The sequence below is a fragment of the Phaeobacter italicus genome (assembly GCF_001258055.1).
Lineage (GTDB): Bacteria > Pseudomonadota > Alphaproteobacteria > Rhodobacterales > Rhodobacteraceae > Phaeobacter > Phaeobacter italicus.
The window spans coordinates 225,369-280,522 of the sequence record NZ_CVRM01000022.1 but is presented as its reverse complement, the minus strand read 5'-3'; the positions used below and the strand labels follow the sequence as shown (position 1 = coordinate 280,522).

The window sequence follows — 55,154 nt, the reverse complement described above, 5'->3', positions numbered from 1 at the left end:
ATGCTTGGGCGGCGGGGCGCTGCCGGTTTTCTTGGCCAGACGCCGTGCGGCCTTGATGCCGACATAGACCGCGTTGGATTTCGGGGCCAGGGCCAGATAGACCGCCGCATTGGCAAGCGCCAGCTCACCCTCCGGGCTGCCAAGCCGCTCATAGGTCTGCCAGGCATTCAGACACACGGTATTGGCCTGCGGGTCGGCAAGGCCGATGTCCTCTGTCGACATCATCGTCAGCCGGCGGGCCAGATAGCGGGGATCTTCACCGCCCTCCAGCATCCGGCCAAGCCAATAGAGCGCCGCATCCGGGTCAGAGCCACGGATCGATTTGTGCAGGGCCGAAATCAGGTTGTAATGCTCGTCCCCTGACTTGTCGTATTTCGCAGCCCGCCGCATCAGCCGCGCCGCCAGTGCCTCTGCGCCGAGGGGGGCAGGCACTTTCCAGGCGGCGACCTGTTCGATCAGGTTGAGCAACATCCGCCCGTCGCCATCCGCCATTTCATGCAGCGCATCGCGCGCATCGGGCAGCAGGGGAAGACCGCGGCCCAGCTCCTGTTCGGCGCGCTGGGTCAGCCGCTCAAGATCTGCCAGCGACAGCCGTTCCAGCACCAGCACCTGACTGCGCGACAGCACAGCGGCGTTCAACTCAAACGACGGGTTTTCGGTGGTGGCCCCCACCAGCAGGATGGTGCCATCCTCCATATGCGGCAGAAACCCGTCCTGCTGGGCCTTGTTGAAGCGGTGGATCTCATCCACGAAGAGCAACGTGCCCTGACCGTTCTGGCGACGGATCTTGGCGGCTTCAAATACCTTCTTGAGATCAGGCACACCGGAAAAAATCGCCGAGATCTGGACAAAATGCAGATCGGTTTCCCGTGCCAGAAGCCGGGCGATGGTGGTCTTGCCTACCCCCGGCGGGCCCCACAGGATCAGCGAAGACAGGGACCCGGAGGCCAGCATCACGCCAAGCGGCGCCTCTGGACCCAGAACATGGGTCTGGCCAATCACCTCTGCCAGGGACTGCGGGCGCAGCCGGTCGGCAAGGGGGCGGTTCACATCCCGCCCGCCAGCTGCCGCTGCGGCCTTGCCGTCTGTGCCTTCTCCGCTGTCGAACAGATCGCCCATATCAGAGCCTGTAGCGCAGCGAGACGCGCTGGCCCTGACGGTTGAGATCCACCTTCATCCAGCGCCCCGCAGCGGCCAGCACATTCGGCACGTCCTGCGGTGTTTCGATCACGGTGTCGTTGATTGCGAGAATGATATCACCGGGGCGCAGCCCCACGCGGCCGCCATAGGCGCCGGGGTCGGTGATCACCACGCCCTTGGCCGACATCGGCAGTTGCAGACGGACGATCGATTGCGGGTTGATGCGCGCCACCGTCAGACCGGGCAGCGGGCTGCGCTCATTCAGGGTCAGCGGATCAGCAGGCGGATCATCGGGGGCCAGCATCATTTCGACCTGGAGCGCGCTGCGTTCACCGCCGCGCAGGCGCGTGACCTCTGCGGTGTCGCCCAGACCTGCAACTGACATGCGAAACACCATTTCAGAGGGCGAATTCACCGGCTGACCGGCGACATCCAGAACCACGTCCCCCACCTGGAAACCGGCCTTGGCAAAGGGGCTCGCGGGGTGGAGATCGGAGATCACCATCCCTTCTGGCAGGTCCATGCCAAGCGAGGCGGCAAGATCCGCATCAACCGGCTGGCCCATCATGCCCGCCCAGGGGCGCTGGAACTCCTCCGCGCCCTGATCGGCCTGCCGCATGAAGGCGCGCACCAGATTGGCGGGGATGGCAAAGCCGATACCGTTGGAGCCGCCAGAGCGGGTCACGATGCGGGTGTTGATCCCGATCAGATCGCCATTCACGTCAATCAGCGCCCCGCCAGAGTTGCCGGGGTTGATCGGGGCGTCGGTCTGAATGAAATAGCCCAGCCCCTCTCCGGTGGCGGCACCGCTGCGCGCCAGCCCCGACACGATGCCGCTGCTGACGGTCTGCCCCACGCCAAAGGGGTTGCCGATGGCCAGCGCCAGTTCACCCACTTCGACCTGATCGCTGTCGCGCAGCTCCAGATAGGGCAGGCCTTCGGCATCTTGCAGCTGCAAGATTGCCAGATCGCTGGCCTCATCTGCCAATACCACCTGCGCGGCGTATTCGCGCCGGTCGGTTGTCACCACGCGGATATCGGTCGCCATGCCCACCACGTGATAGTTCGACACCACGATCCCGTCCGCTGACAGGATTACGCCCGACCCCAGCGAGTTCTGCACCCGTGGTTGCGGCTTGGACAGGCCACGAAAGAAATCGTCAAAGAACGGATCGTTCATGAACGGCGTGCGACGTTGTTCCTGCACGATCTTGGCGTAGATGTTCACCACTGCGGGGGCTGCCTCTTTCACCAGTGGTGCAAAGCCCAAAGAGATCTCTGCCTGCGACTGCGGCACGCGGGTCTCGGCGAGCGCCTGAGTGGTGGGGATCTGAGTGGCCAGGAACAGGCCTGCTGCGGTCAGGATGGCACGAAACATGACGACTCCGTTTGTTCTTGTGAACAGGATATGCGGACCATGCCCCCCTTTTACAAGGTTGGATTTACGGGGGAAAAACAGCGGTTTTGGCCCCTGCCCCGGAAACGAAAAACCCCCGCCCTGTTTCCAGAGCGGGGGTAGGTCCGGTCGGATGACCGAGAAGATTATTCTTCGTCAGCAGCTTCGATTTCTGCCAGACGTGCCTTGTCGGCGGCGCCTTTGGCGGAAACGTCGCGGTCGACGAACTCGATGATTGCCATCGGAGCCATGTCACCGTAACGGAAGCCGGCTTTCAGGATGCGGACGTAGCCACCCTGACGGTCCTTGTAGCGCGGGCCCAGAACCTCGAACAGCTTCGCAACGTCCTTGTCTTCTTTCAGCTTGGACGCGGCCTGACGGCGAGCGTGCAGATCGCCACGCTTTGCCAGGGTGATCATCTTTTCGATGATCGGGCGCAGTTCTTTTGCTTTCGGAAGGGTCGTTTTGATTTGCTCGTGCTCGATCAGCGAGCCAGCCATGTTGGAGAACAGGGCCTTACGGTGCTCATGAGTACGGTTCAGGCGGCGATAACCACGTGCGTGACGCATTGTTTCATTCCTTGATCTTAGGTTTTGCTTTGTCAGGCAGCTGATAACTTGTCAGCCACTCACCTTGGGGCGGATGCCCATATCGTCCCCGGCAGGTCCGGGCATTTCGGGCGGCCCGAAAGCCGCCCAATCTCTTAGAAGCTGTCTTCGAACTTCTTGGCCAGATCTTCGATGTTGTCCGGCGGCCAGTCCTCGACGTCCATACCGAGGTGCAGACCCATACCCGACAGCACTTCCTTGATCTCGTTCAGGGACTTGCGGCCGAAGTTCGGGGTGCGGAGCATTTCTGCTTCGGTTTTCTGGATCAGATCGCCGATGTAGACGATGTTGTCGTTCTTCAGGCAGTTTGCCGAACGCACGGACAGTTCCAGTTCGTCCACTTTCTTCAAGAGAAGCGGGTTGAACTCGAGACCATCGTCGTCGTCCTGACGGCCAGCCGATTCCGGCTCGTCGAAGTTGACGAAGATCGACAGCTGGTCCTGGAGGATGCGCGCAGCAAAGGCCACGGCGTCTTCCGGGGTGATGGAGCCGTCGGTTTCGACCTTCATGGTCAGCTTGTCATAGTCCAGAACCTGACCTTCGCGGGTCGGCTGAACGTCATAGGAGACCTTCTTGACCGGCGAATAGATGGCGTCGATCGGGATCAGACCGATGGGCGCATCTTCGGGCTTGTTCTTGTCGGCAGAGACATAGCCTTTGCCGGTGTTGACAGTCAGTTCCATGAACAGATCCGCACCATCATCGAGGTGGCAGATCACGTGCTCGCGGTTCAGAACTTCGATGCCAGCGGATTCGGAGATGTCACCTGCGGTCACAACTGCCGGGCCTTTGGCATTGATCGAAAGGCGCTTGGGGCCTTCGACTTCCATGCGCAGCGACACACCTTTGAGGTTCAGGATGATGTCGGTGACATCTTCGCGAACGCCGGCGACGCTGGAGAATTCGTGCAGGACGTTGTCGATCTGCACAGAGGTGATGGCCGCGCCTTGCAGCGAGCTCATCAGAACGCGACGCAGCGCGTTGCCAAGGGTCAGACCAAAGCCGCGTTCCAGCGGTTCTGCCACAACGGTGGCCTGACGTGCGGGATCATTGCCCGGCTTAACATCAAGCTGGGTCGGCTTAATCAGTTCAGCCCAGTTCTTGTGGATCATGCGGTCCCTCCATTCCTGTCCGCGCCCCATGTCCGAAGGTGCAGACGCCCGAGGTTTCAAATGACGGACTGGGGCCCTGCAGAAATTGCAAAGCCCCAGCTGAATTCTTGTCGATTATACGCGACGGCGCTTCGGCGGACGGCAGCCGTTGTGCGCGATCGGGGTCACATCACGGATGGAAGTGATGTTGAAGCCGATTGCAGCCAGTGCGCGCAGTGCGGATTCACGACCCGAACCGGGGCCCTGAACTTCGACTTCCAGAGTTTTAACGCCGTGATCCTGCGCTTTTTTGCCTGCATCTTCAGCAGCCATCTGAGCAGCATAAGGGGTCGACTTACGGGAACCCTTGAAGCCCATGGTGCCTGCGGAGGACCAGGAAATCGCGTTGCCTTGCACATCCGAGATCAGGATCTTGGTGTTGTTGAACGAGGAGTTCACATGTGCAACGCCAGAGGCGATGTTCTTACGCTCTTTGCGCTTAATGCGAGTCTTATCGCGTGCCATTGGTCAGACCCTCCCTTATTTCTTCTTACCAGCGATGGCCTTTGCGGGGCCTTTGCGGGTACGAGCGTTGGTGTGGGTACGCTGACCGCGAACGGGCAGGTTACGACGGTGACGCAGACCACGGTAGCAACCCAGATCCATCAGACGTTTGATGTTCATGGTCACTTCGCGGCGCAGGTCGCCTTCGACGGTGTAGTTGGCGTCGATGTGCTCACGGATGGCCAGAACTTCGGCATCCGACAACTCGTTGACGCGACGGGTACGGTCGATGCCTACAGCTTCGCAGATTGCTTCTGCGGAGGTGGAACCGATACCGGTGATATATGTGAGGGCGATTGGTACCCGCTTTGCAGTCGGGATGTTAACGCCGGCAATACGTGCCACGTGTCACTTTCCTTTTCGTTGCGGTTCCGTAGTGCCGGAACCTTTTTTCACAACACTTGACCTTGGCAGTGGAGCCAGTGGGTCCAGCATTTTGAGGTAATTCAGATGCGCGGTATACGCGCGCAGCTGGAATGATTCCCACAGGGGATGGGGTTCCCTATGTGGAAATGACGCTTGGGTCAACCCGTGCCCCGATGCCGTGGCAAAGTTTCCTTGCGCCATGCCCGTCCGCCCGGCCCGGCCTGCGTTTTTTGCGGCAGCTTTGCGCAGAGCCCTGATCGGGCCCCCGGGTGAAAAAACGGCCCCGAACCCAAGGGGGCGGAGCCGTCAGAAACCACTGGGTCAGATCCGGTTTCGGATCACTCGCCCATGATCCAAGCGAGGTTTTCGCGGACCTTTTCGATGGAATCGAGACCGTTGAGACGCTGCAGGTTGCCCTTGGCGTAGTAGTAGCCGATCAGCGGCGAGGTCTTTTTGTAGTATTCCATCAGACGGGTGCGGAGGCTTTCCTCGTTGTCGTCGGCGCGGCGTTTCTGGGTGGTGCCACCACAGTTTGCGCATTTGCCGTCTTCGGGCCAGGGTTTGGTCTGATCGTGATAGACCTCACCGCAGTCGCCGCAGGTGGAACGACCGGTGATGCGGGCAACCAGCGCCTCGTCATCAACCTGCATCTCGATCACTGCGTCGAGCTTCTGACCGGTTGCCGACAGCAGCTCTGCCAGGGCATCGGCCTGCGCCAGAGTGCGGGGGAAGCCGTCGAAGATGAAGCCGCCTTCGGCGCCTTCCTCGATCTTTTCGCGGATCAGGCCAATGACGATCTCGTCTGTGACCAGCTCACCACGGGCGATGACCTCTGCCACGCGCTTGCCCATCTCGCTGCCGGAGGCCTGCGCGTCGCGCAGCATGTCACCGGTGCTCAGCTGAACCATGTTGCGCGATTCGACCAGATAGCGGGCCTGGGTGCCTTTGCCGGCGCCGGGCGGTCCAAGAAGAATGATATTGGTCATCGGCGTGCCGGTCCCCGTCGTGTGCGTTTCTTGTTACGGCCGCGCAGCTGGCTCTTCTCGATGAGGCCTTCATACTGATGCGCGAGCAGGTGGCTCTGGGCTTGCTGGATGGTGTCCATGACCACCGACACCACGATCAGCACCGAGGTGCCACCGAAGTAGACGGGGATCGCCAGCTGACCACGCAGGATTTCGGGCAGCAGGCAGACAGCGGCCAGATAGGCAGAGCCGAGAACCAGGATGCGGTTGACCACATATTCCAGGTATTCCGCGGTTTTCTTGCCGGGGCGGATGCCGGGCACGAAGCCGTTCTGGTTCTTGAGGTTGTTGGCAACATCATCCGGTTTGAAGGAGACGTTGAAGGTGTAGAAATAGGCAAAGAACACGATCATCGCCACGAAGAACAGCAGGTAAAGCGGCTGTCCGGGGCCGAAGTTTGCCAGCAGCCACGACATGATCGGGCCGTTGGTTGCATCCGCCGAGAAGGTGGAGATGGTCACCGGCAGCAGCAGAAGCGAGGAGGCAAAGATCGCCGGGATAACGCCTGCCGGGTTCACCTTGACCGGGAGGTGGCTGGAGCCACCGTCATAGACCTTCATCCCGACCTGACGGCGCGGATATTGGATGTGGATCTTGCGCAGGGCGCGTTCCATGAAGACCACGAACATGATGATCGCAACCATCATGACGATCACGGCAATGATCACCGCAGGGCTGATCGCGCCAGAGCGGCCGGAGGCCAGGAACTGGGCGATTGCGGCGGGAACCTCGGCAATGATGCCGACGAAGATGATGAGCGAGATACCGTTGCCGATGCCACGCTGGGTGATCTGCTCGCCCAGCCACATCAGGAACATGGTGCCGCCCACCAGCGTGATCATGCAGGCCAGACGGAAGTACAGGCCCGGATCGGTCGCCAGATCACCGGATTCGAGCGACACAGCCAGACCATAGGACTGGGCTGTTGCCAGAAGAACGGTGCCGTAGCGGGTGTATTGGTTGATCTTCTTGCGACCCTGTTCGCCCTCTTTCTTGAGCTGCTCAAGCGAGGGAACCATCGAGGTCAGCAGCTGGACGATAATCGATGCCGAGATGTAAGGCATGATACCGAGGGCAAAAATACCCATCCGGCCAAGCGCGCCGCCGGTAAACATGGAAACCATGCCACCGATCCCCTGCCCTGCCTGTGCCATAAACTGGCGCAGGGCATCTGCATCGATTCCGGGAACCGGAATATATGTCCCAAGGCGGTAGACGATCAAAAGGCCAAGGGTAAACAGAATGCGATTACGCAGGTCTGTCGCCTTGCCAAGAGCCGACCAACTGGTGTTCGCCGCCATTTGTTCTGCTGCTGATACCATAAAAAAGGTCTCTTCTTGCGAAAACGCCGCCCAGGGCCGTTTTCCGGCTCGGGCGGCGTCAATGGAAAACTGAATTCTATGTAAGCGGCATCGGCGCCGCTCACAAGCTGTTACTCAGCTGCGGCAGTGTTTGCCACGGTCAGGGAGCCACCGGCCTTTGCGACTGCGTCCACGGCAGCCTTGGAGGCGCCGGTTACTGCGATGGTCGCTTTTGCGGTGAATTCACCCTTGGCCAGAACGCGAACGCCGTCCAGTTTGCGACGAACAACACCGGATGCAACCAGGGTGTCTTCGTTGATGGAGGCTGCGTCGAGCTTGCCTGCGTCGATGAACTTCTGGATCAGGCCCAGGTTCACAACTGCGTATGCCTTGCGGTTCGGCTTGTTGAAGCCACGCTTGGGCAGACGCTGGTAGAGGGGCATCTGGCCGCCTTCGTAGCCGTTGATCGAAACACCCGAACGGGATTTCTGACCTTTGATACCACGGCCACCCATTTTACCTTTGCCGGAGCCCGGACCACGGCCAACGCGGGTGCGTTTCGGTGCGGCGCCTGGGTTGTCGCGCAGTTCATGAAGTTTCATATCGCTTCTCCTTCGCCGGAACTGACCCCTGAAGCGTAAGCGGGTCAAACACGGCATTTTTGATTTTCTGATTCTGCAGTCCATAGGACCACCGGGGGCGTATAGACCCGATGCGGGGCAGGATCAAGAGTGGAGGTGTACAGACAGCCGGGATCGCCAGCAGGGCGGCGGACATACACGCCGTTTCCCCGCCAAGGCCCCTGCCCTGCCGGTTGCTCTGCCGTCTCGTCTGGTGCTGTGTCCGTTCCGTCTGGAGCCGTTTCATAAAGGGTGGCGGCGCCGCCGGGTGGATGTGGATCGGGGGCTTGCCCCGCATGAGGATATATCTGTCATGGCCCGCGCCTGTTTTGCGTGGGTCCGGTTCCATTTGCCGGGGTGCCAAACCCGGCGAAGATCGCGATCGCCCCCAGCATGGCACAGCGATCTGAAACGATCGTGCATGGGGCGTGCGCAGGGTAGGCAACACCCCGGCATCAGCCCCCCAAAAACGAGAAAACGCCCCTGCCCAGGGAGGAGGAGGGGCAGGAGCGTTCTCAGCAAATTGTCAGATCCGAGGGAGGAGGAACGGGTCCGACAATTCTATCTCGGTGGGATCAGGCGCCGTAGACGTGCTCGCGGGCGAGCGTGTCGATGTCACCGCGGCCGATGCCGATGTCGGCCAGGTCACGGTCGCTCAGAGCGTTCAATTCGTTGTAGGTGCGGGTGTACTCGCGGTGCAATGCGCGCTGGTCCTGCAGTTCCTGGAACAGGGTGCGGATGCGGGCAAAGAGGGAGTTACCGGCGTAGGTGGTGTTGATGACATGTGCCATTGTGATGTTCCTTTATCTGACCGGACGTATTTCCGGCGGGTGTTGATCATTGTCTGTTTCAGTGACACCCATCAGATAGCCCTGCATGTTACCGCAAACAACTGACGCATTGGACTTCCCGCTATGCAGCCTGTGCATGGGAAAAATCGCTCAAATCGGATGTGATGCTGCCGTTTTGGCAATTTGAGAGCCGCGCGCACAGCAAAGGGGCAAAAGAAAAACGCCCCGGCGAACCGGGGCGTTTCTAAGTCGTGTCTCAATCGAGAAAGAGGCTTAGTCGCGCTCTTCGATGATCTCAACCAGATGCGGGATCTTGTTGACCATACCGCGTACGGAAGGGGTGTCTTCCAGTTCACGGGTCTTGTGCATCTTGTTCAGGCCCAGGCCAACGAGAGTTGCGCGCTGGTCTGCGGGGCGGCGGATCGGGGAACCGATCTGCTTAACAACGATGGTTTTTGCCATGTGTCCGTCTCCTTACGCTTCTGCTTCAGCAGCAGGTGCTTCATCCCGCTTGGGCAGGATGTCGGCGACTTTTTTACCACGACGCTGAGCAACCGAACGCGGCGACTGCTCTTTTTTCAGACCGTCGATGGTGGCGCGGATCATGTTGTAGGGGTTCTGCGAACCGATCGACTTCGAAACAACGTCTTTGACGCCGAGCATTTCGAAGACGGCACGCATCGGACCACCTGCGATGATACCGGTACCTTCCGGTGCGGTGCGCATGACAACTTTGCCTGCGCCGTGACGGCCGTGCATGTCGTGATGCAGAGTGCGGCCTTCTTTCAGCTGCACGCGGATCATCTGACGCTTGGCCTGCTCGGTGGCTTTGCGAATGGCCTCGGGGACCTCTTTCGCTTTACCTTTACCAAAGCCGACGCGGCCTTTCTGATCGCCAACAACCACCAGAGCGGCGAAGCCAAAGCGCTTACCACCTTTTACGGTTTTGGAAACGCGGTTGATCGCGACGAGGCGATCTGCGAATTCCGGGGTTTCCTCGCGGTCGCGACGGTTACCCCGGCGGTTTTCACGTTCTGCCATAAGGCATTCCTTTCATCCTGGCGACGAGCGCCTTTATCTACTCAATCCAGGTGAGCCGGTCTAACCCGGCTCCCGGATCATCGGGGCGGCGCGGACGCCGCCCACAGTGTCTGACTTGTGCCTCGCCGAGGGCAGACACAAAGATCATTAGATCTTCAGACCGCCTTCACGCGCTGCGTCGGCCAGAGCCTTCACTTTGCCGTGGAACAGGAAGCCGCCACGGTCGAAGTATGCTTCGGTGACGCCTGCCGCCTTTGCGCGCTCGGCAATAACCGAACCCACTTTGGTGGCTGCTTCGATGTTGTTCTTGCCGACAAAACCCAGGTCTTTTTCCAGGGTGGAGGCGGCGGCGACGGTCACGCCACGCACGTCGTCGATCAGCTGAACAGAGATGTTCTTGTTCGAACGGTGCACGGACAGGCGCGGACGGCCTGCGTTGACCTTGCGAAGCTTGTTCCGGACGCGCAGCCGGCGCTTCAGAAACAGGGTACGTTTGCTGTTTGCCATTTTGCTGGTCCTTACTTCTTCTTGCCTTCCTTGCGGAAGATGAACTCGCCTTTGTAGCGGATACCCTTGCCTTTGTAGGGCTCGGGACGACGCCAGTCGCGGATTTTGGCCGCAACTTCGCCGACGAGTTGTTGGTCGTTACCTTCGACAACGATTTCGGTCTGCTTCGGTGCGGTGATGGTGACACCTTCCGGAGCAACAACGTCAACGTCGTGGCTGTAGCCCAGGTTCAGCTTCAGGGTGTTGCCCTGCATCTGAGCCCGGTAACCCACACCCTGGATCTCCAGCTCTTTTTTGAAGCCCTGGGTCACGCCGGTGACGAGGTTCTGGACCATAGTGCGGGACATGCCCCACTGCTGGCGGGCACGCTTGGATTTACCGCGCGGGTCCACTTTGACCAGGTTGTCTTCGACAGTGATGGTGACGTCGTCGGTTGCGGTGAAGCTACGGGTGCCTTTCGGACCTTTCACTTCGATGCTCTGGCCGGAGACGCTGGCGGATACACCGCTGGGCAGCTCGACCGCTTTTTTACCAATACGGGACATCGACAGACCTCCTTAGAAGACGGTGCAGAGCACTTCGCCGCCAACGTTGGCTGCGCGTGCGTTTGCGTCCGACATCACACCCTTGGGGGTGGAGACAATCGACACACCCAAGCCCTGACGGACCGACGGGATGTCATTGACGCCCATGTATACGCGACGACCGGGTTTGGAGACCCGCTTCAGTTCGCGAATGACAGGTTCGCCATCGAAGTATTTCAGGCTGATTTCGATGGCCGGGTGGCCCTTCGCATCAGTCGTTTTCTCATAGCCGCGGATGTAACCTTCGTCTGCGAGCACATCCAGAACCCAGGCACGCAGCTTGGAAGCCGGTGTCAGGACGGTGGATTTGCCGCGCATCTGAGAGTTACGGATACGGGTGAGCATATCGCCGATAGGATCGTTCATATCAGTCTCTCCCTTACCAGCTCGATTTCACCATGCCGGGGATCTGGCCATTCGAGCCCAGTTCCCGCAGAGCGATACGGCTGATCTTCAGCTTACGGTAGTAAGCGTGAGGACGGCCGGTCAGCTGGCAGCGGTTGTGCAGACGGGTTGCCGACGAGTTGCGCGGCAGTTTCGCCAGGTCGAGGCGCGCTTTGAAGCGCTCTTCCATCGGGCGAGATTCGTCGTTTGCGATCTCTTTCAGCTCGGCACGCTTTGCGGCGTATTTAGCCACCAGGCGCTCGCGCTTCTTCTCGCGTTCGATCATGCTTTTCTTAGCCATGTCTCTTCCTTCCCGCGCTTAGCTGTTGAAGGGCATGTTGAATGCTTTCAACAGCGCCTTTGCTTCCGCGTCGGTGTTCGCGGTGGTGGCAATCACGATGTCCATACCCCAGGGTTCGTCGATCTTGTCGAAGTCGATCTCGGGGAAGACCATGTGCTCTTTCAGACCCATGGCATAGTTGCCACGGCCGTCAAAAGACGTGCCCGGAACGCCGCGGAAGTCGCGGATACGGGGCATCGCGATGGTGGTCAGACGGTCGAGGAATTCATACATCCGGTCGCCGCGCAGAGTCACCTTTGCGCCCATCGGCATGCCTTCGCGAACGCGGAAGCCAGCGATGGAGTTCTTTGCCACGGTGGTCAGAGCTTTCTGGCCCGCGATTGCGGTCAGGTCAGCCTGAGCAGACTTGGCTTTCTTGCTGTCTTTTACGGCAGCACGGCCGCAGCCGATGTTCAGAACGATCTTGTCCAGCTTGGGGATCATCATCTCGTTCTTGTAGCCGAACTCTTCTTTCAGGGCGCCACGGATGGTTTCCTTGTAGAGAGCTTTCAGACGCGGGGTGTAGGTTGCGTTATCAAGCATCGATCACGTCCCCCGTGGTTTTGGCGAAGCGCACTTTCTTGTCGCCTTCCATGCGGAAGCCAACGCGGGTTGCTTTGCCGTTTGCGTCCAGCAGAGCCAGGTTCGACAGCTGGATCGGCAGGGCCTTGGGCAGGCGGCCACCTTGGCTGGTCTGGGTCTGACGGGTATGACGGATCGCCATGTTCACGCCTTCGACAACGGCTTTACCGGCTTTCGGGTCAACGGAGGCAATGGTGCCTTCTTTGCCCTTGTCCTTGCCGGCCAGCACGACGACCTTGTCGCCTTTGCGGAGTTTAGCAGCCATGATTACAGCACCTCCGGAGCGAGCGAGATGATCTTCATGAAGTTTTTCGCGCGCAGTTCACGAACAACCGGGCCAAAGATACGGGTACCTACCGGCTCGTTGTTGTTGTTCAGGATGACAGCTGCGTTGCGGTCAAAACGGATTGCGGTGCCGTCTTCACGACGGACCTCTTTGGCGGTGCGTACGACGACGGCCTTACGGACGTCACCTTTTTTCACGCGGCCGCGCGGGATGGCTTCCTTTACCGAGACGACGATGATGTCGCCAACGGATGCGTATTTACGCTTGGAACCACCCAGAACCTTGATGCACTGAACTCGGCGAGCGCCGGAGTTGTCAGCAACATCCAGGTTTGTTTGCATCTGGATCATGTGGTTTCTCCCGACCTATGGGGCAGCGATGCGATGCTGTGATCCCCCAGGGTTTCGACTGACTGTTAAGTCTAGTCGCCAGGAGTCTCGAATGAGACTCTTAGGCTTCCAGAACTTCCCAGCGTTTCGTTTTCGATTTCGGCGCGCATTCGATGATGCGTACAGAGTCGCCGACCTTGAAAGCGTTCTTTTCATCGTGAGCCCGGTATTTCTTGGACTTACGAATGGTTTTCTTCAGAACCGGGTGCGTGAAGCGGCGTTCAACCGAGACAGTTACGGTCTGGGCGTTTGCGTCGCTGGTCACAACGCCTTGCAGGATACGTTTGGGCATTGTGTCGCTCCTTATTCGGCTGCTGCTGCAGCTTTTTCGTTCAGGATGGTCTTCACGCGGGCAGCGTTGCGGCGTGCCGCTTTGATACCCGAAGTGTTTTCCAGCTGACCGGTTGCCTGCTGAAAGCGCAGGTTGAAGCTCTCTTTTTTCATGGATGCGAGCATGTCGCGGAGTTCATCCACGGTCTTGTCGCGCAGATCATTGGCGTTCATCGCCTTTGTTCCTTGTCCTAAGCACCAGAAGGCCCCGTGTGGGTCACCTTTGAACCTGGTGGGTTATGTCACCCGTGCAAAATGCACGGCAAAAAGAATCACCAGACCAAAATCCAAGGCGGATTTGGCCCAAGCGATGGGTCCCTATAGAGGAGATAGGAGGGGGGGGCAAGGGAAAGGTTGGCGCGCGCGGGGGTGTTGCTTGCAAGCCATCCAAAAGCTGCTACCCAGCATCCAATCACACTGCAAAGGATGCCGCAATGATCCAGCCCACCGCATCGTTCAAAGAGAACCTCCAACTTATCCCTTCGATCGAGGGGACAGACGGTATCGAGCTCTTGGATACTTCCGGCCGCGTCACGGCCCGTATCGACAACATTCCCGGCAAACAGGGCTCGCTTGCGGTCTATCAATATCTGGCACAGACATTTGAGACACTGGATGCTGAAGCCGCCTCTCACGGGCTCGCCGTTTTTGCGGAACATACCGAAGACGCCAGAAACCGGCCCGGTGCGCATCCCAACATCGACCTGCTGCTGGAGATTATTGGCGGCGGGGCACCATTGACGGTGCGGGTTGTCACAAAGTGACATCGTGCGGCAGGCAATCCTTGAAAAGGAATGCGAGACTGCCGCACGCCACCTGTGGTTCAGACGCGGGCGTGGTTTGGATAAACGGCTCTAAACCGCCATTCGCGATCTCTTGACCTGAAGATCTTGGCGCGGGCTCAAAGCCCGGGTCGGCCCCGCCCCCCCCACGGAAGGGCGCCTTCCCTGGGGGCTCGCAAAGCGGCTTATGCCCCCTAAAGAAGCGGGATTTACGTCAAGCGCCAGCATCACATTCCCATGCGCTGCACATTGTTCAGAACGGTTTCGAAATGCCAGCCGTCCGGCAGCCGCGGGAGCCACAGCCGCTTGCCCCCTGCGTAGATCATCATCGCTCCGCGACGGGTTTTCAGGCGCTGAATGTCCCCGATACCGACTTCATCGCAAACACCCGATCTTTCAACCGACAGGACACGCTGTGTGGTAATCACATATGTGGACGAGCGAAAGCTCCGATGCACAAACAGCCATATCACCAGAGCCAGCGGCGCACACAGGGCGATAACCACAACTTCGGTCAAGGTTGGAACTATGCGGGCGTGAACGGCGTGGACCACCTGCTCACCATCGTTCAAAACAATCGGGCTGTGATCATACACTAAGAGGCGCCCCCCTCACCTGAGGAGTGCCACAAACGCGCTCTCCCGTTCAGTCAGCGACCGGGGACTACGCCCGTTCGCGTTTGAATGCCCCTCCCGGATCATTTCCAGGATGGCGGTTACTCCCAGCGGTAGTTGAAGCTCACCGAGACGCGCTCGTCTTCGGCCATGTTCAGCGGGACTTCGTGGCGGATAAAGCTCTCCCAGAGCAGCACATCACCGACCGCGGGGGATTGGTAGACAAAGGTCTTCAGCTCCTGTCGGCAATCCTTGGTGCGCGGGGGATGGGCCATCATCATGGCGTGACGCGGGTCTTCCAGTTTCAGGGCGCTAGTGCCGTCGGGCATCGACACATAGGTGGTGCCCGAAATCACCGAATGGGGGTGGATGTGGCTGGCGTGGGTGCCGCCTTCGGGCAGGATGTTGATCCAGAGATCTTCCAGCACCAGTTTGCGCCCGTCCAGATCCAGTTGCAGATCCTCGGCAAAGGCCGCCACATGCAGGTCCAGCGACTTTACCAGATCGGCAAAGATCGGAAAGCGCCAGGGCAGGTCCGTCAGCGATGCATAAGAGGTGTAGCCCGGATAGCCATTCTCCTCGCACCAGTCCTGACCGGCGTCGTCATCCTGTGCGATCACAAAGCAGGAGTTTTCAAGTTCACTCGCGTCGATCTTGGGTCCATGTTCGGACAAGGCGGCGCGGTAGAGACGGGTAACGAAGAGTGATTCAATCTGTGCCATAGCTGTCCCATAGCGCATGCCCGGACAAAGTGCGAGATCCGTTGTTTCCCGGCCCGCAGGCCAAACTGGCTCTTTCCTTTGACAAGTTGACGCACGTAAGCTGCGCAAAACTCAGCAAGAGGGACCGGGATATGCGTTGGATCTTCAGACTTGTGACACATGGGATTGCGCTGGTGATCGGCGTGGCATTGGGGATCTACATCCTGCCAATCCTGACCGCGCCAAAGGGGCCCGATGCCGCAACGCTGACCGCTGGCGCGGAAGGTGCGACCTATACCGGCAGCTTTACCCGTGATCTTGCAGGCAGCGATTTCCTGCATTGGGGCACCGGCAGCATCAGCCTGTCCCCCTCGCGGATCACCCATATCGGAGAGCTGGCCCCCGGCCCGGACTACAAGCTGTATCTCGCCCCCGAGTTCGTAGAGGATGAAGCCGGATTTGAAGCCATCAAGGATGCCTCTGTGCGGGTGGGGGATGTCAAGATGTTTGGCGGGCTGATCCTTGACGTGCCAGAGGGCATCAACATCGAGGCCTATACAACCGTTGTGATCTGGTGCGAGGCCTTTGGCGAGTTCATCACCGCAGCCAAATACCGCTGAGGGGCGCACGCCCCCCCCCCTGCCCCGTCACCGCAGGCAGACACCGCCATCCCCTGCCAACAAAACCCGCAGAACGAAAAACCCCCGCTGAGATTTCAGCGGGGGTTTCTATTTTCAGATCAGTATCTGGCTTTCGCCAATTACCAGTCTTCGCGAACCACGACGCGGGTTTTCACCGGCAGTTTCATCGCGGCCAGGCGCAGGGCCTCGCGTGCGATGTCGTCGTTCACACCGTCGATCTCGAACATCACGCGACCGGGCTTAACTTTGCATGCCCAGTAGTCCACGGAGCCCTTACCTTTACCCATACGAACTTCGACGGGCTTAGAGGTAACCGGGGTGTCCGGGAAGATGCGGATCCATACACGGCCCTGACGCTTCATGTGGCGGGTCATGGCACGACGGGCAGCCTCGATCTGACGTGCAGTCACACGCTCAGGAGTAGTTGCCTTCAGGCCATAGGTGCCGAAGTTCAGGTCCGAACCGCCTTTTGCTTCACCGGAGATCCGGCCTTTGTGCATTTTGCGGAATTTAGTACGCTTTGGTTGAAGCATCTCATACCCTCCTTAGCGACGACCGCCTGCACCGCGAGGTGCCGGACCGTCCTGGAGTTCCTGTGCTTTACGGTCACGCGCCTGAGGATCGTGTTCCATGATCTCGCCTTTGAAGATCCAGACTTTGATCCCGATGATCCCGTAAGGGGTCGAGGCTTCGGAGTGAGCGTAATCGATGTCGGCGCGCAGGGTGTGCAGCGGCACACGACCTTCACGGTACCATTCGGTACGAGCGATTTCAGCACCACCCAGACGACCAGCGACGTTCACCCGGATACCCAGGGCGCCCATGCGCATTGCGTTCTGAACGGCACGCTTCATCGCGCGACGGAAGGACACACGGCGTTCCAGCTGCTGAGCGATGGATTCGCCAACCAGCTGAGCGTCGAGTTCAGGCTTGCGCACTTCAACGATGTTGAGGTGCAGCTCGGAGTCGGTCATGGAAGCGATCTTCTTGCGAAGAACTTCGATGTCCGCGCCTTTTTTGCCGATGATCACGCCCGGACGCGCGGTGTGAATGGTCACACGGCACTTCTTGTGGGGGCGTTCGATGATCACACGGGCGATGCCTGCCTGCTTGCACTCTTCCTTGATGAAATCACGGATGCGCAGGTCTTCCAGCAGCAGATCACCATAGTCTTTGGTGTCGGCGTACCAACGGCTGTCCCAGGTGCGGTTGACCTGAAGGCGCATGCCGACCGGATTGACTTTATGTCCCATTAAGCTTGCTCCTCAACTTGACGCACCTTGATGGTGATCTCCGAAAACGGCTTGAGGATCTTGCCAAACCGGCCACGGGCACGAGGGCGGCCACGCTTCATGGTCAGGTTTTTACCTACATAAGCCTCGGCTACGATCAGTTCATCGACGTCCAGGTTATGGTTGTTCTCGGCGTTCGCAATTGCGGACTGAAGGCATTTCTTCACGTCCTGCGCGACCCGCTTGTTGGAGAAAGTCAGGTCGGTCAGAGCCTTCTCAACTTTCTTGCCACGGATCATGCCGGCGACGAGGTTCAGTTTCTGCGGGGAGGTACGGAGCATGCGCAGTTTTGCCATTGCTTCGTTGTCTGCCACGCGGCGGGGATTTTTTGCCTTGCCCATGACTTACTTCCGCTTCGCTTTTTTGTCCGCAGCGTGACCGTAATAGGTACGAGTCGGGGAGTATTCACCGAACTTCTGACCAATCATGTCTTCTGAGACGTTGACGGGAATGTGCTTCTGACCGTTGTACACACCAAATGTCAGACCCACGAACTGGGGCAGAATGGTGGAACGACGCGACCAGATTTTGATGACTTCGTTGCGGCCCGACTCGCGCGCTGCTTCGGCTTTTTTCAGCACGTAAGCATCGACAAAGGGGCCTTTCCATACAGAGCGAGACATATGTTAACGTCCCTTCTTCTTGGCGTGGCGCGAGCGGATGATGAGCTTTTGCGACGCTTTGTTTTTGTTGCGGGTGCGCTTACCTTTGGTCGGCTTACCCCATGGGGTCACCGGGTGACGACCACCGGAGGTACGACCTTCACCACCACCGTGCGGGTGATCGATCGGGTTCATAACCACACCACGCACAGAAGGACGCTTGCCCTTGTGGCGCATACGGCCGGCTTTACCAAAGTTCTGGTTGGAGTTGTCAGGGTTGGACACGGCACCAACGGTGGCCATGCATTCCTGACGGACGAGGCGCAGTTCACCCGAGGACAGGCGGATCTGAGCGTAGCCACCATCACGACCAACGAACTGAGCATAGGTACCGGCTGCACGGGCGATCTGGCCGCCTTTGCCGGGCTTCATTTCGATGTTGTGAACGATGGTACCGATCGGCATGCCCGAGAACGGCATTGCGTTGCCCGGCTTGATGTCGGCTTTCGCGGAGGCGATTACCTTGTCACCAACTGCCAGACGCTGCGGAGCGAGGATATACGCCTGCTCGCCGTCTTCGTATTTGATCAGTGCGATGAATGCGGTCCGGTTCGGGTCGTATTCGATCCGCTCGACGGTCGCCGCAACATCGAATTTGTTGCGCTTGAAATCGACGATCCGGTAGAGACGCTTTGCGCCGCCGCCACGACGACGTGAAGTGATCCGTCCGGTGTTGTTCCGGCCGCCCGATTTGGTCAGACCCTCAGTGAGAGATTTGACCGGACGCCCTTTCCAAAGCTCCGAACGGTCGATCAGAACCAGCCCACGCTGGCCCGGCGTAGTCGGTTTATACGACTTGAGTGCCATGCTTTCTGTCTTCCGTTTAGCGTGCCAGACCTTAGGTTTTTGTCTTTGGTCCAGCTATGTTTAAGGCCCCCGTAGGTGCCAGTGATATAGGGCCCCAAAGGTCCCCGAGTTCGAACATCCCGACAAACGTAACGACCCCGGAACGAATCCGGGGTCTTCAGGATTGCTGCGGCATAGCAGAGAGTCGGAGGGGTGGCAATGGGGTTAGGCCCAGAATGCGGCGGCCTTGGACACGCTCAAATCTTCTGATGCAGCGTTCAACAATTCAACTATGGCCTTATTCGCCGGGTCACGCAACCTGACCTCATAGCCAGGGAAAAGATCACCACCGAAGTGTGCTGCCGACTGCAGCGACTCTACTAGTTCGCTGCATGCTTCAATTGTCTCCAAGATTACATGTGCTAACCAAGGCTTGAGAGAAACCAAGTTCTCATTATAAGCGTGAAAATCTTGCCAATTGAAATCATCAAAGGGTTGCTCAGACTTGCGTACTGCGAACCCTCTTTCTGTAACGAACACATGCCCTGCACTCTTCGTTCCATGAACGATCAGATCTCGGCTCCGCCTCAAGGTGCAAAAGAAATTTGAGTGCTTCTCGTAGACTTCCGCCATTCTTGACGAAAGAGAGTACTTTTCCGAAATTCTATCTGCAGTTCGAACTCTATTGTTCTCCAAAACAACTTTGCGAAAGCTGGCAGGCAACTTGTTCCGGTTCTTGTTGCTATCAGCCTCCTCATCATTCAAACGAATACGGTCGTTCCAAATACGAGCAACGATCTCTTGGGATAGGTCAAAAACTGATCTCGCCGTTGCCAGCAAAGCCTCAACTTCCGACCGAACGAAAGACGAAACAAGCGTGGAGTCTATGCGTTCTCTGTTGAGAAAAAAATGCTCTAGCTTAGCCGCATGAACAGCAAGAAGGTGGAAGTCATCCTCAACAGCGTGAACAAAGCTGTTCGTCTCAGGAAAGCTCAATCTTTGACAAACGAAATTCAGAAAGCTCAGGTAAAGATCCTCTTCGCTCGCTAAAGAACTCCTTGTTAAATAGGCACAGTTAGAAGCGCCAACTGGGTGCATCTTAATCAGACCGCCACCATCACCTGGAAGCCATAGTGTCCACTTCTCGTTTTCCCACAAAGGAAGCAGCGGAACGGTACGCCTCCCAAATTTTCGTGATCCAAGTGTTCGAGCCTTTGAAGATCATCCCGGCCTATCAAATGCGCCATCCCACACCTATCGAACAAAATTGGCTTGTATTCGCTGACTTTTCTAGATGATGTACTGCCACCCCAAAAGGCTTGCCAGTTGTTAGGCTCCATTATTCTACTCTAGCCGCGTCAGCGCCGTCCCGCGGGGTGGCGCTCTCAACGTGGCGTTTGGCAGTTTATCCCAGCCAAGTCCGTACGACCTCACCGACACGCAGAACATCAGCACAAGCGCCGCCCCATGGGAGCGGGACGGCGCTGGCGCGGCGGCCTGCGGCCTTGATTCCGCGCCTAGGAGCGAGATCGCAGCTCAGCGCATTGAAGGCTGTTGCGTGAGGTGCGCACGCAGGGCTTCGCGGATCTTAACCGGCAGCGGCTATACCTTGAGGCCAAGCTGCTCCAAAGGACCCCGCAATGCCCCACAAGCCCCCTGCCCCAACGCAAAAGGCCCCCGCTTTCGCAGGGGCCTTCTTAAGTCTCAGACAAACAGATCTCAGAGTCCGGTGGACACGTCGATGGTGTTGCCTTCTTCCAGGGTCACATAGGCTTTCTTCACGTCCTTGCGACGGCCGATTTGGCCGCGGAAACGCTTGACCTTACCCTTGGTGATGGTGGTGTTGACCGCTTTGACCTTCACACCAAAGAGCGCCTCAACGGCTTCTTTGATCTGCGGCTTGTTGGAGTCGATCGCCACTTCGAAGACCACTGCACCGGTTTCGGATGCCATGGTTGCTTTTTCGGTGATGATCGGCTTGCGGATCACGTCGTAGTGTTCTGCCTTCGCGCTCATTTCAGGCGAGCCTCCAGTGCTTCGACACCTGCTTTGGTGATCACCAGGGTGTCACGCTTCAGGATGTCATAGACGTTTGCGCCCATTGTCGGCAGGATATCCAGACCTTCGATGTTGCGCGCGGCGCGGGCAAAGCCCTCGTTCACGGATGCACCATCGATGACCAGTGCGCGCTTCCAACCCAGGTCCTTGACCTGTTTGGCCAGAGCGGCGGTCTTGCCTTCGGAATCGGCGTTCTCAATAACGACCAGTTCACCCGCTTTTGCCTTGGCGGACAGCGCGTGGCGCAGACCCAGCTTGCGGAATTTCTTGGTCAGATCGTGGCCGTGCGAACGCGGGGTCGGACCCTTGTAGATACCACCCTTGCGGAAGATCGGCGCGTTACGGTCACCGTGACGTGCGCCACCGGTGCCTTTTTGGCGATAGATCTTCTTGGTCGAGTAGGAGGTCTCGGAGCGGGTCTTTACCTTGTGGGTACCGGCCTGCGCGTTGTTACGCTGCCAGCGCACCACACGGTGCAGGATGTCGGTGCGCGGCTCCAGGCCGAACAGCTCTGCATCCAGCTCGATGTCGCCGGCTTTGCCGCCGTCCAGTTTGATCACATCAAGTTTCATGCTTCACCACCTTCCGCGGAGACTTCTTCCGCTGCAGCCGACTTCAGAGCTGCCGGGTAGGGCAGACCTTCGGGGGCTTTCTTTTTCACGGCGTCTTTAACGGTGACCCAGCCACCTTTGGAGCCGGGAACGGCGCCTTTGATCATGATCAGGCCACGATCGGCGTCGGTCTTGACGACTTCCAAGTTCTGGGTGGTCACGCGGGCAGCACCCATGTGGCCGGCCATTTTCTTGCCTTTGAAAACCTTGCCGGGATCCTGACACTGACCGGTCGAACCGTGGGAACGGTGAGAGATCGACACACCGTGCGAGGCGCGCAGACCACCAAAGTTCCAGCGCTTCATCGCACCGGCAAAACCTTTACCGATGGAGGTGCCGGTCACGTCAACCTTCTGACCTTCCAGGAAGTGCTCTGCGGAGATTTCCGCACCCACTTCGATCAGGCCGTCAGCAGGCACGCGGAATTCAACCAGCTTGCGCTTGGGCTCAACCTTCGCTGCTGCGAAGTGGCCGCGCATGGCTTTGGAGACGCGCTTGACCTTGGCCGAACCTGCGCCGAGCTGAACAGCTGTGTAGCCGTCTTTTTCCTCGGTGCGCTGTGCGGTCACTTGCAGGCCGTCCAGCTGAAGAACGGTCACAGGAACCTGCTTGCCGTCTTCGAGGAACAGCCGGGTCATGCCGACTTTCTTTGCGATAATACCAGAGCGCATATTCATTACCCTCCGATCTTAGGATTGCAGCTTGATTTCGACGTCCACGCCAGCGGCGAGGTCGAGCTTCATCAGCGCGTCCACGGTCTGGGGGGTCGGATCAACGATGTCCAGGAGCCGCTTGTGGGTGCGGATCTCGAACTGGTCACGAGATTTCTTGTCAACGTGCGGGCCACGCAGAACGGTGAATTTCTCAATCTTGTTCGGCAGGGGGATCGGGCCGCGCACCTGGGCGCCGGTCCGCTTGGCAGTGTTCACGATTTCCTGCGTGCTGGCGTCCAGTACGCGGAAGTCGAATGCCTTCAGCCGGATACGGATATTTTGGCTTTGCATAGTCGTGCCTTTTTTCTCAGGCGTTGGGGTTGAGAGGAGGGCATGCGACCACCGCGTACCCTCATCGAACCCAAAAGGCGGGAATCACCCCGCCTCTGCCCCGCAAAGCGGGATGGCGCCGTATACGCCTGTTGGACCAGTGTGGCAAGGGGGTTTGGGAGGTAGATGATTGGGTTTGCAGAACGAGGTGGGTTTGGGGTCTTGCTGGGGAGTGTTAGAGGATGGTTAAGGTGGACAAAAGAGCGTTCAATCACTAATTCCAATTCGTCTACGACTTAAGAATGAAGTTAGATGGATTCACTTTCTCGAAAGCCAGTCTTCGATCTCTATTTGCAATTTTGTCGGCTTGAATGCCACAAGTACAATCGGCTCTAGCTTTACCCTTTTAGGCGTCACCACAGCCGACAACGCCTCGTAGCGAGTGTCGTCATCTAGTGCCGTGTGAGGGCCATCCCCAGCCTTCCACTCCGAGCGAGGCTTCCTATCGTACAAAATTCGATGGTTTAGCTCCATAAAGCAAACTGGAGAAAGATGTGCGCCCTCTTTTTCTTCTCGAAGAATGCGTGCGACTTTGTTTAGGCTGGCGGACCCACGGCGAAGACAAGGGCCATCTATTTTTTCGACGAACCCATCGTGAAAGGTCACTGTTCCTTTGACCCTTACACTTACGACTTCTTTTCTCTCTGAATACTCATAAGGATACTCAACTTTAATAAAGGTAGTACCGTGGTCCGTGCCAGCGGGCATAGAATCATAAAGAACATGCCCCCAGTTCGTTACACTTAGAGAAACTTTCCCTTCGAACTCCGCTTTGGCAACCTTTGGCCACTGAAGGAATACTTCCCTCACAATCAATGCGATTGCGAGAAACAAGCACAGACGTCTCAACTTAACTAACTGCCTTCTAATAATTTTTATCCGACTATACTGTGTTTCAATGCGCATCAAGACCCGCGATCGGCCAGACTAGAGGACGGGCGCGATTGCGTCTCAACCGGAGCTGGCGCTCCCTGAGGCCTCAAAAGCTCCGCCGGAGCTCTTGCAAGACGGCCTCCGGCCCCAGGCCGGTCCCTGCCCTGTTCAGACGTATTTCAAAAGAAAAAGGGCCTCCGAGGGAGGCCCTTTCTATAATCAGAACCGTGTGGCTCTCAGCGGTTTTCCGATGGAAAACCGCCTGTCGCCACTGTTTCCAAAATTACTCAGTGATTTTGGAAACTCTTTGCATGTGCGTCTCGGGATCATTGAATTCAAACAAAAAAGGGCGCCCATCGGGCGCCCTTTCTCATCTGATCATTCGCTAGAGCGAATTATTCAGTGATCTTCGACACAACGCCGGCGCCGACGGTGCGGCCGCCTTCGCGGATCGCGAAGCGCAGGCCCTGCTCCATCGCGATCGGTGCGATCAGTTCAACGTCGAACTTCAGGTTGTCGCCCGGCATAACCATCTCGGTGCCTTCCGGCAGGGTCACGGTGCCGGTCACGTCGGTGGTGCGGAAGTAGAACTGCGGACGGTAGTTCGCGAAGAACGGGGTGTGACGACCACCTTCTTCTTTGGTGAGGATGTAGGCCTCAGCTTCGAACTTGGTGTGCGGCTTCACGGAACCCGGCTTACACAGAACCTGACCACGCTCAACGCCGTCACGGTCAACACCACGCAGCAGCGCGCCGATGTTGTCGCCTGCTTCACCACGGTCCAGCAGCTTGCGGAACATTTCAACACCGGTACAGGTGGTGTTGGTGGTGTCACGGATACCAACGATCTCGATCGCGTCGCCAACGTTGATCACGCCGCGCTCAACACGACCGGTCACAACGGTACCACGGCCGGAGATCGAGAACACATCTTCGATCGGCATCAGGAACGGCTGGTCAACAGCGCGCTCGGGGGTGTCGATGTATTCGTCAACAGCCGCCATCAGTTCCTTGATTTTCTCTTCGCCGATCTCAGGCTTGTTGCCTTCCATCGCCGCCAGAGCGGAACCTGCAACGATCGGGATATCGTCGCCCGGGTAGTCGTAGGAGGACAGCAGTTCACGGATTTCCATTTCGACGAGCTCGAGCAGCTCTTCGTCGTCAACCTGGTCAACCTTGTTCATGAACACGACCATCTTCGGGATGCCAACCTGGCGGCCCAGCAGGATGTGCTCGCGGGTCTGCGGCATCGGGCCGTCAGCTGCGTTCACAACCAGGATCGCGCCGTCCATCTGCGCCGCACCGGTGATCATGTTTTTCACATAGTCAGCGTGGCCGGGGCAGTCGACGTGTGCGTAGTGACGGTCTGCGGTTTCATATTCCACGTGTGCGGTGGAGATGGTGATGCCGCGTGCTTTTTCTTCCGGTGCGCCGTCGATCTGGTCGTAGGCTTTGAAGTCACCGAAGTACTTGGTGATCGCTGCGGTCAGCGTGGTTTTGCCGTGGTCAACGTGGCCGATGGTGCCGATGTTGACGTGCGGTTTTGTACGTTCAAACTTTTCCTTAGCCATAATGGCCTCCTTTTGTGTTGAGAAGGGCACGCGCGGAGCGCGAACCCTTCAATGTCGGTACGCTTATGCGTATTTCGCTTGGATCTCGTCGGAGATGTTCTGCGGAACCGGATCGTAGTGGTCGAACTGCATGGTGAACTGGGCACGGCCGGACGACATCGAACGCAGGGTGTTGATGTAGCCGAACATGTTTGCCAGCGGCACGAATGCGTCGATTGCGATCGCGTTACCACGGGGCTCCTGGCCGGACACCTGACCACGACGGGATGTCAGATCGCCGATGATACCGCCGGTGTATTCTTCCGGGGTGATCACTTCGACTTTCATGATCGGTTCCAAGAGCTTTGCGCCAGCTTTCTTCATGCCTTCGCGCATCGCCATACGTGCGGCGATTTCAAAGGCCAGAACGCTGGAGTCAACGTCGTGGAACTTACCGTCGATCAGAGCAACCTTGAAGTCGATCACGGGGAAGCCAGCCAGAGGGCCGCTGTCCATGACGGACTGGATGCCTTTTTCAACACCGGGGATGTATTCCTTGGGAACAGCACCACCAACGATGCGGCTCTCGAAGGAGTAACCTTCGCCAGCTTCTGTCGGCGAGATGATCATCTTCACCTCAGCGAACTGACCCGAACCACCCGACTGTTTCTTGTGGGTGTAGGTGTGCTCGACTTCGTGACCAATGGTCTCGCGGTAAGCAACCTGCGGGGCGCCGATGTTTGCTTCGACTTTGAACTCGCGCTTCAGACGGTCCACCAGGATGTCCAGGTGAAGTTCGCCCATGCCCTTCATGATGGTCTGACCGGACTCGAGGTCGGTTTCGACACGGAAGGACGGGTCTTCGGCGGCCAGACGGGCCAGACCCTGGGACATTTTCTCCTGGTCGCCCTTGGTTTTGGGCTCAACCGCGATTTCGATAACCGGATCCGGGAAGGTCATGGTTTCCAGGACCACCGGCTCTTTGGCGTCGCAGAGGGTGTCACCGGTGGTGGTGTCTTTCAGACCCGCCAGCGCGATGATGTCGCCTGCAAACGCTTCTTCGATTTCTTCACGGTTGTTGGAGTGCATCATCATCATACGACCGACGCGCTCTTTTTTACCTTTGGTGGAGTTCAGGATGCTGTCGCCCTTGTTCAGCACGCCGGAGTAGATCCGGGTGAAGGTCAGGGAGCCAACAAACGGGTCGTTCATGATTTTGAACGCCAGACCAGCGAAGGGCATGTCGTCATCTGCACGACGTGCAATGTTACGCTCTTCGGTTTCGTCACCCGGCTTGAAGCCCATGTAATCAACAACGTCCAGCGGGCTGGGCAGATAGTCGATCACAGCGTTGAGCAGCGGCTGAACGCCTTTGTTCTTGAACGCAGAACCGCCCAGAACAGGAACGAAGGACAGCGACAGAGTACCCTTACGCAGCAGGCCGCGCAGAGTTGCGACGTCGGGCTCGGCGCCGTCCATCAGGTAGTTTTCCATCGCGTCGTCGTCCATTTCGACGGCCGCTTCGATCATCTTGCCGCGCCATTCGTCGGCCATGTCCTTCAGCTCGTCGCGGATCTCGGTCTGGATCCAGGACGCACCAAGGTCTTCGCCCTGCCACAGCCATTCCTTCATGGTGACCAGGTCAATCAGGCCTTCCAGTTCGGATTCTGCACCGATCGGAATACCAACCGGAACAGCGCGTGCGCCGGTGCGGTCTTCGATCATGTTGACGCAGTTGAAGAAGTCAGCGCCGATCTTGTCCATCTTGTTGACGAACACGATGCGCGGAACCTTGTAGCGGTCAGCCTGACGCCACACGGTTTCGGTCTGGGGTTCAACACCGGCGTTGGCGTCCAGAACACAGACTGCACCGTCGAGAACCGCCAGCGAACGCTCAACTTCGATGGTGAAGTCAACGTGGCCGGGGGTGTCGATGATGTTCAGGCGGTGCTTCGGAGTGTCAGCGGTCTGACCATCTTCGGTGCGTTCCCAGAAAGTGGTGGTCGCAGCCGAGGTGATGGTGATGCCGCGTTCCTGCTCCTGCTCCATCCAGTCCATGGTGGCTGCACCATCGTGCACCTCACCGATGTTGTGGGATTTACCAGTGTAATACAGGATACGCTCGGAACAGGTGGTTTTACCTGCATCGATGTGCGCCATAATACCGAAGTTACGGTAATGGTTGAGTGTATAGTCGCGTGCCATAGGTCGGAGCCTCTTGGGTTACCAGCGGTAGTGCGAGAAGGCCTTGTTGGCCTCTGCCATCTTGTGGGTGTCTTCGCGCTTCTTAACCGCAGTACCGCGGGACTGTACAGCGTCCAGCAGCTCACCGGCGAGGCGTTCTTCCATGGTGTTTTCGTTGCGGGCACGTGCCGCTTTGATCAACCAACGGATTGCCAGGGCTTCGCGGCGCTCGGGGCGCACTTCGACAGGAACCTGGTAGGTGGCACCACCCACACGACGCGAACGCACTTCGACGGAAGGCTTAACGTTGTCGAGGGCTTCGTGGAACACTTCCACGGGGGCGCGCTTGATTTTTGCTTCAACGCGATCGAACGCGTTGTAGACGATACGCTCTGCGGTCGACTTTTTACCGTCGATCATCAGGTTGTTCATGAATTTGGTCAGTACGCGGTCGCCAAACTTTGCGTCGGGCAGGACTTCACGTTTCTCAGCAGCGTGACGGCGAGACATTTATCAATATCCTTCTTACTTAGGACGCTTCGCGCCGTACTTGGAGCGGCGTTGCTTACGGTCTTTGACGCCCTGGGTATCCAGAACACCACGCAGGATGTGGTAACGAACACCGGGAAGGTCTTTTACACGGCCGCCACGGATCAGAACCACGGAGTGTTCCTGAAGGTTGTGGCTTTCACCGGGGATGTAGGAGATCACTTCGAAACCGTTGGTCAGGCGAACCTTCGCAACCTTCCGCATAGCGGAGTTCGGTTTCTTCGGAGTGGTGGTGTATACACGGGTGCAGACGCCGCGCTTTTGCGGGCACTGTTCCAGGTGCATGGACTTCGAGCGTTTTACTTTCGGCTGCCGCGGCTTGCGGATCAGCTGTTGGATCGTTGGCATTCCGGTTCTTTCCCCGTCTCAACAACACATGTGTCATGCACGTCCTTGAACGTACGGCTAAACTTGTCGCACTTACGCGTCCGCAAGCGCAAAAACCGCAATCGTTCCCATTCCGAGGTGAACGACGCGGTGGGTTTACAGAGGATCCGCGCAAATAGGCGCACGAGATCTTGAGCCACTTTGATTTTGATATCGGCTTTTGGGGCGACCCCCGGTTGCCGGATAGGCGGGCGTATATGGGGAGTCGCGCCTGATGTCAACAGCGCCCCCTCTGGCAACGGCCTGGCTGGTGGGTGGGTTTGGGGGCGCCTGCCCCGTTCCCACGGGGTCGGCCCGCTGCCGTGTTGCTGCGGTTTCCGGCCCGGTGCATAGTTGCCAGCGAAACAGACAGCAGACGGCCAGCCATCAAGGTCGCGTTCAGCAGGGATTTAGGGCAATGCAGGTGATCGGTCTATGCCGTTTTTCGTATCCGGCGGTGGGCGGCTTTCAGGTTGAACACGACAGTATCGAAGAGCGCATTGCCTACCTCTACGCTGAGGAGCGGATGGAGGAGCGGTTTCATCTAATGGAAACGGTCGCCCTGCCCTGCCTGCGGGAACAGACCGATCCTGATTTCACCCTTGTGACCCTGGTTGGTGACAGCCTGCCTGATCGCTACCGTAACCGGCTGGAGGCCATGGTTGCGGATATGCCGCAGGTGCAGATCGTGGCGGCCGCGCCCGGGCGGCATCGCGATGTGATGAAACAGGTGCTGAATGACGCACGGCGCAATCCTGAAGCACCCTGCCTGCAGTTTCGCCATGACGATGATGATGCGGTTTCCGTGGATTTTGTCGAACGGCTCCGCCAGACCGTCGGCGATTGCAGCGGGTTGATTGCGAACCATCAGACCATCGCGATCGATTTCTGCCAGGGCTATGTCGCCCGGCTGGAGGATAACGGGATCCACGCAGCGCTGGGGCATCACCCCTATTTCGTGGCAGCGCTGGGGATGTATGTCGCACCGGGCTGTCGCCAGACGATCATGAACTTTGCCCATCACCGGCTTGCGCGCTTCATGCCCGCCATCACGCTGCCGGATGCGCCGATGTTCGTTCGGACCCTGAATGGTCACAATGATTCCCGCCAGAAAGGCGCGAAGGAGCCAGACCTGCAGCGCCTTGACGCAGCTGGCCTTGCCGAATTTGACGCGCGTTTTGCGATCCGCCGCTGACGGAGCGCCGTGCGGCGGGGTTACTCGGGCTCGCTGATGCGACGGGGGGCTTCGCGCATCAGGCTGAAAACCCCGGCCGCCACCACGATTGCGGCCCCCACCAAGGTGAGCGCATCAGGCCAGCTGTCGAAGACTGCCCAGCCAAGAAGCAAAGCCCACAACAGGCCCGTGTAACGGAAGGGCGCAACCGCAGAGACATCCCCCACCCGCATGGCCATGACCGAAAAAAGGTAGCCGACAAAGATCATCCCCGACGCCCCAAGAAGCATTGCACCAGCGTCGTAGCTGATCGGTTGCCAGTCTTCCCCCAAACCCCAGAGCGCGCCAAAGGCCGTAACCGATAGAGCAGCCACCAGAGAGACCGTCATGGATGGCACCTCTGCCGACAGACGACGGGTGAAAAGATCGCGGGCGGTGATACAGGCCACCGCTGCGATGGCATAGCCGGTGCCGCTGTCAAATCCATTGGGGCCGGGCCGCACGATCAACAACATCCCCAGAAAGCCTGCTGCAATCGCCAGCGACCGCCGCCAGCCCACGGTTTCGCCAAAGACCAGCACCGCTGCCAGCGTGACGGTCAGTGGCAGCATCTGCAGAATGGCGGTGATATTGGCGATGGGCATCACCATCAGGGCGCTGAGAAAGAAATATGTGGTCACAGCCTCTGCCACGCTGCGACCAATGACCAATCCCCAATCCCTGCGCGACAGGTTGAGCCGTAGGGCGCCAAGGGCACGCGCAAGGCCGAAGATGAGGACAGAGACCAGCAGTCCGCGCAATGTCAGGATCTGGGACAAAGGCAAATTCTGGCCGAGAAGTTTGATGAACCCGTCATTGAGCGTGAAGCCCGCCATGCTCCCCATCATCAGGAGCGCGCCTTTCTGGTTCGCGGTCAGCGCAGAGATCATGGCAGGACATCCTTGAGCTGTTGGGGGGTGAGGTCAAAGTGACGTTTGAGATCCGCGGCAATTTCGGCGTCGCTTTGTTTGTGGGTGATGCCCATCTGCGCGGGGCTGGATTTGTTGTCGCCGTGGATTGTGCGCACAAAACCTGGCACCGAAATGTCGGAGAATGTGTTCCAGTGCTGGGCAAATTTGCGGTGATTGAAGCGGTAGGGGTTGGGCCCGTAGCCAACCTGGGCAACGAGTGCGGCGCCCACTGAGAGAGGTGCCTTTTCGCAGGCATCAAAGATTTCGTCCTGCGGGCCGTCAGGGCCCTCTGTCCGACGCAGATAAATCCCCCGATTGTTCGCCAGGATGAAAGGCGTCTGCTCACCTTGCAGAGGGATCAACCCCATTGCCAGACGCCGGTTGCGGGCAATGTAATCCAGATCAACGGCGTCATCGTCATCCAGTCGAAACAATAGCCGATGGCTCGCGCCGTGACTGGGGACGAGATCATACGCCCTGCGCAGGGTGCCGTAGTGGTTGCTTGCTCCGACCGGCAGCAGGGTGATGTTGTCCGCCCCTCCGACCAGATCGTGCAGGCGTTCCAGATAGGGAACGGGCATGTCTTCGGCGGTGACAACGACCAGATGAAACCCCTGATCCGTTTGTCGCCGGATCGAACGGAGACACAGCCGTTCAAACACACGCAGACGCAGCTCCATCCGTTGCGGCGAAAACAGATGAGCGGCCTTTTCCTCCAGCGTTGGGAAGCGCTCGGAATAATAGGTGGAGGTCAGGACCGAAAAACGGACGACACCAACAATGCTCAGATCAATGGTCATTCAAAGCGGCCCCAAATGTGACGGCGGTCTTCGTGCTCAAACATGCTGCCCGGCAAGAGAGCACCGCCGCCCTGATTTGGGAAGAGGAGGAATGCACCGTTGCCAAACAAAAAGCCCCCCGCAACCTGCGCTGCGAGGGGCCAAATCATTCAGATCGTCCGATCAGGATCAATCGCGGCTTTCCGGGGTGTCGACCAGGTTGTCGAGACCTTCATCACCCATCATGACGTCATCTGCAGAGGGTGCGGCCAGTGCGGCAGCGGCTTCTGCTTCCTCGCGGCGTGCCTCGAGGACGACGTTGTCACGACCCTGCGCGATCTGGCGAACACGCTGTGTCGCGCCACCGGTACCCGCCGGGATCAGGCGACCCACGATGACGTTTTCCTTCAGACCGACCAGCTTGTCGCGTTTGCCCTGAACCGACGCTTCGGTGAGCACGCGCGTGGTCTCCTGGAAGGAGGCCGCCGAGATGAACGAGCGGGTCTGCAGCGACGCCTTGGTGATACCAAGCAGGATCGGCTCACCCTGAGCAGGACGCTTGCCACGGGCCAGCGCCTTTTCGTTGGCGGTGTCGAACTCTTGCTTGTCCACGTGCTCGCCCTTGAGCAGCGTGGTGTCGCCGGAGTCGGAGATCTCCCACTTTTGCAGCATCTGGCGAACGATCACCTCGATGTGCTTGTCGTTGATCTTCACACCCTGCAGTCGATAGACGTCCTGAACTTCGTCGATCATGTAGTTTGCGAGCGCTTCAACGCCCATGATCGACAGGATGTCGTGCGGTGCCGGGTTACCGTCCATGATGTAGTCACCCTTCTGGACGTAGTCACCTTCCTGAACCGGAATGTGCTTGCCCTTGGGCACCATGTATTCGACGGCATCCATCGACTCGTCTGCAGGCTCGATGGTGATGCGACGCTTGTTCTTGTAGTCGCGGCCAAAGCGCACGTAACCATCGATTTCGGCGATGATCGCGTGGTCCTTGGGACGACGGGCTTCGAACAGTTCCGCAACACGCGGCAGACCACCGGTGATGTCCTTGGTCTTGGCGCCTTCACGCGGGATACGCGCAACAACGTCACCTGCCATGATCTGCTGACCATCGTCGCAGGACAGGATCGCGTCCACGGACATCGGGTAGTGAACCGGGTTGCCCTGATCGTTGCGGACCGGTTCGCCATCTGCATCCACCAGGATGATTTCCGGCTTGAGGTCTGCACCCTTCGGAGCCGCACGCCAGTCGATCACGATCTTCTGGGTCATGCCTGTGGCTTCGTCGGTTTCGTCGCGGACCGCCAGACCCGAAACCAGGTCGACGTATTTTGCGGTACCAGGCTTCTCGGCGATGATCGGCAGGGTGTAGGGATCCCATTCGAACAGCTTGTCGCCACGGGCAACGGTCTGGCCTTCCTTGACGAACAGCTTGGAGCCGTAGCCCAGCTTGTGGCTGGCGCGCTCTTCGCCGTGCTCGTCCTGAATGATCAGCTTCATGTTACGGCCAACAACCAGGGTCTCGCCATTGGCGTTCTCCAGGGTGTTCGGCATTTCGAACACGATCTTGCCCTCTTGCGAGGCTTCGAGGAAGGACTGCTGGCCACCCTGCGCAACACCACCAATGTGGAAGGTCCGCATGGTCAGCTGTGTACCAGGTTCACCAATCGACTGTGCCGCGATGATACCGACCGCTTCGCCGGTGTTCACCTGCGTACCACGGGCCAGGTCGCGGCCGTAGCACATGGCGCAGACGCCTTCTTCGCTCTCACAGGTCAGCGGCGAGCGGATCCGGGTCGACTGGACGCCGGCCTCTTCCACTGTGTCTGCCATGCGTTCGTCGATCAGCTGACCCTGAGCAACCAGGATCTCCTCGGTGCCGGGGCGTTTGATGTCCTCTGCCGCAACGCGGCCCAGGATACGCTCGCCAAGGCTTGCCACAACTTCACCATCGTTGACCGCAGCCTCTGCCGTGATCGCCGCCTCGGTGCCACAGTCACGCTCGCGAACGATGCAGTCCTGTGCCACGTCAACCAGACGACGGGTAAGATAACCCGAGTTCGCGGTCTTCAGAGCGGTATCCGACAGACCCTTACGGGCGCCGTGGGTGGAGTTGAAGTATTCAAGAACGGTCAGACCTTCCTTGAAGTTCGAGATGATCGGGGTCTCGATGATGTCGCCGTTCGGCTTGGCCATCAGGCCGCGCATACCGCCCAGCTGTTTCATCTGCGTAACCGAGCCACGCGCACCGGAGTGAGCCATCATGTAAACCGAGTTCGGTTCCATAACAGCGCCGTTCTCGTCGCGCTTGTCCGCGGAGATGGTGCCCATCATCGCTTCGGTGACTTTGTCGTTACACTTCGACCATGCGTCGACAACTTTGTTGTACTTTTCGCCCTGGGTGATCAGGCCGTCCATGTACTGCTGTTCAAAGTCCTTCACCTGCTCGCGGGTCTCATCCACGATGGTCCATTTTCCATCAGGGATAACCATATCGTCCTTGCCGAACGAAATGCCCGCCTTGAACGCTTCGCGGAAGCCCATGGTCATGATCTGGTCACAGAAGATCACGGACTCTTTCTGGCCGCAGTAACGATAGACGGTGTCGATGACCTGCTGAACTTCCTTCTTACGCAGAAGGCGGTTCACCAGTTCAAACGGTGCCTTGGCGTTCTTTGGCAGCAGGGCGCCCAGACGGACACGGCCCGGGGTGGTCTCAAAACGCTTGAGAACCTCGTTGCCTTCGTCGTCGATCTGCGGGATCCGCGCGATGATCTTGGAGTGCAGGTGCACTTCGCCGGCGTCCAGCGCGTGCTGAACTTCCTCGATGGTGCCAAAGATCTTGCCTTCACCCACCATGCCTTCGCGTTCCAGGGTCACATAGTAGAGACCCAGAATCATATCCTGCGAAGGAACGATGATCGGTGCGCCGTTTGCAGGCGACAGAACGTTGTTCGTGGACATCATCAGAACGCGCGCTTCCAGCTGGGCCTCAAGGCTCAGCGGGACGTGCACAGCCATCTGGTCGCCGTCGAAGTCAGCGTTGAACGCCGAGCAGACCAGCGGGTGCAGCTGGATGGCCTTACCTTCGATCAGCGTGGGTTCGAACGCCTGAATACCAAGACGGTGCAGCGTAGGCGCACGGTTCAGCATGACCGGGTGTTCGCGGATCACCTCATCGAGGATATCCCAGACTTCGGGACGCTCTTTTTCGACCAGCTTCTTCGCCTGCTTCACGGTGCTGGACAGGCCCTTGGCCTCCAGACGCGAATAGATGAACGGCTTGAACAGTTCGAGCGCCATCTTCTTGGGCAGACCGCACTGGTGTAGCTTCAGTTCGGGGCCGGTCACGATGACCGAACGACCGGAGAAGTCGACGCGCTTACCCAAAAGGTTCTGACGGAAGCGACCCTGCTTACCCTTCAGCATGTCGGACAGCGATTTCAGCGGACGCTTGTTGGCGCCGGTGATCACGCGGCCACGACGGCCGTTGTCGAACAGAGCGTCAACGGATTCCTGCAGCATCCGCTTTTCGTTGCGGACGATGATGTCAGGTGCGCGCAGTTCGATCAGACGCTTCAGACGGTTGTTCCGGTTGATGACGCGGCGATACAGGTCGTTCAGGTCGGAGGTCGCAAAGCGGCCACCATCCAGCGGAACCAGCGGGCGCAGTTCCGGCGGAATGACCGGGATCACGGTCATGATCATCCATTCCGGACGGTTGCCCGATTCCAGGAAGGATTCCACGACTTTCAGACGCTTGATGATCTTCTTGGGCTTCAGTTCGCCGGTGGCTTCGGCCAGTTCGGCGCGCAGCTGTTCAGCTTCTGCTTCCAGATCGATCGCGGCCAGCATCTCACGGATCGCTTCAGCGCCGATATTGGCGGTGAACGCGTCCATGCCGTACTGGTCCTGGGCATCCATGTACTCTTCTTCGGTCATCATCTGGCCATAGGTCAGATCGGTCAGACCCGGCTCGATGACGACGTAGTTTTCAAAGTACAGAACGCGTTCCAGATCACGCAGGGTCATGTCCAGCATGAGGCCGATGCGCGACGGCAGCGACTTCAGGAACCAGATGTGCGCAACCGGCGATGCCAGTTCGATGTGGCCCATCCGCTCGCGGCGCACTTTCTGAAGGGTAACTTCAACACCACATTTCTCGCAGACAACGCCGCGATATTTCATGCGCTTATATTTGCCGCAAAGGCATTCGTAGTCTTTGATCGGGCCAAAGATACGCGCGCAGAACAGGCCGTCACGCTCGGGCTTGAACGTACGGTAGTTGATGGTTTCCGGCTTTTTGATCTCGCCGTAGGACCAAGACAGAATCCGTTCCGGCGACGCCAGCGAGACTTTGATTTCGTCAAAGACCTTGGGCGGCGTCAGCGGGTTGAACGGGTTGTTGGTGATTTCCTGGTTCATTTTGATACCTCAAATTTCGCGGAAGGGGGGAGCGGGGTAAGGGCCGAAGCCCTTACTCCTCAACCTCCGCATCCAGGAGTTCCATATTCAGGCCGAGACCACGGACTTCCTTGACCAGAACGTTGAACGATTCCGGCACGCCCGCTTCGAAGTTGTCTTCGCCCTTGACGATGCTTTCATAGACCTTGGTCCGGCCTGCGACGTCATCCGACTTGACGGTGAGCATCTCCTGCAGGGTGTAGGCGGCGCCGTAAGCTTCCAGAGCCCAGACCTCCATCTCACCAAAGCGCTGACCACCGAACTGCGCCTTACCACCCAGCGGCTGCTGGGTAACGAGGGAGTACGGACCAGTCGAACGCGCGTGGATCTTGTCGTCGACCAGGTGGTGCAGTTTCAGCAGGTACTTGATGCCAACGGTCACGGGGCGGGCAAACTGCTCGCCTGTGCGGCCGTCGAACAGGATGGACTGACCAGACTGATCGAAACCAGCACGGACCAGCGCGTCGTTCACGTCGTCTTCCTTGGCGCCGTCGAAGACCGGAGTTGCGATCGGAACGCCACGGGTGACGTTGCCTGCCGCTTCCAGCAGATCCTCTTCGGACATATCGGCGATGCCTTCATCATAGACATCGTCGCCATAGGCGTGGTGCATCGCTTCACGGACCGGTGTCAGGTCGCCGGAGCGGCGGTATTCCTGCAGGGCCTCGTCCACTTTGATGCCCAGACCGCGTGCGGCCCAGCCCATGTGGGTCTCAAGGATCTGACCAACGTTCATACGCGACGGAACGCCGAGCGGGTTCAGACAGAAGTCGACGGGGGTACCATCGGCCAGGAACGGCATGTCTTCCATCGGAACAACCTTGGAAATAACACCTTTGTTCCCGTGACGACCGGCCATCTTGTCGCCCGGCTGCAGCTTGCGCTTAACCGCGATGAAGACTTTGACCATCTTCATCACACCCGGCGGCAGATCGTCGCCACGACGGACTTTCTCTACCTTGTCTTCAAAACGGGCGTCCAGAGCACGTTTCTGTGCTTCGTACTGCTCGTTCAGCGCCTCAACGACCTGTGCGTCCTGCTCGTCTTCCAGTGCGAGCATCCACCACTGACCACGGCTCAGGCTGTCCAGCAGCTCTTCGGTGATGACCGAACCTGCCTTGATGCCTTTGGGGCCTTTGACAGCGGTTTTGCCAAGCAGCATGCCGCGCAGACGTGCATAGATGTTGCGGTCAAGAATGCCGAGTTCGTCGTCCCGGTCACGGGCCAGACGTTCGACTTCCTCACGCTCGATCTGCAGCGCACGTTCGTCTTTTTCGACGCCGTGACGGTTGAAGACGCGAACCTCAACCACGGTACCATAGTCGCCCGGCTTAACGCGCAGCGAGGTGTCGCGCACGTCAGATGCCTTTTCGCCAAAGATGGCGCGCAGCAGCTTTTCTTCCGGGGTCATCGGGCTTTCGCCCTTTGGTGTGATCTTGCCAACCAGAATGTCGCCCGGCTCCACGTCAGCACCGATGTACACGATGCCAGCCTCGTCGAGGTTGCGCAGCGCTTCTTCACCGACGTTCGGGATGTCGCGAGTGATTTCTTCCGGACCAAGCTTGGTGTCACGTGCAGCGACTTCGAATTCCTCGATGTGAATCGAGGTGAAGACGTCGTCACGCGCGATGCGCTCGGAGATCAGGATGGAGTCTTCGTAGTTGTAACCGTTCCACGGCATGAACGCGACGACAACGTTCTTACCCAGAGCCAGTTCACCCATATCGGTGGACGGACCATCGGCAATCACTTCGCCCTTGCGGACCTGCTGACCTACTTTCACCAGCGGACGCTGGTTGATGCAGGTGTTCTGGTTGGAACGCTGGAACTTGCGCATGCGGTAGATATCAACGCCCGCGTCGCCCAGCTCCAGATCTTCGGTTGCCCGGATCACGATACGCTGTGCGTCGATCTGGTCGATGATACCTGCACGCTTGGCCATGATGGCCGCGCCGGAATCCCGTGCCACGATCTCTTCGATGCCGGTACCGACCAGCGGCGCTTCTGCGCGCAGCAGCGGAACCGCCTGACGTTGCATGTTCGAACCCATGAGAGCGCGGTTCGCGTCGTCGTTTTCCAGGAACGGAATGAGCGAGGCCGCAACCGAAACCAACTGCTTTGGCGAAACGTCGATCAGGTCAACGCTTTCGTTCGGAGCAAGGGTGTAGTCGCCGGACTGACGGGTAGAGACGAGATCGTTGATGAACTTGCCGTTCTCATCGAGGGTCGCGTTCGCCTGCGCAACAGTGTGGCGCATTTCTTCGGTGGCGGACATGTAGTGAACCTCGTCGGTCACTTGCCCTTCTTTCACCACGCGGTACGGCGTTTCGATGAAACCGTATTTGTTCACACGGGCAAAGGTTGCCAGCGAGTTGATCAGACCGATGTTCGGACCTTCCGGCGTTTCAATCGGACACATACGACCGTAGTGGGTCGGGTGAACGTCGCGGACCTCAAAGCCTGCACGCTCACGGGTCAGACCGCCCGGGCCAAGCGCCGAGAGACGACGCTTGTGCGTCACTTCGGACAGCGGGTTGGTCTGGTCCATGAACTGCGACAGCTGCGAGGAGCCGAAGAATTCACGAACGGCAGCAGCCGCCGGTTTCGCGTTGATCAGGTCCTGCGGCATGACGGTGTCGATCTCGACAGAGGACATACGCTCCTTGATCGCACGCTCCATGCGCAGCAGACCGACGCGGTACTGGTTTTCCATCAGTTCGCCAACGGAACGCACACGACGGTTGCCGAGGTGGTCGATGTCGTCGATGTCGCCTTTGCCGTCGCGCAGCTCAACCAGGGCCTTGATGCAGGAAACGATGTCTTCCTTGCGCAGGGTACGCTGGGTGTCTTCGGCGTCCAGTGCCAGACGCATGTTCATCTTCACGCGACCAACGGCCGACAGGTCGTAACGCTCGCTATCGAAGAACAGGGTGTCAAACAGCGCGCTGGCTGCTTCAACGGTCGGCGGCTCACCCGGACGCATGACGCGGTAGATGTCCATGAGCGCGGTTTCGCGACCCATGTTCTTGTCCTGCGCCATGGTGTTGCGCATGTAGGGGCCGACGTTGATGTTGTCGATGTCCAGAACCGGAATGTCGGTGATGCCCGCATCCAGCAGTTCCTTGACGGTACCACCGATGATATCGCCGCCTTTGTCATACTCGAGGGTCAGCTCATCGCCAGCCTCGACGTAGATCGCGCCGTTTTCTTCGTTGATGATATCTTTTGCGACGTATTTGCCAACGATGTGCTCGAAGGGAACCAGCAGCTCAGTGATGGTGCCTTCGTCGATCATCTTCTTGACTGCGCGCGGAGTGACCTTCTTGCCGGCTTCGGCAAAGATCTCGCCAGTGGCGGCGTCAACCAGATCATAGGTCGGACGGGTGCCACGCACGCGCTCCGGGAAGAACGGTGTGACCCAGCCACGGCTCTTCTCGAGCTTGAAGTTAACCGTGTTGTAGTAGGCATCCATGATGCCTTCCTGGTCCAGACCCAGCGCATAGAGCAGGGTGGTCACAGGCAGCTTACGACGACGGTCGATACGGGCAAAGACGATGTCCTTGGCGTCAAACTCGAAGTCCAGCCAGGAGCCGCGGTACGGGATGATGCGGCAGGCGAACAGCAGTTTGCCCGAGGAGTGGGTCTTGCCCTTGTCGTGGTCAAAGAACACGCCGGGGCTACGGTGCATCTGGGACACGATCACACGCTCGGTGCCGTTGACCACAAATGTGCCGTTCGGAGTCATCAGGGGCATGTCGCCCATGTAGACGTCCTGTTCCTTGATGTCCTTGACCGACTTCGCGCCGGTGTCTTCGTCGACATCAAATACGATCAGTCGCAGAGTGACCTTCAGCGGAGCCGAATAGGTCATGTCGCGCTGCATGCATTCCTCGACGTCGTACTTCGGACGCTCGAAGGAGTATTTCACGAACTCAAGGACAGAGGTCTCATTAAAGTCCTTGATCGGGAATACCGACTGGAACACGCCCATGATGCCTTCGCCGTCGAGCGGCTGTTCTGCATCACCAGAGCGCAAGAAGAGGTCGTAAGAAGATTTCTGGACCTCGATGAGGTTCGGCATGTCCAGGACTTCGCGGATTTTACCGTAGTATTTGCGAAGACGTTTCTGGCCAAGGAACGATTGAGCCATGTCAGATGTCACCTTTCCAATTCTCACTGAACAAGGATGCCGCCGGGCCCCGGCACCTTGCCCATACGAGACAGCGTGTTCGGATCAATTCATGACCACCTTCCCGAATGGTGGCCTCCCGATCCTTTGAACCTCGCCTGAAAAAACGCCCCGGAATTAGGGCCCTTTCTAAGACAGGTTCGGCTGGACCCGGTTATTACCGGGCCCAGCCAAATTTCCGGGATGTTCAGGGGCTCCCCGAAGGAAACCAATGTTGTCCCGTATCGCGTAGCTTAGGCCAGCTCGACTTCTGCGCCAGCTGCTTCCAGCTTGCCCTTGATGTCTTCTGCTTCGGCTTTGTCCACGCCTTCTTTGATCTTGCCGCCAGCTTCGACCAGCTCTTTGGCTTCTTTCAGGCCAAGACCGGTGATGCCGCGAACTTCTTTGATCACGTTGATTTTGGATGCGCCAGCGTTTTTCAGAACGACGTCAAACTCGGTCTTTTCTTCTTCTGCTGCGCCACCGGCGTCGCCGCCAGCTGCCATGACAACTGCGCCGCCAGCTGCGGGCTCGATGCCATATTCGTCTTTCAGGATGGTTTTCAGTTCTTGTGCTTCCAGCAGGGTCAGACCCACGATGCTTTCTGCGAGTGCTTTCAGATCAGCCATTGTATCAGCTCTTTCCGTTTACAGTGTGTGTGTTCCAACGTGCGGGCGGATGCCCGACGCCAGTCATTCAGTGCCAACCGCTTACGCAGCTTCCGCCTTCTCTTCGATGGTCGAAAGGATGCTTGCGATGTTGCTTGCAGGTGCGCCAATTGCGCCGGCGATGTTGGAAGCAGGTGCGCCAAGCATGCCTGCGATGGTAGCAATAAGCTCCTCGCGGGACGGCATTTTCGACACGGCTTCAACGCCTGCGCGGTCCAGAGCGTTCTCGCCCATTGCACCGCCAAGGATTTCGAACTTTTTGTTCTCCTTGGCGAAGTCCTCGGCCACCTTGGCTGCTGCCACGGGGTCCTCGGAATAGGTCAGAACGGTCATCCCTGTCAGCAGGTCAGACATGCTTTCACACGGCTTACCCTCGAGGGCGATTTTGGCGAGCCTGTTCTTGGCAACACGCACGGCACTACCAGCTGCGCTTGCGCGCGCTCGCAGGTCCTGCATCTCTGCAACTGTCAGACCGGTGTAGTGGGCTACGACCACCACGCCAGAGCTTTCGAAGATCTGGCCGAGCTCGTCGACCACTCTCTCTTTCTGGGCTCTATCCACAGTTCTCTCCAAGTTTAGGGACACTTGCGTATCCCGGCTCATTGATATGCCCGGCATTGCTGCCCAGCGTTCAAGTCCGTTTTACGGGGTGAGCCAAAATCACCCGAGGGTTTGAATTCCCTCGATCGTTTGGTCTTTCCCGTCTCAGGAGGGAAATTAAGACCCGATCGACAGGCCACCCACCATCTTGGACGAAATGAAATAAAGCGCACGACGAATCGCGCGCTTCACTTCGAGGTCGTAGTTAGTCCTATTTCAGCAGTTTTCCAAGGGCAAAAAGGGCCCGCCCTGTCAACCATCCGCAAGGTCAAGCGAAAACTGCCGCAAAACCGGCGCATCAAGATCAATCGACAGCGAAAGCGCCACCCCTGCGGCCTCCATCCGGGCCCAAACATCAGGGCTCACGTGATGCAGGCGCCGATGAAGATCCAGAAGCCTGTCCTCTGCATCCTCGCACAGAAGCGCCTCGCTGACTTTCTCGGACAAGGGGCCACTGAAACCGCGCGACTGGAGCCGCCAATCCACCTTGCTGCGCCAGGCTGCGAAGTCCAGCCCGATGAAATGGAGCAGATAGGCGCCAGTACCCGCGTCGATCACCTTCTCCGGCAGCCGTTCGCCGGCTGCGTTCTGGGGCCAGTGCTGGCGCAACCTCACATCCGGCAACCCGGCCCGGGTCAGAGATTTACCTTGCGGATGCCCCACCAACCCCAGTCGGCGCGGACCAAACAGGCCAGCGTCAGCACCATAGACACTGCGGCGGGTCGGGCGACGTTCCATCGGCAGCCGGAATCGGGTGACGGTGCCCCCCTGCCCCGACCATGCAACAGCCTCCGCCGTCAGGATCCGAACAGCGCTGTCCGTTTCCGGAACATCAGCCAGGAGCGGGGCAAGCCCCTTGGGTCCGGGAAAGAGAAACTCATCCGCGTCCACATTCAGAAACCAGCCATCAGAGACCTGCCGGTAAACCCAGGTCAGTGCAGCGTTCTGTCGTTTGGTAAAGCGGGTGCCCTGCGTCAGACCCAGTTCTGCCCAGAAATCGGGCGTGCAGGGGATGCAGGTAATCTTGGGATGGTTCCTCAGGACCCCGATCGCAGGGTCCTGAGGATTGTCAAAGAGGAGAAAGAGCCGATCCGCCCCCAGTTCGAGATGCCAGGCCGCAAACCGCAAGGTCGTCGCCAGGCTTTCGTTCAGGATGGCGCCAAGGCGCCAGATCGGCTCTGTCGCCACTGTCGATCCTTACTCGGAGACAGCGGTTTCCACGTTAACGGTCACGCCCGGGCCCATGGTGGAGGACAGAGCGATTTTCTTCATGTAAGCGCCTTTGGCACCCGACGGCTTTGCCTTGGCAACCGCAGAGATGAACGCCTTCACGTTTTCGATCAGCTTGGCTTCGTCGAAGGACGCTTTGCCAACGCCTGCGTGCACAACGCCGCCTTTTTCAGCTTTGAACTGAACTTCGCCGCCTTTGGCTGCTTCCACGGCTGCTTTCACGTCCATGGTCACGGTGCCAACCTTGGGGTTCGGCATCAGGTTGCGCGGGCCAAGCACTTTGCCCAGACGACCGACGATCGGCATCATGTCCGGGGTTGCGATGCAGCGATCAAAGTCGATGTTGCCGCCCTGGATGGATTCCATCAGGTCTTCTGCACCAACGATATCTGCGCCAGCCTCTTTCGCTTCGTCAGCCTTGGGGCCACGTGCGAAAACAGCAACACGCATGTCTTTGCCGGTGCCGTTGGGCAGACCAACAACGCCGCGAACCATCTGGTCTGCGTGACGGGTGTCAACGCCCAGGTTCAGAGCGATTTCGACGGTCTCGTCAAACTTGGCGTTGGCATTTGCCTTGATCAGGGCAACAGCTTCTTCCACGGACAGGTTTTCTTTGCCTGCGAAAGCTTCGCGCGCGGCGCGGGTACGTTTACCGAGCTTTGCCATATTACTTCACCTCGATGCCCATGGAGCGGGCAGAGCCCAGGATGATCTGCATTGCCGCGTCGATATCGTTCGCGTTCAGATCTTTCATTTTCGCTTCGGCGATTTCCTTCACCTGAGCAACGGTCACGGTGCCCACGGTTTCACGCGACGGGTTGTTCGCGCCGGATTTCACCTTGGCAGCTTTTTTCAGGTAGTAAGACGCAGGCGGCGTCTTGATGTCCATGGTGAAGGACTTGTCCTGGTAGTAGCTGATCACGGTCGGGCACGGCGCGCCGGGCTCCATTTCCTGCGTCTTGGCGTTGAACGCCTTGCAGAATTCCATGATGTTGATGCCGCGCTGACCCAGTGCCGGACCAACCGGCGGGGACGGGTTTGCCTTACCGGCGGGCACTTGCAGCTTCATTGTGCCAACAAGCTTCTTAGCCATTTGGTGTTCCTTTCAACGAGGACGAAACGCGTTCCGCCCGGAGTATGTTGCGTGGTCAGATTTCAGGGTCGCGACCCGTCGATCTCCCACGAGAGAATCTCGCCCGAAGACGATAGGGGCGCATGTACAGGGGAATGCGGGGGTTGGCAAGTGGGCGGAGAGGTCACAGTTCGATTGCGGCTCGAACCGATTGCAGGTTGCTATGTTATCATATAACAGACGTCCAACTCGCGACCCCGCCAACTTTGCCGGGGCTAAATATTAGAGGAACCCACATATGCCGGGAAATCTGGGCCGAACCAGTCTCAAGCGCTCACGCAACAGACGCAATCCCATGCAGGATTACGATAACCTCCCCGCAGATTTGCGCAGGTGGGTTTCCTCAGCCGCCCTACCCTGGAGCGTGCCGTCAGTTCAGCGAACCTTCAAAACCGCCCTCGCCCGCACCGGCGATCGAAAACTGGCGCTGAATGAGCTGGACCGGATTGAGCAGAAACTAACCGCAAAGGACACACGAGCGATCTGGGGACGCGATCACCCCAATGCATCGCGCTGAGAACCAGCCAGCCCGCAACACGCGGATCGGACGTTCAGGGGGCTACAGGACAAACAAAAAACGCCGCGTTGAACCCAACGCGGCGTTTTGAATTCTGACGGTGGAGAGCAATCAGCCCTGCTTGGTCACCTGAGTGAAATCCAGTTCCACCGGGGTTTCGCGACCGAAGATGGAGACGGTGACCTTGAGCTTCTGGTTTTCGTCATCGACGCCTTCGACCATGCCATCAAAGTCTTCGAACGGACCGTCGTTGACTTTGACCTTCTCACCAACCTCAAAGGAGATGAGGGTGCGCGGGGCTTCTTCGCCTTCCTGAACTCGACCCAGGATGCCCTGCACCTCTGCGTCGCGCATCGGCATCGGGCGGCCCTGCGGGCCGAGGAAGCCAGTCACACGGTTGATCGAGGAAATCAGGTGATATCCGCGGTCGGACATTTCCATGTGCACCAGAACGTAACCCGGCATGAAGCGACGCTCGGTCGAGACCTTTTTGCCGCGACGAATCTCGATCACCTCTTCGGTGGGAACCAGCACTTCGTCGATCTCGTCCTCAAGGCCGTGTTCTGCGACCGAGGTGCGGATCTGCTCTGCGATTTTCTTTTCGAAGTTCGAAAGAACGCTGACCGAATACCACCGTTTCGCCATGAACCTGATCGTCCTTGTGTCTCTTGGGCCGGAAACTCTCGGCCACTGCTGAAATCAATTGCAGCCCAAGCTGCGCCTAACGAAAAGCGGCGCGCGACACGAATCGCCACACGCCATCGTCAGAGTTACGGCTGACCTACCGCCCCAGTCGACCAAGATCAAGAGGCCAGCCAAGATTTGCGGATGCCAAGCCGACGGTTAGATGAACACCATCCTATCCGCCGGACGACAAGAAAGGCCGGTCTCCCGGCCAATCAATCAAGCTGTGCGGAAGGCTGAAATCAGCCGAACATGCCCAGGATACCCTCAAGCCCGAAACGGATCAGGATATCAACGATCGCAAAGAACACGGCAGTCAGCGCCGCCATGACAAACACCATCACGGTGGTCAGCAGCACCTCACGACGGGTCGGCCAAACGACCTTGGAGACTTCTGCGCGGACCTGCTGGATGAACTGGACGGGGTTTGTAGTGGCCATGAGGCGGTTTCTCTCTGCTAGCAATCAGTCTGCGATGTAACCGGAGACTATGGCAATTTCAAGCCCCGCCCCCGGCGGCGCCGCTCTGCCCCGGCATCAGGCCGCGCATCCAACCATCTGACCGGACGTCAAGTTTCGCAGGTCTGATCAATTCTATCTTAATTTTCGAGGGTCATAAACGTTGGCCATGGGGCGCGGGCTCTTCCAGCGCAACGCCGCGACCCCCTATTCGAGCGCGATTATGAGATAGGATTCCATGACCCTCGCACCTACAGATCGACAGGCGAACGACCCGACCAATTCCGGCATCCTGGCCGCTGATCCGCAACGCGATGCGCACACGGCTCCGCCACTGACGATGAAATTGTCTGGCCAGCTCCCCGGCCGCAGCCGCAGCCTGCCACCGCAGGCCGCAAAGGCGCTGGACCCCGATCTGCAGGAGCAGCTGACCGCGCTGTATCAACATGGCCAATACCAGCAAGCCGCGGCACGATGCGCCGAATTGCTGAACACCCACCGCAAATCCGCCTTTCTGTGGGAACTGCTTGGCCGCTGCCATCTGGCGCAAAACGCGTTGGACGAGGCGGCGACCTGCCTGAACAAAGCCTGCGAACTGCAGCCCACATCCGCGACCACCTTTGCCGCGATGGGCGATGTCTACAAACGCCAGAACCGCGGACAGGATGCACTGGCGCTGTACAAAAAGGCACTCTCGCTTGATCCGGCCTGTCTGCCCGCGCTCAACAACATGGGCAACACCCTGTTGGAACAAGACAAGATTATCGAGGCAGATGAATGCTTTGCCAAGGCGATTGAGCAGGCGCCAGACAACGCGCAGCTTCTGTACAATCGTGCCAACATCCAGCGCCAGCTTGGCAATGTCGACGTTGCCTGCAAGCTGTATGAACAGGCCGCCCGCTATGCGCCGAACTTTCTTGAAGCCCGCTATAATCTGGCCCAGATGGCCGGTCAGGCAGGGCGACAGGCCGAGGCGATCCATCATCTGGAGCAGATCCTCGTGGCCCGCCCCGCAGACGACCGCGCGCGGGCGCGCAAGCTGCGGCTGATGGCCGAATTATGTGACTGGCGGTGGATTGACGAATATCAGGCACACCGCCGCAATCTTGGCCTGCGGGGATCCGCCTGCGCGCCACTGGCGCTGATCGGCCTTGAGGACAACCCCGACCTGCTGCGGATACGGATGCAGGCCCATGCCCATGCGGCACCGACTGCTGAACCGGTTCACCTCGCTGCCGCGACAGACAGCCGCCCTGTTCAGCTGCGCATCGGATATTTCGTGAGCTCAGCCCGAGACCGCGACGCGCTGGACCGCCTCGACACGCTACTGGCCCAGCACGACACCAGCCGTTTTGCGCTCTATGCCTATGTTGCAGGCCCCGCACGCGAAGGCTGCGCCCATGTTCACCATCGCGATCTGCGCGGCCTGGCGGCCAGCACCATCCGCACTCAGGCGCAGGCTGACAAGCTGGACATCGCGATTGATCTGACCAGCTTTACCGAAGAGGTAGAGACCCAGGTCTTTGGCGCCCGAATCGCACCTGTGCAGATCGCCCTGCCCGGCTTTCCCGGCACGATGGGGACACTGGCCTATGACTATCTTCTGACCGATGCCGTCACCTGCCCACCCGGCAGCGAGCGTTACTTTGAAGAGCATCTGATCCGCATGCCGCACAGCTACCATGGCAGCATCGAGGCGCCGGATCTTTCGGGTCATCAATTCAGCCGTCGCGATTGTGGTCTGCCTGATGATGGCTTTGTGTTCTGCACATTGGCCCCCAGCCATGCCATCACCCCGCGAGAGTATGACATCTGGATGCGCCTTCTGACCAAAGTGGACGACAGCGTTCTGTGGATGCCCGCCTACCCCACCAAGGCACAGGTGGCCCTGCGCAAAGAGGCCGAAGCGCGTGGTGTCTCTCCCGAGCGGCTGATCTTTGGCCCGGCCTGTGATGGCAGCGAACGCATGGCACGTGCAAAGGTCGCGGACCTGTTCCTGGATACCTTTACATTGAACGCAGGGCCAACAGCCCGCGAGGCGCTGATTGCAGGGCTGCCGGTTCTGTCGATGGCAGGTCGCCAGTTTGCGGCACGGACAACGGCCAGCCTCCTCACTGCGGCGGGGCTTGGTGAATTGCTCACCACCAGCGAAAAGACGTATGAGGCGCGCGCATTGGAGCTCGCTGAGGATCGTGACCAGCTGATGACGCTGCGCAGCAAGCTGCGGCTGATGCAGGCCAAGGCGCCGCTGTTCGACAACAGCCGCTATGCCCGCGATCTGGAACGAGGTTTTGAAATGGCCTTTGCCCGCTGCCTTGAAGGCCTGCCACCGCAGCATATGACAGTTCCGGCCAATACCGCGCCAGATCCCGTGATCCCTGCGGAGTTCGCGCCGGTTCGTGCAGCATCCGGCCCGATCCACGCCGCCTGATAACAGCCATTCGACAACCGTCAGACGCCCCGGCCACGGCTGGGGCGTTGGCACATGACACGCCACACAGATCACGCGACCGCAGGTCACCCATTGCGCGAAAGAGTTCGATGTATAGAAAAATGGCAGGGGCAGCAGGGTTCGAACCCGCGACCTACGGTTTTGGAGACCGTCGCTCTACCAACTGAGCTATACCCCTACGGTGCGGCAGTTCCTAAGGCAGAGCTGCGCCACTGGCAAGAGGGAAATCGCAGAAGACGCAGGGTTTTCCGCCAAACAGCTGCTCTGCTCTCGGCTCTGGCTGGCCCCGGTGGCTCTGGTTCAGTATGACAGGGCCAACAGACCTGTCCTGGGAAAGGGAAATCCCCGTGAGCCTGCGCAAAAAGATCGCTGACAGCCCGAAAGTAAACCGTGCCGTTGAGGCGCTCCTGGCGGGCTATGTGCGATTCGCCTTCCGAACCTCACGTTGGACACGCACAGGGTTTGAGGAAATGGACGCCTGCGTGCGCCGGGGAGAGCCGGTGATTTTCGTGCTCTGGCACCAACGGCTGATCATGGCACCTTATCTGTTCGACACATCCCTGGGCCGCATCTGCGCGCTGACCTCCGCCGCCCGCGCCGGACGACTGGCGGGCCAGATACTGGTGCGCCTGGGTTTTGAGACCATCCCGATGTCGAGCCACAAGCGCCATGTCGCCTTGTCGCGCGAAGTCCTGCGCCGCACAAAGGAGGGATGCTCGATCGGGATCGCAGCTGATGGCCCGCGCGGCCCGGCCCGCATCTCATCCGGCGTGCCAATCACCTGGGCGCGGATGACAGGCTGCCGCGTGTTCACCGTCGCCTTTGCAGAGCGTCGCGTGTTGCGCCTGCCCACCTGGGACAAACAGATGCTGCCGCTGCCGTTTTCGCGCGGGGTGCTGATGTGCCGGGAATGGACGGACGAGGTCCCGAAAAAGCCAAGCGACGAGGATTTCGAACTCCTGCGCCAGAGCATTGAAACCTCGCTGGACGATATCACGGATACAGCCGACCGCGCCGTCGGGCAGCCCCTGCGCACGTAAGGCAAAGACAAAGGAGCGCTCTGCTTGGACGGGTTTCTGCCCAAGTCTGCAGGCGCTGCAAAGAAAAAGGGCGCCCATCGGGCGCCCTTTTCCGTCTGATCATTCGCTAGAGCGAATTATTCAGTGATCTTCGACACAACGCCGGCGCCGACGGTGCGGCCGCCTTCGCGGATCGCGAAGCGCAGGCCCTGCTCCATCGCGATCGGGGCGATCAGTTCAACGTCGAACTTCAGGTTGTCGCCCGGCATAACCATCTCGGTGCCTTCCGGCAGGGTCACGGTGCCGGTCACGTCGGTGGTGCGGAAGTAGAACTGCGGACGGTAGTTCGCGAAGAACGGGGTGTGACGACCACCTTCTTCTTTGGTGAGGATGTAGGCCTCAGCTTCGAACTTGGTGTGCGGCTTCACGGAACCCGGCTTACACAGAACCTGACCACGCTCAACGCCGTCACGGTCAACACCACGCAGCAGCGCGCCGATGTTGTCGCCTGCTTCACCACGGTCCAGCAGCTTGCGGAACATTTCAACACCGGTACAGGTGGTGTTGGTGGTGTCACGGATACCAACGATCTCGATCGCGTCGCCAACGTTGATCACGCCGCGCTCAACACGACCGGTCACAACGGTACCACGGCCGGAGATCGAGAACACGTCTTCGATCGGCATCAGGAACGGCTGGTCAACAGCGCGCTCGGGGGTGTCGATGTACTCGTCAACAGCCGCCATCAGTTCCTTGATTTTCTCTTCGCCGATCTCAGGCTTGTTGCCTTCCATCGCCGCCAGAGCGGAACCTGCAACGATCGGGATATCGTCGCCCGGGTAGTCGTAGGAGGACAGCAGTTCACGGATTTCCATTTCGACGAGCTCGAGCAGCTCTTCGTCGTCAACCTGGTCAACCTTGTTCATGAACACGACCATCTTCGGGATGCCAACCTGGCGGCCCAGCAGGATGTGCTCGCGGGTCTGCGGCATCGGGCCGTCAGCTGCGTTCACAACCAGGATCGCGCCGTCCATCTGCGCCGCACCTGTGATCATGTTTTTCACATAGTCAGCGTGGCCGGGGCAGTCGACGTGTGCGTAGTGACGGTCTGCGGTTTCATATTCCACGTGTGCGGTGGAGATGGTGATGCCGCGTGCTTTTTCTTCCGGTGCGCCGTCGATCTGGTCGTAGGCTTTGAAGTCACCGAAGTACTTGGTGATCGCTGCGGTCAGCGTGGTTTTGCCGTGGTCAACGTGGCCGATGGTGCCGATGTTGACGTGCGGTTTTGTACGCTCAAACTTTTCCTTAGCCATTCTGTAGGCGCCCTTTTGAACTGGGGGTCGAAACGTGACCCGGTTTTCCTCTGCGCGCGCGGCTTATTTGGTTTGTGGACGAAAATCAACCCGTTCCTGTGCGTCGGCCCATGATTGATCGGCAACTGCGTGCCATTTGCCAAGAGTTGCGCGTAGATCGCACAAACCAGCGCATGAAACGCAGAAAACCCCGCCTGTGCCTAGCGGAGTTTCTTCAGGAACTGGAGAGAGGCGATGGCTTAGCCCGCAACCTCGTTGGTGGCGTCGGCAGCCGGGGCCGCCCCCGTATCAGTCGCCTCAGCGGCGGTTGACTTGGCATCGAACCAGCCATTTTCCTTGTGCTGTTCGACCATCCAGTCTTCGATCTGACCGATAGCATTGCGCGCCAGTCCCAGGATCTGCTCTTCGCGGGTGCGCGCATGTCCCGACCCCACCAGGAAGCTGTCCGCAGTGGTGGTTTCAAAGACGGTGAATTTCTTCACCTCCTGGTTCAGCTTGGAGCCCGCGGCGTCATCCCAGACCGTCACATTGATGGCCAGAACCGATTTCGGGCTCAGCACCAGAGGAACGCCGCCCGGAGCGACAAAGTAGCCTTCGACACTGATCCCGAAATGATAGAGCTGATCGCCGTCATATTGGCTGAAGCGGGCGTCCACCTCGTTCTTCAGCGCGTCGATCCATTCCTCCTGCGACACCTCACGCGAGCCGGGCACCATCTGCACCTTGGACGCGATCACGATATTATGGCCCAGCTTGAAGGCGCCCAGATCCTCGAGAGGTTCATCCGGAGCAGCCGCTGTGCAGGCAGCAAGAGTGACCAGGGCGGCCAGAAGGGCAAAAATGCGGATCATGACAGTCTCATTGTGAAAAACATCTGTTCCCAGATAGCCGCCCGGCCCGGCAGCGGTAAAGACATACCGTCCAAGGCCGGGGACCGGGTGGCGCTGAGGTCACAGGTCACAGGGCGCTATGAGCGCCCTATTTGAATTTATAGTTCCGCGGGAAACCATGCGGAGGCCGTTTGCCGACGCTTGCACGTTTGCCAAGCCATTCGGTCAGGTCTCCCTCGTGGCGGGTCTTGCCACCGCCCATTTCCCACTTGAGCCCCTCATCCCAGTTGAATGTGGTGATGTCGCTCAGCCCACCATCCAGTTCCAGCGCGCCCTGTTTGCCGCGGGCCATATTGTATTTCTGAAGGCGAACCCCCTTGCCACGGCTCAGCTCGGGCATTTCTTCAACAGAGAAGACCAGGAACTTGCCGTTTTCAGAAACCACCGCAACGTGGTCGCCCTCTACCGGGATGCAGATCTTGGCCTTGTCGTCATCCTTGACGTTCAGCACCTGCTTGCCGCTGCGGGTCTGGGCCACGATGTCTTTTTCCGCACAGATAAAGCCATTGCCCGCATCCGAGGCAACCAACAGCCTGCCATCGGGGTTGTGGATGAGGATATCAACGATTTCAACTTCGTTCGGCAGATCGACCATCAGGCGCAGGGGCTCGCCCATGCCACGCCCGCCGGGCAGGTTAGCCGCAGAGACGGTGTAAAAACGGCCGTTTGAGCCAAACACCAGCAGACGATCGGTGGTTTCCGCATGGAAGATGAAGCGCGGGCCATCGCCGTCTTTGAACTTCAGCTCGCGGTTCAGGTCGATGTGGCCGGTCATTGCGCGGATCCAGCCCATCTGCGAACACACCACGGTGATCGGCTCTCGGTCGATCATTGCCTCCAGCGGCACGTCTTCCACTTCGCCTGCTTCGGCAAAACGGGTGCGACGGGCGCCACCAGCATAATCCTTGCCGAACTGCTTCTTGGTGTCCTTGAGCTGTTCGGTGATCCGGGACCACTGCAACTCTTCGGATCCCAGAAGCTCAACCAGGCCCGCGCGTTCCTCGCGCAGCGCGTCGCGTTCGCGGGTCAGCTCGATCTCTTCCAGACGGCGCAGACTGCGCAGGCGCATATTGAGAATCGCTTCGGCCTGGACCTCTGTCAGCTCTCCCACACCCTCGCCCGGCGAGACATATTCCGCCTCGCTGTAGGCACGCGGGTGATCGCGCTCCCAGTCCTCGCGCATCAACGCTGCCTTGGGGTCGTCATCATAGCGGATGATATCGATCACACGGTCCAGGTTGAGGAAGGCAATGATGAAGCCTTCCAGAACCTCCAGACGGTGGTCGATCTTGTCCATCCGGTGCTGCGAGCGACGTTGCAGGACGTCACGACGATGGTCGAGGAAGGCACGCAGCACTTCCTTCATCGAGCAGACCTTTGGGGTCACACCATCAATCAGCACGTTCATGTTGAGGCTGAACCGCACTTCGAGATCCGAGTTGCGGAACATCATGTTCATCAGAACCTCAGGGTCCACATTCTTGGACTTGGGTTCCAGGATGATGCGGATGTCGTCAGCCGATTCGTCACGCACATCTGCAAGGATCGGCACCTTTTTGGTCTGGATCAGCTCTGCGATCTTTTCGATCAGCTTGGATTTCTGAACCTGGTAAGGGATCTCGGTGACAACAATCTGCCACTGGCCGCGGCCCAGGTCCTCGACTTCGTGCTGGCACCGCAGACGGAAAGAACCGCGGCCGGTGCTATAGGCCTTGGCGATGTTTTCCTTGGGCTCGACGATGATGCCGCCGGTCGGAAAATCCGGCCCCGGAACATAGTTCAGCAGCGTATCATCGCGTGCATCCGGCGTGCGGATCAGATGGATACAGGCGTCGATCAATTCAGCGATGTTATGCGGCGGGATGTTGGTCGCCATCCCGACGGCGATGCCCGATGCACCATTGGCCAGAATATTTGGGAAAGTCGCCGGCAGAACCGCGGGCTCTGTCAGACGGCCATCATAGTTGTCACGGAAATCAACCGCGTTTTCATTCAGCCCTTCCAGCATCGCCTCGGCGATGAAGGTCATCCGTGCTTCGGTATAGCGCGAGGCCGCCGGGTTATCGCCGTCGATATTGCCAAAGTTGCCCTGACCATCGACCAGTGGGTAGCGGACGTTAAAGTCCTGGGCGAGGCGCGCCATGGCATCATAGATCGCCGCATCGCCGTGGGGGTGGAAATCCCCCATCGTGTCGCCGGAAATCTTGGCCGATTTGAGAAAGCCGCCGGACGAACTCAGCCGCAGGCGATTCATCGCATAGAGAATTCGACGGTGCACCGGTTTCAAACCATCGCGCGCATCGGGCAGCGCCCGGTGCATGATGGTGCTGAGCGCATAGGTCAGATACCGCTCGCCAATGGCGCGGCGCAGCGGCTCCAGCACTTCTCCGGATGCGGGGGAATCGGGGGTGTCTTGATCATCTACCAGGTCGGTCATGCATTTGTGATACTGCCCCCTCTGGCCTTGGTAAAGCAGGGCTGACCGAAAATGCGCAGTTACCCCCAGCATTCGCACGCACCAAGGGCCCAGCTATGCCCTCTCACCCGTTGGGGGAGAAACAGCCGGGAACTCCCCTACTGAAATTACGCCATATAGCGTATAGTAATCTGGCCGGAACATTCTGGGGTGCAGATGCGTATTACCTGCACACGGCCATTGGCCATCTGTCTTGAATTTGTTGTGTTTTATCCGGCTATCCTTGGGGGGGATGTAAAATGTCACGTTTTGTCGTCGCATCGTTTTTGTTTCTTGGTTGGGGTTTTTACGAGGCCAGCGGCGGCGCTGATTTTGAACCACCCAAAGGACCATCCGCTGCATTGGATGTTGCGGATGCGATGTTTGGTCAGGACGATACTCCGTCGCGGGCCACTCCGGTCACAGCAGAATCACTGGTAAGCAAGGTCGCGCTGCGGGTGGATTCCGCAACCTCCGCGACCAAAACCGAACGCCCGCTCGCAGATCCGAGCCTGCGCAAACGCGTCGCGATGGAGCAGATCGCAGCGGTCGGGAACAGTTTCACCGATTCTGACACGGCTTTCTCGGTTGGTGCAGCATCGCAAGCGGATGACCAGCAGGCCACCGTGCAGCTTGCATCGCTTTCCAACGGCCTTTCGGGGCTGTCTGATGCAACACCGCAAGCCGAACTGATCACCGCCGCCGCAGTGGTTGACGAGATCGAAGCTCCAAAGGCAGACATTCGCTCTGTCACCGCGACACGGGTGAACATGCGTTCCGGTCCCGGCACGGTCTATCCCGTTCTTGACCAGCTGACCAACGGCGCAGAGGTTCAGGTGATTGAAGACATCGGCACCGGCTGGCTGCACCTGCGCACTGTTGAAGGGGGAAAAGTAGGCTGGATTGCCGCTTCCCTGATCAGCAAGAAAGGCTCATAAAGCGCGGTTAGGGCTTACCTGACGCGCGAGGGCATCATGCAAAAAACGATCCTGATTACAGGCTGTTCCTCCGGGATCGGCCTGGATGCTGCGCACGGAATGCGCGCGAAAGGCTGGACCGTATTTGCAAGCTGCCGCAAACAGGCCGACTGCGACCGTCTGCGGGCGCAAGGGTTTATCAGCCCACGAATGGACTATACCGATCCCGACAGCCTGCAAAATGGGCTCGCGGAGGTGCTGGCGCACACCGGTGGCACGCTGGATGTGCTGTTCAACAACGGGGCGCATGGGCTGCCCGGCGCAGTAGAAGATGTGTCGACCGACGGGCTGCGGGCCATTTTCGAATCAAACGTATTTGGCTGGCACGAGCTGACACGCCTTGTGATCCCCGTCATGCGCGCCCAGGGGCACGGTCGCATTGTGCAGAATTCCTCTATTCTCGGGTTCGTCGCCTTTCCGTGGCGCGGCGCATATGTGGCAACCAAACATGCCATTGAAGGCCTCAGCGACACATTGCGCATCGAACTGCGGGACAGCGGTATCAAGGTCATTCTGATCGAACCGGGCCCTGTGACATCCAAGATTCGCGAAAAGGCGATCCCCCATTTCGAGAGATACGTGGATTGGGAAAATTCGGCCCTGCGTGATCGCTACGAATCGAGCCTGCTAAAGCGCCTGTACGAGAGCAAAGGGCCTGACACCTTTGAACTGCCCGCCTCCGCCGTGACCGCAAAGCTCCTTCATGCCTGCGAAAGCCCACGTCCGCGTCCGCGCTACTATGTCACCGTACCGACCCACATCGGCGGTGTGCTAAAACGCATTCTGACAACGCGCGCGATTGACCGCATCCTTGCGCGCCTTAGATAGCTTACTCGCAGCGCGGCCTGCCATGGGGGCATTCGCCTGCTGCACCGACAGACAAGGAACATGAGAAGATGAGTGATCCGCTCCACATTCTGGCGATCCTCGCGATTGCGGCCACCGTTATCGTGCTCGCCATCGGCATTGGCGGCTTTGGCGCAGGCGGGGCTTTCAATGCGAAATACGGAAACAAGATGATGCGCCTGCGTATTCTGTTTCAGTTCATCGCGGTCGTGCTGTTTCTGGGGTATCTCTATCTTCGCAACCAGGGAGGCCAGTAAGACGTGGTCGTACTGAACAAGATCTACACCCGGACCGGCGACAAGGGGGATACCG

General features: G+C 58.8%; 62 protein-coding genes and 1 tRNA gene (2 of these 63 cut by a window edge). 10 read left to right on the top strand and 53 right to left on the bottom strand.

Annotated features, from left to right (window positions below; all coding sequences use genetic code 11):
* From NIT7645_RS10090 to rpmC, 21 genes are all read right to left on the bottom strand, one after another.
* A protein-coding gene (locus NIT7645_RS10090) for a replication-associated recombination protein A (protein WP_050686920.1) crosses the window boundary here: on the bottom strand, positions 1-1,119 show its 5' portion. The gene continues 216 nt to the left of window position 1, outside the view; only the first 1,119 of its 1,335 coding nucleotides appear in the window; the start codon lies at positions 1,117-1,119; its stop codon lies beyond the left edge, outside the window.
* 1 nt (position 1,120) lies between these two features.
* Positions 1,121-2,518 (bottom strand): trypsin-like peptidase domain-containing protein, encoded by a 1,398-nt coding sequence (locus tag NIT7645_RS10085; RefSeq protein ID WP_008563195.1) that lies wholly within the window; start codon positions 2,516-2,518, stop codon positions 1,121-1,123.
* 164 nt (positions 2,519-2,682) lie between these two features.
* Positions 2,683-3,105, bottom strand: coding sequence for a 50S ribosomal protein L17 (rplQ, locus tag NIT7645_RS10080; RefSeq protein ID WP_008562519.1), 423 nt, complete (start codon positions 3,103-3,105; stop codon positions 2,683-2,685).
* A gap of 134 nt (positions 3,106-3,239) precedes the next feature.
* Positions 3,240-4,256, bottom strand: a complete 1,017-nt coding sequence (locus NIT7645_RS10075; RefSeq protein WP_008562550.1) for a DNA-directed RNA polymerase subunit alpha — start codon at positions 4,254-4,256, stop codon at positions 3,240-3,242.
* Positions 4,257-4,370: 114 nt separating this feature from the next.
* Positions 4,371-4,760 (bottom strand): 30S ribosomal protein S11, encoded by a 390-nt coding sequence (gene rpsK, locus NIT7645_RS10070; protein ID WP_008560534.1) that lies wholly within the window; start codon positions 4,758-4,760, stop codon positions 4,371-4,373.
* Between the two features lie 15 nt (positions 4,761-4,775).
* On the bottom strand, positions 4,776-5,144 hold the full coding sequence (rpsM, locus tag NIT7645_RS10065) for a 30S ribosomal protein S13 (protein ID WP_008559263.1): 369 nt from the start codon (positions 5,142-5,144) through the stop codon (positions 4,776-4,778).
* 359 nt (positions 5,145-5,503) lie between these two features.
* Entirely contained in the window at positions 5,504-6,151 is a 648-nt protein-coding gene (locus NIT7645_RS10060) for an adenylate kinase (protein ID WP_050673165.1), read from the bottom strand.
* Complete coding sequence (gene secY, locus NIT7645_RS10055; RefSeq protein ID WP_046212218.1) at positions 6,148-7,512, bottom strand: preprotein translocase subunit SecY; 1,365 nt, start codon at positions 7,510-7,512, stop codon at positions 6,148-6,150. Before secY ends, NIT7645_RS10060 begins: the two co-directional genes overlap by 4 nt.
* Positions 7,513-7,622: 110 nt before the next feature.
* On the bottom strand, positions 7,623-8,093 hold the full coding sequence (rplO, locus tag NIT7645_RS10050; RefSeq protein WP_008561531.1) for a 50S ribosomal protein L15: 471 nt from the start codon (positions 8,091-8,093) through the stop codon (positions 7,623-7,625).
* 593 nt (positions 8,094-8,686) lie between these two features.
* Positions 8,687-8,902 (bottom strand): DUF1127 domain-containing protein, encoded by a 216-nt coding sequence (locus NIT7645_RS10040; RefSeq protein WP_008560511.1) that lies wholly within the window; start codon positions 8,900-8,902, stop codon positions 8,687-8,689.
* A gap of 273 nt (positions 8,903-9,175) precedes the next feature.
* Positions 9,176-9,364: a 50S ribosomal protein L30 gene (rpmD, locus tag NIT7645_RS10035; RefSeq protein WP_008559881.1), complete on the bottom strand. Its 189-nt coding sequence runs from the start codon at positions 9,362-9,364 to the stop codon at positions 9,176-9,178.
* Positions 9,365-9,376: 12 nt separating this feature from the next.
* The gene (rpsE, locus tag NIT7645_RS10030; RefSeq protein WP_008563071.1) at positions 9,377-9,943 is read right to left on the bottom strand and encodes a 30S ribosomal protein S5; all 567 of its coding nucleotides are present in this window, start codon (positions 9,941-9,943) and stop codon (positions 9,377-9,379) included.
* 147 nt (positions 9,944-10,090) lie between these two features.
* Complete coding sequence (gene rplR, locus NIT7645_RS10025; protein WP_008560648.1) at positions 10,091-10,450, bottom strand: 50S ribosomal protein L18; 360 nt, start codon at positions 10,448-10,450, stop codon at positions 10,091-10,093.
* Positions 10,451-10,461: 11 nt separating this feature from the next.
* Positions 10,462-10,995, bottom strand: coding sequence for a 50S ribosomal protein L6 (gene rplF, locus NIT7645_RS10020; RefSeq protein WP_008562148.1), 534 nt, complete (start codon positions 10,993-10,995; stop codon positions 10,462-10,464).
* Positions 10,996-11,007: 12 nt separating this feature from the next.
* Complete coding sequence (gene rpsH / locus NIT7645_RS10015; protein ID WP_008561906.1) at positions 11,008-11,400, bottom strand: 30S ribosomal protein S8; 393 nt, start codon at positions 11,398-11,400, stop codon at positions 11,008-11,010.
* Between the two features lie 13 nt (positions 11,401-11,413).
* Entirely contained in the window at positions 11,414-11,719 is a 306-nt protein-coding gene (rpsN, locus tag NIT7645_RS10010; RefSeq protein WP_008561382.1) for a 30S ribosomal protein S14, read from the bottom strand.
* Between the two features lie 18 nt (positions 11,720-11,737).
* Positions 11,738-12,301: a 50S ribosomal protein L5 gene (gene rplE, locus NIT7645_RS10005; RefSeq protein ID WP_008560900.1), complete on the bottom strand. Its 564-nt coding sequence runs from the start codon at positions 12,299-12,301 to the stop codon at positions 11,738-11,740.
* Entirely contained in the window at positions 12,294-12,605 is a 312-nt protein-coding gene (rplX, locus tag NIT7645_RS10000; RefSeq protein WP_008560005.1) for a 50S ribosomal protein L24, read from the bottom strand. Before rplX ends, rplE begins: the two co-directional genes overlap by 8 nt.
* A gap of 2 nt (positions 12,606-12,607) precedes the next feature.
* A complete protein-coding gene (gene rplN / locus NIT7645_RS09995) occupies positions 12,608-12,976 on the bottom strand; it encodes a 50S ribosomal protein L14 (protein ID WP_005621870.1) in 369 nt (122 codons plus the stop codon).
* 100 nt (positions 12,977-13,076) lie between these two features.
* The gene (rpsQ, locus tag NIT7645_RS09990) at positions 13,077-13,307 is read right to left on the bottom strand and encodes a 30S ribosomal protein S17 (RefSeq protein ID WP_005621877.1); all 231 of its coding nucleotides are present in this window, start codon (positions 13,305-13,307) and stop codon (positions 13,077-13,079) included.
* An 11-nt stretch (positions 13,308-13,318) separates the two neighbouring features.
* Entirely contained in the window at positions 13,319-13,519 is a 201-nt protein-coding gene (gene rpmC / locus NIT7645_RS09985) for a 50S ribosomal protein L29 (RefSeq protein WP_008560132.1), read from the bottom strand.
* A gap of 260 nt (positions 13,520-13,779) precedes the next feature.
* Between rpmC and NIT7645_RS09980 the strand changes: the two genes are divergently transcribed.
* A complete protein-coding gene (locus NIT7645_RS09980) occupies positions 13,780-14,109 on the top strand; it encodes a DUF2322 family protein (RefSeq protein WP_008560121.1) in 330 nt (109 codons plus the stop codon).
* Between the two features lie 245 nt (positions 14,110-14,354).
* Here NIT7645_RS09980 and NIT7645_RS09975 read toward each other — a convergent pair whose 3' ends face one another.
* Positions 14,355-14,723 carry a hypothetical protein gene (locus NIT7645_RS09975; protein ID WP_050686916.1) on the bottom strand — a complete coding sequence of 123 codons (369 nt, stop codon included), beginning with the start codon at positions 14,721-14,723 and terminating at the stop codon, positions 14,355-14,357.
* 119 nt (positions 14,724-14,842) lie between these two features.
* Positions 14,843-15,463 (bottom strand): TIGR02466 family protein, encoded by a 621-nt coding sequence (locus tag NIT7645_RS09970; protein WP_046212222.1) that lies wholly within the window; start codon positions 15,461-15,463, stop codon positions 14,843-14,845.
* A 131-nt stretch (positions 15,464-15,594) separates the two neighbouring features.
* Here NIT7645_RS09970 and NIT7645_RS09965 point away from each other — a divergent pair, with 131 nt between their 5' ends.
* Positions 15,595-16,062, top strand: a complete 468-nt coding sequence (locus tag NIT7645_RS09965; RefSeq protein ID WP_008559050.1) for a DM13 domain-containing protein — start codon at positions 15,595-15,597, stop codon at positions 16,060-16,062.
* 140 nt (positions 16,063-16,202) lie between these two features.
* Here NIT7645_RS09965 and rplP read toward each other — a convergent pair whose 3' ends face one another.
* From rplP to rpsL, 15 genes are all read right to left on the bottom strand, one after another.
* Positions 16,203-16,616 (bottom strand): 50S ribosomal protein L16, encoded by a 414-nt coding sequence (gene rplP / locus NIT7645_RS09960; RefSeq protein WP_008559969.1) that lies wholly within the window; start codon positions 16,614-16,616, stop codon positions 16,203-16,205.
* Between the two features lie 12 nt (positions 16,617-16,628).
* Positions 16,629-17,336, bottom strand: coding sequence for a 30S ribosomal protein S3 (gene rpsC, locus NIT7645_RS09955; protein WP_008560126.1), 708 nt, complete (start codon positions 17,334-17,336; stop codon positions 16,629-16,631).
* On the bottom strand, positions 17,336-17,716 hold the full coding sequence (rplV, locus tag NIT7645_RS09950) for a 50S ribosomal protein L22 (protein ID WP_008560423.1): 381 nt from the start codon (positions 17,714-17,716) through the stop codon (positions 17,336-17,338). The genes rpsC and rplV overlap by 1 nt, the downstream gene beginning before the upstream one ends.
* A gap of 3 nt (positions 17,717-17,719) precedes the next feature.
* Positions 17,720-17,998: a 30S ribosomal protein S19 gene (gene rpsS, locus NIT7645_RS09945; RefSeq protein ID WP_005980699.1), complete on the bottom strand. Its 279-nt coding sequence runs from the start codon at positions 17,996-17,998 to the stop codon at positions 17,720-17,722.
* A 3-nt stretch (positions 17,999-18,001) separates the two neighbouring features.
* Positions 18,002-18,844, bottom strand: coding sequence for a 50S ribosomal protein L2 (rplB, locus tag NIT7645_RS09940; protein ID WP_008561157.1), 843 nt, complete (start codon positions 18,842-18,844; stop codon positions 18,002-18,004).
* 204 nt (positions 18,845-19,048) lie between these two features.
* Positions 19,049-19,981 (bottom strand): hypothetical protein, encoded by a 933-nt coding sequence (locus NIT7645_RS09935; protein WP_050686914.1) that lies wholly within the window; start codon positions 19,979-19,981, stop codon positions 19,049-19,051.
* A 561-nt stretch (positions 19,982-20,542) separates the two neighbouring features.
* Positions 20,543-20,839 (bottom strand): 50S ribosomal protein L23, encoded by a 297-nt coding sequence (locus tag NIT7645_RS09930; protein WP_024095825.1) that lies wholly within the window; start codon positions 20,837-20,839, stop codon positions 20,543-20,545.
* Entirely contained in the window at positions 20,836-21,453 is a 618-nt protein-coding gene (rplD, locus tag NIT7645_RS09925; RefSeq protein ID WP_046212350.1) for a 50S ribosomal protein L4, read from the bottom strand. Before rplD ends, NIT7645_RS09930 begins: the two co-directional genes overlap by 4 nt.
* Positions 21,450-22,163, bottom strand: a complete 714-nt coding sequence (rplC, locus tag NIT7645_RS09920) for a 50S ribosomal protein L3 (RefSeq protein WP_024095823.1) — start codon at positions 22,161-22,163, stop codon at positions 21,450-21,452. The genes rplD and rplC overlap by 4 nt, the downstream gene beginning before the upstream one ends.
* 18 nt (positions 22,164-22,181) lie before the next feature.
* Complete coding sequence (rpsJ, locus tag NIT7645_RS09915) at positions 22,182-22,496, bottom strand: 30S ribosomal protein S10 (protein ID WP_008563081.1); 315 nt, start codon at positions 22,494-22,496, stop codon at positions 22,182-22,184.
* 297 nt (positions 22,497-22,793) lie between these two features.
* Positions 22,794-23,369, bottom strand: coding sequence for a hypothetical protein (locus NIT7645_RS09910; RefSeq protein WP_131724146.1), 576 nt, complete (start codon positions 23,367-23,369; stop codon positions 22,794-22,796).
* Positions 23,370-23,803: 434 nt separating this feature from the next.
* Positions 23,804-24,979, bottom strand: a complete 1,176-nt coding sequence (tuf, locus tag NIT7645_RS09905; RefSeq protein ID WP_008560197.1) for an elongation factor Tu — start codon at positions 24,977-24,979, stop codon at positions 23,804-23,806.
* A 63-nt stretch (positions 24,980-25,042) separates the two neighbouring features.
* Positions 25,043-27,163 (bottom strand): elongation factor G, encoded by a 2,121-nt coding sequence (gene fusA / locus NIT7645_RS09900; RefSeq protein ID WP_008562737.1) that lies wholly within the window; start codon positions 27,161-27,163, stop codon positions 25,043-25,045.
* Between the two features lie 18 nt (positions 27,164-27,181).
* A complete protein-coding gene (gene rpsG, locus NIT7645_RS09895) occupies positions 27,182-27,652 on the bottom strand; it encodes a 30S ribosomal protein S7 (protein WP_008563277.1) in 471 nt (156 codons plus the stop codon).
* Between the two features lie 15 nt (positions 27,653-27,667).
* Positions 27,668-28,039: a 30S ribosomal protein S12 gene (rpsL, locus tag NIT7645_RS09890; protein ID WP_005621086.1), complete on the bottom strand. Its 372-nt coding sequence runs from the start codon at positions 28,037-28,039 to the stop codon at positions 27,668-27,670.
* 436 nt (positions 28,040-28,475) lie between these two features.
* On the opposite strand from rpsL, the gene NIT7645_RS09885 reads away from it, so the two are divergent.
* Positions 28,476-29,252 (top strand): putative rhamnosyl transferase, encoded by a 777-nt coding sequence (locus NIT7645_RS09885; RefSeq protein WP_050686910.1) that lies wholly within the window; start codon positions 28,476-28,478, stop codon positions 29,250-29,252.
* A gap of 20 nt (positions 29,253-29,272) precedes the next feature.
* Here the strand turns inward: NIT7645_RS09885 and NIT7645_RS09880 are convergent, their stop codons facing one another.
* From NIT7645_RS09880 to rplK, 9 genes are all read right to left on the bottom strand, one after another.
* Complete coding sequence (locus NIT7645_RS09880; RefSeq protein ID WP_050686908.1) at positions 29,273-30,160, bottom strand: DMT family transporter; 888 nt, start codon at positions 30,158-30,160, stop codon at positions 29,273-29,275.
* Positions 30,157-30,981, bottom strand: coding sequence for a glycosyltransferase (locus NIT7645_RS09875; RefSeq protein ID WP_050686906.1), 825 nt, complete (start codon positions 30,979-30,981; stop codon positions 30,157-30,159). Before NIT7645_RS09875 ends, NIT7645_RS09880 begins: the two co-directional genes overlap by 4 nt.
* 168 nt (positions 30,982-31,149) lie before the next feature.
* Positions 31,150-35,394, bottom strand: coding sequence for a DNA-directed RNA polymerase subunit beta' (gene rpoC, locus NIT7645_RS09870; protein WP_008562257.1), 4,245 nt, complete (start codon positions 35,392-35,394; stop codon positions 31,150-31,152).
* A gap of 52 nt (positions 35,395-35,446) precedes the next feature.
* Positions 35,447-39,583: a DNA-directed RNA polymerase subunit beta gene (gene rpoB / locus NIT7645_RS09865; RefSeq protein WP_037302652.1), complete on the bottom strand. Its 4,137-nt coding sequence runs from the start codon at positions 39,581-39,583 to the stop codon at positions 35,447-35,449.
* Positions 39,584-39,855: 272 nt separating this feature from the next.
* A complete protein-coding gene (gene rplL / locus NIT7645_RS09860) occupies positions 39,856-40,230 on the bottom strand; it encodes a 50S ribosomal protein L7/L12 (RefSeq protein WP_008559766.1) in 375 nt (124 codons plus the stop codon).
* A gap of 81 nt (positions 40,231-40,311) precedes the next feature.
* Entirely contained in the window at positions 40,312-40,830 is a 519-nt protein-coding gene (gene rplJ, locus NIT7645_RS09855) for a 50S ribosomal protein L10 (protein WP_037302651.1), read from the bottom strand.
* Between the two features lie 291 nt (positions 40,831-41,121).
* Positions 41,122-42,057 carry a glycosyltransferase family 2 protein gene (locus NIT7645_RS09850; RefSeq protein ID WP_050686904.1) on the bottom strand — a complete coding sequence of 312 codons (936 nt, stop codon included), beginning with the start codon at positions 42,055-42,057 and terminating at the stop codon, positions 41,122-41,124.
* A gap of 9 nt (positions 42,058-42,066) precedes the next feature.
* Positions 42,067-42,765, bottom strand: coding sequence for a 50S ribosomal protein L1 (gene rplA, locus NIT7645_RS09845; RefSeq protein ID WP_008559557.1), 699 nt, complete (start codon positions 42,763-42,765; stop codon positions 42,067-42,069).
* Between the two features lies 1 nt (position 42,766).
* The gene (gene rplK, locus NIT7645_RS09840; protein ID WP_008558913.1) at positions 42,767-43,192 is read right to left on the bottom strand and encodes a 50S ribosomal protein L11; all 426 of its coding nucleotides are present in this window, start codon (positions 43,190-43,192) and stop codon (positions 42,767-42,769) included.
* 277 nt (positions 43,193-43,469) lie between these two features.
* Between rplK and NIT7645_RS19265 the strand changes: the two genes are divergently transcribed.
* Positions 43,470-43,748, top strand: coding sequence for a DUF6525 family protein (locus NIT7645_RS19265; protein ID WP_074964366.1), 279 nt, complete (start codon positions 43,470-43,472; stop codon positions 43,746-43,748).
* Between the two features lie 111 nt (positions 43,749-43,859).
* Here NIT7645_RS19265 and nusG read toward each other — a convergent pair whose 3' ends face one another.
* Complete coding sequence (gene nusG / locus NIT7645_RS09835; protein WP_008562981.1) at positions 43,860-44,393, bottom strand: transcription termination/antitermination protein NusG; 534 nt, start codon at positions 44,391-44,393, stop codon at positions 43,860-43,862.
* A 281-nt stretch (positions 44,394-44,674) separates the two neighbouring features.
* A complete protein-coding gene (secE, locus tag NIT7645_RS09830) occupies positions 44,675-44,872 on the bottom strand; it encodes a preprotein translocase subunit SecE (RefSeq protein WP_008560174.1) in 198 nt (65 codons plus the stop codon).
* Positions 44,873-45,128: 256 nt separating this feature from the next.
* Here secE and NIT7645_RS09825 point away from each other — a divergent pair, with 256 nt between their 5' ends.
* A complete protein-coding gene (locus NIT7645_RS09825; RefSeq protein WP_050686902.1) occupies positions 45,129-47,321 on the top strand; it encodes an O-linked N-acetylglucosamine transferase, SPINDLY family protein in 2,193 nt (730 codons plus the stop codon).
* Positions 47,322-47,444: 123 nt separating this feature from the next.
* Here NIT7645_RS09825 and NIT7645_RS09820 read toward each other — a convergent pair.
* A tRNA-Trp gene (locus NIT7645_RS09820) sits at positions 47,445-47,520 on the bottom strand.
* Between the two features lie 169 nt (positions 47,521-47,689).
* Between NIT7645_RS09820 and NIT7645_RS09815 the strand changes: the two genes are divergently transcribed.
* A complete protein-coding gene (locus tag NIT7645_RS09815; RefSeq protein WP_008561500.1) occupies positions 47,690-48,382 on the top strand; it encodes a lysophospholipid acyltransferase family protein in 693 nt (230 codons plus the stop codon).
* A gap of 116 nt (positions 48,383-48,498) precedes the next feature.
* Here the strand turns inward: NIT7645_RS09815 and tuf (NIT7645_RS09810) are convergent, their stop codons facing one another.
* The 3 genes from tuf (NIT7645_RS09810) to NIT7645_RS09800 all read right to left on the bottom strand — a co-directional run bounded on the left by tuf (NIT7645_RS09810) (position 48,499) and on the right by NIT7645_RS09800 (position 53,001).
* Positions 48,499-49,674, bottom strand: a complete 1,176-nt coding sequence (tuf, locus tag NIT7645_RS09810) for an elongation factor Tu (protein ID WP_008560197.1) — start codon at positions 49,672-49,674, stop codon at positions 48,499-48,501.
* Positions 49,675-49,913: 239 nt separating this feature from the next.
* Entirely contained in the window at positions 49,914-50,525 is a 612-nt protein-coding gene (locus tag NIT7645_RS09805; RefSeq protein ID WP_050686900.1) for a hypothetical protein, read from the bottom strand.
* Between the two features lie 127 nt (positions 50,526-50,652).
* On the bottom strand, positions 50,653-53,001 hold the full coding sequence (locus NIT7645_RS09800; protein WP_050686898.1) for a DNA topoisomerase IV subunit A: 2,349 nt from the start codon (positions 52,999-53,001) through the stop codon (positions 50,653-50,655).
* Between the two features lie 278 nt (positions 53,002-53,279).
* Between NIT7645_RS09800 and NIT7645_RS09795 the strand changes: the two genes are divergently transcribed.
* The 4 genes from NIT7645_RS09795 to NIT7645_RS09780 all read left to right on the top strand — a co-directional run.
* Positions 53,280-53,957, top strand: coding sequence for an SH3 domain-containing protein (locus NIT7645_RS09795; RefSeq protein ID WP_050686896.1), 678 nt, complete (start codon positions 53,280-53,282; stop codon positions 53,955-53,957).
* 36 nt (positions 53,958-53,993) lie between these two features.
* A complete protein-coding gene (locus NIT7645_RS09790) occupies positions 53,994-54,824 on the top strand; it encodes an SDR family NAD(P)-dependent oxidoreductase (RefSeq protein WP_008561442.1) in 831 nt (276 codons plus the stop codon).
* A gap of 68 nt (positions 54,825-54,892) precedes the next feature.
* Complete coding sequence (locus NIT7645_RS09785) at positions 54,893-55,099, top strand: twin transmembrane helix small protein (protein WP_008561088.1); 207 nt, start codon at positions 54,893-54,895, stop codon at positions 55,097-55,099.
* Between the two features lie 3 nt (positions 55,100-55,102).
* Positions 55,103-55,154, top strand: the 5' end (the start) of a protein-coding gene (locus NIT7645_RS09780) for a cob(I)yrinic acid a,c-diamide adenosyltransferase (RefSeq protein ID WP_050674098.1). 521 nt of this gene lie beyond the right edge of the window; the window shows 52 of its 573 coding nt (coding positions 1-52); the start codon lies at positions 55,103-55,105; the stop codon falls past the right edge of the window.

Bases quoted from the DNA above. Each gene is read 5' to 3' on its own strand.
- tuf (WP_008560197.1), bottom strand. From the start codon at position 49,674: ATGGCTAAGGAAAAGTTTGAGCGTACAAAACCGCACGTCAACATCGGC.
- NIT7645_RS10060 (WP_050673165.1), bottom strand. From the start codon at position 6,151: ATGACCAATATCATTCTTCTTGGACCGCCCGGCGCCGGCAAAGGCACC.
- rplL (WP_008559766.1), bottom strand. From the start codon at position 40,230: ATGGCTGATCTGAAAGCACTCGCAGAAAGCATCGTGGGTCTGACCCTG.
- rpsJ (WP_008563081.1), bottom strand. From the start codon at position 22,496: ATGCAAAGCCAAAATATCCGTATCCGGCTGAAGGCATTCGACTTCCGC.
- rpoC (WP_008562257.1), bottom strand. From the start codon at position 35,394: ATGAACCAGGAAATCACCAACAACCCGTTCAACCCGCTGACGCCGCCC.
- NIT7645_RS09875 (WP_050686906.1), bottom strand. From the start codon at position 30,981: ATGACCATTGATCTGAGCATTGTTGGTGTCGTCCGTTTTTCGGTCCTG.
- tuf (WP_008560197.1), bottom strand. From the start codon at position 24,979: ATGGCTAAGGAAAAGTTTGAACGTACAAAACCGCACGTCAACATCGGC.
- rpsQ (WP_005621877.1), bottom strand. From the start codon at position 13,307: ATGCCCAAACGTATCCTGCAAGGCGTTGTGACCAGCGACGCAAACGCC.
- rplN (WP_005621870.1), bottom strand. From the start codon at position 12,976: ATGATCCAGATGCAAACAAACCTGGATGTTGCTGACAACTCCGGCGCT.
- NIT7645_RS19265 (WP_074964366.1), top strand. From the start codon at position 43,470: ATGCCGGGAAATCTGGGCCGAACCAGTCTCAAGCGCTCACGCAACAGA.
- fusA (WP_008562737.1), bottom strand. From the start codon at position 27,163: ATGGCACGCGACTATACACTCAACCATTACCGTAACTTCGGTATTATG.
- NIT7645_RS09970 (WP_046212222.1), bottom strand. From the start codon at position 15,463: ATGGCACAGATTGAATCACTCTTCGTTACCCGTCTCTACCGCGCCGCC.
- NIT7645_RS09800 (WP_050686898.1), bottom strand. From the start codon at position 53,001: ATGACCGACCTGGTAGATGATCAAGACACCCCCGATTCCCCCGCATCC.
- NIT7645_RS10040 (WP_008560511.1), bottom strand. From the start codon at position 8,902: ATGGCACATGTCATCAACACCACCTACGCCGGTAACTCCCTCTTTGCC.
- NIT7645_RS09885 (WP_050686910.1), top strand. From the start codon at position 28,476: ATGCAGGTGATCGGTCTATGCCGTTTTTCGTATCCGGCGGTGGGCGGC.
- rpsC (WP_008560126.1), bottom strand. From the start codon at position 17,336: ATGGGACATAAAGTCAATCCGGTCGGCATGCGCCTTCAGGTCAACCGC.
- rpsN (WP_008561382.1), bottom strand. From the start codon at position 11,719: ATGGCTAAGAAAAGCATGATCGAACGCGAGAAGAAGCGCGAGCGCCTG.
- nusG (WP_008562981.1), bottom strand. From the start codon at position 44,393: ATGGCGAAACGGTGGTATTCGGTCAGCGTTCTTTCGAACTTCGAAAAG.
- rplO (WP_008561531.1), bottom strand. From the start codon at position 8,093: ATGAAACTTCATGAACTGCGCGACAACCCAGGCGCCGCACCGAAACGC.
- rplX (WP_008560005.1), bottom strand. From the start codon at position 12,605: ATGGCTGCTAAACTCCGCAAAGGCGACAAGGTCGTCGTGCTGGCCGGC.
- NIT7645_RS09880 (WP_050686908.1), bottom strand. From the start codon at position 30,160: ATGATCTCTGCGCTGACCGCGAACCAGAAAGGCGCGCTCCTGATGATG.
- rplC (WP_024095823.1), bottom strand. From the start codon at position 22,163: ATGCGCTCTGGTATTATCGCAAAGAAAGTCGGCATGACCCGGCTGTTC.
- rplV (WP_008560423.1), bottom strand. From the start codon at position 17,716: ATGGGCAAGGCAAAAAATCCCCGCCGCGTGGCAGACAACGAAGCAATG.
- NIT7645_RS09805 (WP_050686900.1), bottom strand. From the start codon at position 50,525: ATGATCCGCATTTTTGCCCTTCTGGCCGCCCTGGTCACTCTTGCTGCC.
- NIT7645_RS10085 (WP_008563195.1), bottom strand. From the start codon at position 2,518: ATGTTTCGTGCCATCCTGACCGCAGCAGGCCTGTTCCTGGCCACTCAG.
- rpsS (WP_005980699.1), bottom strand. From the start codon at position 17,998: ATGTCTCGCTCTGTATGGAAAGGCCCCTTTGTCGATGCTTACGTGCTG.
- rplD (WP_046212350.1), bottom strand. From the start codon at position 21,453: ATGAAACTTGATGTGATCAAACTGGACGGCGGCAAAGCCGGCGACATC.
- rpmC (WP_008560132.1), bottom strand. From the start codon at position 13,519: ATGAACGCCAATGATCTGCGCGACAAGACCGTGGATGAACTCCGCGAC.
- rplK (WP_008558913.1), bottom strand. From the start codon at position 43,192: ATGGCTAAGAAGCTTGTTGGCACAATGAAGCTGCAAGTGCCCGCCGGT.
- NIT7645_RS10075 (WP_008562550.1), bottom strand. From the start codon at position 4,256: ATGATCCACAAGAACTGGGCTGAACTGATTAAGCCGACCCAGCTTGAT.
- rplA (WP_008559557.1), bottom strand. From the start codon at position 42,765: ATGGCAAAGCTCGGTAAACGTACCCGCGCCGCGCGCGAAGCTTTCGCA.
- rpmD (WP_008559881.1), bottom strand. From the start codon at position 9,364: ATGGCAAAAACCATCGTTGTTAAGCAGATCGGTTCCCCGATCCGCCGC.
- NIT7645_RS09930 (WP_024095825.1), bottom strand. From the start codon at position 20,839: ATGAGCGCGAAGGCAGAACACTACGACGTGATCCGCAAGCCGATCATC.
- rplR (WP_008560648.1), bottom strand. From the start codon at position 10,450: ATGGCAAACAGCAAACGTACCCTGTTTCTGAAGCGCCGGCTGCGCGTC.
- NIT7645_RS09790 (WP_008561442.1), top strand. From the start codon at position 53,994: ATGCAAAAAACGATCCTGATTACAGGCTGTTCCTCCGGGATCGGCCTG.
- rpsG (WP_008563277.1), bottom strand. From the start codon at position 27,652: ATGTCTCGCCGTCACGCTGCTGAGAAACGTGAAGTCCTGCCCGACGCA.
- NIT7645_RS09965 (WP_008559050.1), top strand. From the start codon at position 15,595: ATGCGTTGGATCTTCAGACTTGTGACACATGGGATTGCGCTGGTGATC.
- secY (WP_046212218.1), bottom strand. From the start codon at position 7,512: ATGGTATCAGCAGCAGAACAAATGGCGGCGAACACCAGTTGGTCGGCT.
- rplE (WP_008560900.1), bottom strand. From the start codon at position 12,301: ATGCTTGATAACGCAACCTACACCCCGCGTCTGAAAGCTCTCTACAAG.
- rplF (WP_008562148.1), bottom strand. From the start codon at position 10,995: ATGTCCCGTATTGGTAAAAAAGCGGTCGAGCTGCCCAGCGGTGTATCC.
- rplQ (WP_008562519.1), bottom strand. From the start codon at position 3,105: ATGCGTCACGCACGTGGTTATCGCCGCCTGAACCGTACTCATGAGCAC.
- NIT7645_RS09825 (WP_050686902.1), top strand. From the start codon at position 45,129: ATGACCCTCGCACCTACAGATCGACAGGCGAACGACCCGACCAATTCC.
- rplB (WP_008561157.1), bottom strand. From the start codon at position 18,844: ATGGCACTCAAGTCGTATAAACCGACTACGCCGGGCCAGCGTGGGCTG.
- rpsL (WP_005621086.1), bottom strand. From the start codon at position 28,039: ATGCCAACGATCCAACAGCTGATCCGCAAGCCGCGGCAGCCGAAAGTA.
- rplP (WP_008559969.1), bottom strand. From the start codon at position 16,616: ATGCTTCAACCAAAGCGTACTAAATTCCGCAAAATGCACAAAGGCCGG.
- rpsH (WP_008561906.1), bottom strand. From the start codon at position 11,400: ATGAACGATCCTATCGGCGATATGCTCACCCGTATCCGTAACTCTCAG.
- NIT7645_RS09795 (WP_050686896.1), top strand. From the start codon at position 53,280: ATGTCACGTTTTGTCGTCGCATCGTTTTTGTTTCTTGGTTGGGGTTTT.
- NIT7645_RS09785 (WP_008561088.1), top strand. From the start codon at position 54,893: ATGAGTGATCCGCTCCACATTCTGGCGATCCTCGCGATTGCGGCCACC.
- rpoB (WP_037302652.1), bottom strand. From the start codon at position 39,583: ATGGCTCAATCGTTCCTTGGCCAGAAACGTCTTCGCAAATACTACGGT.
- rpsK (WP_008560534.1), bottom strand. From the start codon at position 4,760: ATGGCACGCGATAAGACTCGCATTAAGCGCAAAGAGCGTAAGAACATC.
- NIT7645_RS09980 (WP_008560121.1), top strand. From the start codon at position 13,780: ATGATCCAGCCCACCGCATCGTTCAAAGAGAACCTCCAACTTATCCCT.
- secE (WP_008560174.1), bottom strand. From the start codon at position 44,872: ATGGCCACTACAAACCCCGTCCAGTTCATCCAGCAGGTCCGCGCAGAA.
- rpsE (WP_008563071.1), bottom strand. From the start codon at position 9,943: ATGGCAGAACGTGAAAACCGCCGGGGTAACCGTCGCGACCGCGAGGAA.